The sequence below is a fragment of the Mammaliicoccus stepanovicii genome (genome assembly GCF_002902525.1).
In the GTDB taxonomy this organism is placed as follows: Bacteria; Bacillota; Bacilli; order Staphylococcales; family Staphylococcaceae; genus Mammaliicoccus; species Mammaliicoccus stepanovicii.
On record NZ_PPQZ01000102.1, the window covers coordinates 72,842 to 117,476 of the forward strand.

The 44,635-nt window shown below is 31.3% G+C and carries 54 protein-coding genes and 1 riboswitch; of the genes, 10 read left to right on the forward strand and 44 right to left on the reverse strand.

Annotation, left to right across the window (positions count from 1 at the left end; genetic code table 11):
- Both CD111_RS10645 and CD111_RS10650 read left to right on the forward strand, forming a co-directional pair.
- Nucleotides 1–590, forward strand: a 590-nt coding sequence (locus tag CD111_RS10645) for a hypothetical protein (RefSeq protein ID WP_103268511.1), incomplete at its 5' end; no start/stop codon positions are given.
- 55 nt (nt 591–645) lie between these two features.
- On the forward strand, nt 646–858 hold the full coding sequence (locus CD111_RS10650; protein ID WP_095087839.1) for an SA1362 family protein: 213 nt from the start codon (nt 646–648) through the stop codon (nt 856–858).
- Nucleotides 859–947: 89 nt separating this feature from the next.
- Here the strand turns inward: CD111_RS10650 and CD111_RS10655 are convergent, their stop codons facing one another.
- Nucleotides 948–1,778 (reverse strand): lipoate--protein ligase family protein, encoded by an 831-nt coding sequence (locus tag CD111_RS10655; RefSeq protein WP_095087837.1) that lies wholly within the window; start codon nt 1,776–1,778, stop codon nt 948–950.
- Nucleotides 1,779–1,898: 120 nt separating this feature from the next.
- Between CD111_RS10655 and CD111_RS10660 the strand changes: the two genes are divergently transcribed.
- Complete coding sequence (locus CD111_RS10660) at nt 1,899–2,279, forward strand: rhodanese-like domain-containing protein (protein ID WP_095087835.1); 381 nt, start codon at nt 1,899–1,901, stop codon at nt 2,277–2,279.
- A 58-nt stretch (nt 2,280–2,337) separates the two neighbouring features.
- Here CD111_RS10660 and gcvPB read toward each other — a convergent pair whose 3' ends face one another.
- The 10 genes from gcvPB to comGA form a co-directional block, all read right to left on the reverse strand.
- A complete protein-coding gene (gene gcvPB / locus CD111_RS10665; protein ID WP_095087833.1) occupies nt 2,338–3,813 on the reverse strand; it encodes an aminomethyl-transferring glycine dehydrogenase subunit GcvPB in 1,476 nt (491 codons plus the stop codon).
- Nucleotides 3,806–5,149, reverse strand: coding sequence for an aminomethyl-transferring glycine dehydrogenase subunit GcvPA (gene gcvPA / locus CD111_RS10670; protein WP_095087831.1), 1,344 nt, complete (start codon nt 5,147–5,149; stop codon nt 3,806–3,808). The genes gcvPB and gcvPA overlap by 8 nt, the downstream gene beginning before the upstream one ends.
- A gap of 14 nt (nt 5,150–5,163) precedes the next feature.
- The gene (gcvT, locus tag CD111_RS10675; protein ID WP_095087829.1) at nt 5,164–6,249 is read right to left on the reverse strand and encodes a glycine cleavage system aminomethyltransferase GcvT; all 1,086 of its coding nucleotides are present in this window, start codon (nt 6,247–6,249) and stop codon (nt 5,164–5,166) included.
- A gap of 80 nt (nt 6,250–6,329) precedes the next feature.
- A riboswitch (glycine riboswitch) is annotated at nt 6,330–6,424 on the reverse strand.
- 16 nt (nt 6,425–6,440) lie between these two features.
- Nucleotides 6,441–6,929, reverse strand: a complete 489-nt coding sequence (locus tag CD111_RS10680; protein ID WP_095087827.1) for a shikimate kinase — start codon at nt 6,927–6,929, stop codon at nt 6,441–6,443.
- Nucleotides 6,930–7,162: 233 nt separating this feature from the next.
- Nucleotides 7,163–7,597 (reverse strand): competence type IV pilus minor pilin ComGF, encoded by a 435-nt coding sequence (comGF, locus tag CD111_RS10685; RefSeq protein ID WP_095087825.1) that lies wholly within the window; start codon nt 7,595–7,597, stop codon nt 7,163–7,165.
- On the reverse strand, nt 7,572–7,853 hold the full coding sequence (comGE, locus tag CD111_RS10690; protein ID WP_095087823.1) for a competence type IV pilus minor pilin ComGE: 282 nt from the start codon (nt 7,851–7,853) through the stop codon (nt 7,572–7,574). The genes comGF and comGE overlap by 26 nt, the downstream gene beginning before the upstream one ends.
- Nucleotides 7,837–8,265 (reverse strand): competence type IV pilus minor pilin ComGD, encoded by a 429-nt coding sequence (gene comGD / locus CD111_RS10695; RefSeq protein WP_095090113.1) that lies wholly within the window; start codon nt 8,263–8,265, stop codon nt 7,837–7,839. Before comGD ends, comGE begins: the two co-directional genes overlap by 17 nt.
- Nucleotides 8,265–8,582, reverse strand: coding sequence for a competence type IV pilus major pilin ComGC (gene comGC / locus CD111_RS10700; RefSeq protein WP_095087821.1), 318 nt, complete (start codon nt 8,580–8,582; stop codon nt 8,265–8,267). The genes comGD and comGC overlap by 1 nt, the downstream gene beginning before the upstream one ends.
- Before the next feature lie 13 nt (nt 8,583–8,595).
- Nucleotides 8,596–9,633 (reverse strand): competence type IV pilus assembly protein ComGB, encoded by a 1,038-nt coding sequence (comGB, locus tag CD111_RS10705; RefSeq protein WP_095090112.1) that lies wholly within the window; start codon nt 9,631–9,633, stop codon nt 8,596–8,598.
- The gene (comGA, locus tag CD111_RS10710) at nt 9,626–10,528 is read right to left on the reverse strand and encodes a competence type IV pilus ATPase ComGA (protein WP_095087820.1); all 903 of its coding nucleotides are present in this window, start codon (nt 10,526–10,528) and stop codon (nt 9,626–9,628) included. Before comGA ends, comGB begins: the two co-directional genes overlap by 8 nt.
- 151 nt (nt 10,529–10,679) lie before the next feature.
- Here comGA and CD111_RS10715 point away from each other — a divergent pair, with 151 nt between their 5' ends.
- Nucleotides 10,680–10,928 (forward strand): DUF2626 family protein, encoded by a 249-nt coding sequence (locus CD111_RS10715; RefSeq protein WP_095087817.1) that lies wholly within the window; start codon nt 10,680–10,682, stop codon nt 10,926–10,928.
- Nucleotides 10,929–10,963: 35 nt separating this feature from the next.
- On the opposite strand, the gene CD111_RS10720 is transcribed toward CD111_RS10715, so the two are convergent.
- On the reverse strand, nt 10,964–11,596 hold the full coding sequence (locus tag CD111_RS10720) for an MBL fold metallo-hydrolase (protein WP_095087814.1): 633 nt from the start codon (nt 11,594–11,596) through the stop codon (nt 10,964–10,966).
- A 97-nt stretch (nt 11,597–11,693) separates the two neighbouring features.
- Here CD111_RS10720 and CD111_RS10725 point away from each other — a divergent pair, with 97 nt between their 5' ends.
- The gene (locus tag CD111_RS10725) at nt 11,694–11,933 is read left to right on the forward strand and encodes a DUF2759 domain-containing protein (RefSeq protein ID WP_095087812.1); all 240 of its coding nucleotides are present in this window, start codon (nt 11,694–11,696) and stop codon (nt 11,931–11,933) included.
- Nucleotides 11,934–11,946: 13 nt separating this feature from the next.
- Here the strand turns inward: CD111_RS10725 and CD111_RS10730 are convergent, their stop codons facing one another.
- From CD111_RS10730 to CD111_RS10790, 13 genes are all read right to left on the reverse strand, one after another.
- Nucleotides 11,947–12,279: an MTH1187 family thiamine-binding protein gene (locus CD111_RS10730; protein ID WP_095087810.1), complete on the reverse strand. Its 333-nt coding sequence runs from the start codon at nt 12,277–12,279 to the stop codon at nt 11,947–11,949.
- Nucleotides 12,279–13,250 (reverse strand): ROK family glucokinase, encoded by a 972-nt coding sequence (locus tag CD111_RS10735; protein WP_095087808.1) that lies wholly within the window; start codon nt 13,248–13,250, stop codon nt 12,279–12,281. Before CD111_RS10735 ends, CD111_RS10730 begins: the two co-directional genes overlap by 1 nt.
- The gene (locus tag CD111_RS10740) at nt 13,247–13,438 is read right to left on the reverse strand and encodes a YqgQ family protein (RefSeq protein WP_095087806.1); all 192 of its coding nucleotides are present in this window, start codon (nt 13,436–13,438) and stop codon (nt 13,247–13,249) included. Before CD111_RS10740 ends, CD111_RS10735 begins: the two co-directional genes overlap by 4 nt.
- Nucleotides 13,439–13,441: 3 nt before the next feature.
- Nucleotides 13,442–14,890 carry a rhomboid family protein gene (locus CD111_RS10745; RefSeq protein WP_095087805.1) on the reverse strand — a complete coding sequence of 483 codons (1,449 nt, stop codon included), beginning with the start codon at nt 14,888–14,890 and terminating at the stop codon, nt 13,442–13,444.
- A complete protein-coding gene (locus tag CD111_RS10750; protein ID WP_095087802.1) occupies nt 14,891–15,445 on the reverse strand; it encodes a 5-formyltetrahydrofolate cyclo-ligase in 555 nt (184 codons plus the stop codon). It lies immediately after the preceding gene.
- Between the two features lie 160 nt (nt 15,446–15,605).
- Nucleotides 15,606–15,755 (reverse strand): 50S ribosomal protein L33, encoded by a 150-nt coding sequence (rpmG, locus tag CD111_RS10755; RefSeq protein ID WP_095087800.1) that lies wholly within the window; start codon nt 15,753–15,755, stop codon nt 15,606–15,608.
- A 76-nt stretch (nt 15,756–15,831) separates the two neighbouring features.
- On the reverse strand, nt 15,832–16,479 hold the full coding sequence (phoU, locus tag CD111_RS10760) for a phosphate signaling complex protein PhoU (protein WP_095087798.1): 648 nt from the start codon (nt 16,477–16,479) through the stop codon (nt 15,832–15,834).
- A gap of 1 nt (nt 16,480) precedes the next feature.
- Nucleotides 16,481–17,320, reverse strand: a complete 840-nt coding sequence (pstB, locus tag CD111_RS10765) for a phosphate ABC transporter ATP-binding protein PstB (RefSeq protein ID WP_095087797.1) — start codon at nt 17,318–17,320, stop codon at nt 16,481–16,483.
- A 25-nt stretch (nt 17,321–17,345) separates the two neighbouring features.
- Complete coding sequence (gene pstA / locus CD111_RS10770) at nt 17,346–18,248, reverse strand: phosphate ABC transporter permease PstA (RefSeq protein WP_095087796.1); 903 nt, start codon at nt 18,246–18,248, stop codon at nt 17,346–17,348.
- 1 nt (nt 18,249) lies between these two features.
- Complete coding sequence (gene pstC, locus CD111_RS10775) at nt 18,250–19,179, reverse strand: phosphate ABC transporter permease subunit PstC (protein ID WP_095087795.1); 930 nt, start codon at nt 19,177–19,179, stop codon at nt 18,250–18,252.
- A gap of 66 nt (nt 19,180–19,245) precedes the next feature.
- Nucleotides 19,246–20,199, reverse strand: a complete 954-nt coding sequence (locus tag CD111_RS10780; protein WP_095087794.1) for a PstS family phosphate ABC transporter substrate-binding protein — start codon at nt 20,197–20,199, stop codon at nt 19,246–19,248.
- A 280-nt stretch (nt 20,200–20,479) separates the two neighbouring features.
- Nucleotides 20,480–22,525 carry a peptidoglycan D,D-transpeptidase FtsI family protein gene (locus CD111_RS10785; protein WP_095087793.1) on the reverse strand — a complete coding sequence of 682 codons (2,046 nt, stop codon included), beginning with the start codon at nt 22,523–22,525 and terminating at the stop codon, nt 20,480–20,482.
- A 308-nt stretch (nt 22,526–22,833) separates the two neighbouring features.
- Complete coding sequence (locus tag CD111_RS10790) at nt 22,834–23,436, reverse strand: superoxide dismutase (RefSeq protein ID WP_095087791.1); 603 nt, start codon at nt 23,434–23,436, stop codon at nt 22,834–22,836.
- Nucleotides 23,437–23,599: 163 nt separating this feature from the next.
- Between CD111_RS10790 and CD111_RS10795 the strand changes: the two genes are divergently transcribed.
- The 3 genes from CD111_RS10795 (at nt 23,600) to CD111_RS10805 (ending at nt 26,140) form a co-directional block, all read left to right on the forward strand.
- A complete protein-coding gene (locus tag CD111_RS10795; protein WP_095087790.1) occupies nt 23,600–24,361 on the forward strand; it encodes a DUF1189 family protein in 762 nt (253 codons plus the stop codon).
- Nucleotides 24,362–24,395: 34 nt separating this feature from the next.
- Nucleotides 24,396–25,487, forward strand: a complete 1,092-nt coding sequence (ispG, locus tag CD111_RS10800) for a flavodoxin-dependent (E)-4-hydroxy-3-methylbut-2-enyl-diphosphate synthase (protein WP_188350509.1) — start codon at nt 24,396–24,398, stop codon at nt 25,485–25,487.
- An 89-nt stretch (nt 25,488–25,576) separates the two neighbouring features.
- The gene (locus CD111_RS10805) at nt 25,577–26,140 is read left to right on the forward strand and encodes a hypothetical protein (RefSeq protein ID WP_095087787.1); all 564 of its coding nucleotides are present in this window, start codon (nt 25,577–25,579) and stop codon (nt 26,138–26,140) included.
- A gap of 82 nt (nt 26,141–26,222) precedes the next feature.
- Here the strand turns inward: CD111_RS10805 and CD111_RS10810 are convergent, their stop codons facing one another.
- From CD111_RS10810 to CD111_RS10830, 5 genes are all read right to left on the reverse strand, one after another.
- The gene (locus CD111_RS10810; protein WP_095087786.1) at nt 26,223–26,630 is read right to left on the reverse strand and encodes a Fur family transcriptional regulator; all 408 of its coding nucleotides are present in this window, start codon (nt 26,628–26,630) and stop codon (nt 26,223–26,225) included.
- Nucleotides 26,593–27,474 (reverse strand): metal ABC transporter permease, encoded by an 882-nt coding sequence (locus CD111_RS10815; protein WP_095087784.1) that lies wholly within the window; start codon nt 27,472–27,474, stop codon nt 26,593–26,595. Before CD111_RS10815 ends, CD111_RS10810 begins: the two co-directional genes overlap by 38 nt.
- On the reverse strand, nt 27,471–28,247 hold the full coding sequence (locus tag CD111_RS10820; protein WP_095087783.1) for a metal ABC transporter ATP-binding protein: 777 nt from the start codon (nt 28,245–28,247) through the stop codon (nt 27,471–27,473). The genes CD111_RS10815 and CD111_RS10820 overlap by 4 nt, the downstream gene beginning before the upstream one ends.
- Before the next feature lie 146 nt (nt 28,248–28,393).
- Nucleotides 28,394–29,284, reverse strand: coding sequence for a deoxyribonuclease IV (locus tag CD111_RS10825; RefSeq protein WP_095087782.1), 891 nt, complete (start codon nt 29,282–29,284; stop codon nt 28,394–28,396).
- 9 nt (nt 29,285–29,293) lie between these two features.
- Entirely contained in the window at nt 29,294–30,628 is a 1,335-nt protein-coding gene (locus tag CD111_RS10830) for a DEAD/DEAH box helicase (RefSeq protein WP_095087777.1), read from the reverse strand.
- Between the two features lie 145 nt (nt 30,629–30,773).
- On the opposite strand from CD111_RS10830, the gene CD111_RS10835 reads away from it, so the two are divergent.
- Nucleotides 30,774–31,742 (forward strand): 4-hydroxy-3-methylbut-2-enyl diphosphate reductase, encoded by a 969-nt coding sequence (locus CD111_RS10835; RefSeq protein WP_095087774.1) that lies wholly within the window; start codon nt 30,774–30,776, stop codon nt 31,740–31,742.
- 99 nt (nt 31,743–31,841) lie between these two features.
- Here CD111_RS10835 and CD111_RS10840 read toward each other — a convergent pair whose 3' ends face one another.
- The 7 genes from CD111_RS10840 to ccpN all read right to left on the reverse strand — a co-directional run bounded on the left by CD111_RS10840 (nt 31,842) and on the right by ccpN (nt 38,492).
- A complete protein-coding gene (locus CD111_RS10840; RefSeq protein WP_095087772.1) occupies nt 31,842–32,933 on the reverse strand; it encodes a Nif3-like dinuclear metal center hexameric protein in 1,092 nt (363 codons plus the stop codon).
- Nucleotides 32,930–33,598: a tRNA (adenine(22)-N(1))-methyltransferase gene (locus CD111_RS10845; RefSeq protein WP_095087770.1), complete on the reverse strand. Its 669-nt coding sequence runs from the start codon at nt 33,596–33,598 to the stop codon at nt 32,930–32,932. Before CD111_RS10845 ends, CD111_RS10840 begins: the two co-directional genes overlap by 4 nt.
- Before the next feature lie 54 nt (nt 33,599–33,652).
- Nucleotides 33,653–34,003: a c-type cytochrome gene (locus CD111_RS10850; protein WP_095087768.1), complete on the reverse strand. Its 351-nt coding sequence runs from the start codon at nt 34,001–34,003 to the stop codon at nt 33,653–33,655.
- A 101-nt stretch (nt 34,004–34,104) separates the two neighbouring features.
- The gene (gene rpoD / locus CD111_RS10855; RefSeq protein WP_095087766.1) at nt 34,105–35,214 is read right to left on the reverse strand and encodes an RNA polymerase sigma factor RpoD; all 1,110 of its coding nucleotides are present in this window, start codon (nt 35,212–35,214) and stop codon (nt 34,105–34,107) included.
- A gap of 26 nt (nt 35,215–35,240) precedes the next feature.
- Complete coding sequence (gene dnaG, locus CD111_RS10860; protein WP_095087764.1) at nt 35,241–37,016, reverse strand: DNA primase; 1,776 nt, start codon at nt 37,014–37,016, stop codon at nt 35,241–35,243.
- A gap of 11 nt (nt 37,017–37,027) precedes the next feature.
- Complete coding sequence (locus tag CD111_RS10865; RefSeq protein WP_095087761.1) at nt 37,028–37,843, reverse strand: pyruvate, water dikinase regulatory protein; 816 nt, start codon at nt 37,841–37,843, stop codon at nt 37,028–37,030.
- Nucleotides 37,844–37,856: 13 nt separating this feature from the next.
- On the reverse strand, nt 37,857–38,492 hold the full coding sequence (ccpN, locus tag CD111_RS10870) for a transcriptional regulator CcpN (protein ID WP_095087758.1): 636 nt from the start codon (nt 38,490–38,492) through the stop codon (nt 37,857–37,859).
- A gap of 295 nt (nt 38,493–38,787) precedes the next feature.
- On the opposite strand from ccpN, the gene CD111_RS10875 reads away from it, so the two are divergent.
- Entirely contained in the window at nt 38,788–40,176 is a 1,389-nt protein-coding gene (locus CD111_RS10875; protein ID WP_095087755.1) for a glycine--tRNA ligase, read from the forward strand.
- Between the two features lie 167 nt (nt 40,177–40,343).
- On the opposite strand, the gene recO is transcribed toward CD111_RS10875, so the two are convergent.
- The 7 genes from recO to CD111_RS10910 all read right to left on the reverse strand — a co-directional run.
- On the reverse strand, nt 40,344–41,096 hold the full coding sequence (gene recO / locus CD111_RS10880) for a DNA repair protein RecO (RefSeq protein ID WP_095087752.1): 753 nt from the start codon (nt 41,094–41,096) through the stop codon (nt 40,344–40,346).
- A gap of 21 nt (nt 41,097–41,117) precedes the next feature.
- Nucleotides 41,118–42,017 carry a GTPase Era gene (gene era, locus CD111_RS10885; RefSeq protein ID WP_095087749.1) on the reverse strand — a complete coding sequence of 300 codons (900 nt, stop codon included), beginning with the start codon at nt 42,015–42,017 and terminating at the stop codon, nt 41,118–41,120.
- Nucleotides 42,018–42,422 carry a cytidine deaminase gene (gene cdd / locus CD111_RS10890; RefSeq protein WP_095087746.1) on the reverse strand — a complete coding sequence of 135 codons (405 nt, stop codon included), beginning with the start codon at nt 42,420–42,422 and terminating at the stop codon, nt 42,018–42,020. It lies immediately after the preceding gene.
- Nucleotides 42,423–42,434: 12 nt separating this feature from the next.
- On the reverse strand, nt 42,435–42,791 hold the full coding sequence (locus CD111_RS10895; protein ID WP_095087743.1) for a diacylglycerol kinase family protein: 357 nt from the start codon (nt 42,789–42,791) through the stop codon (nt 42,435–42,437).
- Nucleotides 42,784–43,245, reverse strand: coding sequence for an rRNA maturation RNase YbeY (gene ybeY / locus CD111_RS10900; protein ID WP_095087740.1), 462 nt, complete (start codon nt 43,243–43,245; stop codon nt 42,784–42,786). The genes CD111_RS10895 and ybeY overlap by 8 nt, the downstream gene beginning before the upstream one ends.
- A 1-nt stretch (nt 43,246) precedes the next feature.
- The gene (locus CD111_RS10905) at nt 43,247–44,194 is read right to left on the reverse strand and encodes a PhoH family protein (protein ID WP_095087737.1); all 948 of its coding nucleotides are present in this window, start codon (nt 44,192–44,194) and stop codon (nt 43,247–43,249) included.
- A 50-nt stretch (nt 44,195–44,244) separates the two neighbouring features.
- Nucleotides 44,245–44,635, reverse strand: a 391-nt coding sequence (locus CD111_RS10910) for a PH domain-containing protein (protein ID WP_103268512.1), incomplete at its 5' end; no start/stop codon positions are given.

Below are 44,635 nucleotides of genomic sequence, written 5' to 3' on the forward strand. Positions count from 1 at the left end.
TGCGAAAAATACTTATCTCAATTATGGCAAGTTCTATTGCTTTATCAGCATGTGGAAACGATGAAGTAGATAAATTAGAAAAGAAAAAATCAACCTTAAAAGAAGAAAATAGAAAACACAAAAAAGAAATCTTGAACCTTGAAGATAAGAATAATACATACAAACAAAAAGACAAATCATTACAGAGTTCTATCAATCATATAGAAAAAAACTCATCATCACAATTTAAGACTCAATATTTAAAATCATCGACCCAATTTATTAATAATACGAAGACTAATATATCTCAATATAATAAAATTAGTAAAAACATAAAATCAAAACCTAATGATAGCGTTACGCAAGACAAAATTGATAATATTGCAATTAACCAAAAGACCATCACATCACAATATAAAGACGGGATGGACGGGAAAACAATCCCAAAAGAATTTAAAGCATTACATAAAAATATGCTTAACCTTTCTTCTGATATTGAAGATGTATTTAATGATTTAAACAAAGGTTACAAGAAAAATGATAAAAAACTCATTAATAAATCGATTAAAAAGCTTAACAGCTTAAAAGACGAAATAGATCAAATAAAGTGAGATTCCACCTAATTTATGCTATATTGATTAAACAAATAACGTAAGGTGAGGTTCTATGAAAAAAGTATTATTTTATTTAGTAATTGCTATCGCATTGTTCGGACTCATTATGAACTTAGATGTGTTTATCTTTGGTTTCATAAGAATGATCATTTCATTCGCTATATTTGCGCTTATTATTTACCTAGTTTATTATTTCTTTTTCTTAACACCAGATCAAAGAAAATATAAAAAAGCAGTCCGTAAAAACAAGAAAAAAAATAGATAATCGTTACTACGGGATTTAATGGTTATAACTAAATAAGGATTAACAGTTTAGCATATTGCCAAGCTGTTAATCCTTATTATTTTTAAATATTATTTTCTATATGTCCATTCATCAGATTTATATTTTTCTTTTATTTCTTCAATTTCACTTAATTGTGAATCAGTAAATACTAATTCTTTAAATTGTATATTCAATCCATCTTGGAATCCTTTATGAAATGCTTCTTCCATCTCTTCAAGCGTAATATGTCTATCTGATATATCATTTATAGCCACTGCCTTATCTACAAATGCAGCTTTCATCTTATCTTTAAGCCTTTCATTTCTAAATATAAACATATCAAATAATTCATTTACATCTATATCTTGTAAAATCGAACCGTGTTGCAAGATGACACCCTTTTGTCTTGTTTGCGCGCTACCTGCTATTTTTCTGCCTTCAACAACTAGTTCATACCAACTTGGTGCATCAAAACAAACTGAGCTTCTCGGTGATTTAAGTTTTTCTCTCGCTTCTTTCGATTTAGGGATGGCAAAGTATGCATCAAATCCTAATGCTTTGAAACCTTCTAACAATCCTTCAGATATAACCCTATACGCTTCTGTGACGGTTTTAGGCATATTAGGATGTGATTCAGGTACAATAACACTATAAGTTAGTTCTTTGTCGTGCAACACACCTCTTCCACCAGTAGCTCTTCGTACTAACCCAAAACCTTTTTCTTTCACTTTATCAATATCTATTTCTTTTTCGAGTTTTTGAAAATAACCAATTGAAAGTGTTGCTGGGTCCCAAGTATAAAATCTTATAACTGGATCTATTTCTCCTCTACTCACAAAGTTCATAAGTGCTTCATCTACAGCCATATTATAATATGGATCGTTTGATTTCGTATTTAAAAAATGCCAAGTTTCTTTCACAATTCAAAACTCCTATCCGAATAATTCTATATACTTTATTATTTTAGCAAAAAAATTTTGATAAATCTCAATATAAAACTTATAATGGTATTATCGACTTGAATCAGGAGGAATCAGACCATGAATTATTGGTATATTGCGCTCATCTTGCTAGTTTTAATTATCATTTATATGGTATTTAATTATTTAGCAAATAAGCGTGCAGTAAAAGAATTAGATCAAAATGAATTTCACAATGGATTAAGAAAGGCACAAGTGATCGACTTAAGGGAAAAAGCCGATTTCGATTATGGTCACATTATTGGAGCTAGAAATATTCCAATGAGTGTTTTCCGTACTAGATACCAAGGTTTACGTAAAGATCAACCTATTTATTTTTGTGATGCTAATGGTATTGCAAGTTATAGAGCTGCAAAGATGATGAAGAAAAAAGGATACACTGATCTTTATATGCTTAAAGGTGGATATAAAAAATGGACTGGTAAAGTTAAGTCTAAATAATAACATAAATAAAAAGAACACGTTGAAAATCATTTTGATTTTCAACGTGTTCTTTTTATTATTCTTTTTCTTCTTTTAAAAATTCGAATTTCAACACTGGTTTTCTAGCTGCTTGTGTTTCATCTAACCGTCCAATAACTGTTGTATGTGGTGCATCTAATACAATTTCAGGGTTTTCTTCTGCTTCTTTAGCAATTTGTATTAACGTATCACAAAATGCATCTAAAGTCTCTTTTGATTCTGTTTCTGTAGGTTCAATCATCATACATTCTTCAACATTAATCGGGAAGTAGATTGTAGGTGGATGGAAATTAAAATCAAGTAAACGTTTCGCTATATCTAACGTTCTTACACCTAGTTTCTTCTGTCTAGATCCACTAATAACAAACTCATGTTTACAATGTTGTGTATATGGTGTATCAAAATAATCTTGTAAACGTCTTAACATATAATTCGCATTTAACACGGCTGTTTCAGAAACAGCTTTTAGGCCATCTGGACCCATAGTTCTAATATATGTGTACGCTCGTAAATATATTCCAAAGTTACCAAAGAACGGTTTAACTCTTCCTATAGATTGTGGTAAGTCATGATCAAATTTATAAACATCATTTTCTTTAACTACAACTGGTTTAGGTAAATATGGTGCTAAGTCGGCCACTACTCCAACTGGACCAGAACCTGGTCCGCCACCGCCATGTGGTCCTGTAAATGTCTTGTGTAAGTTTAAATGTACTGCATCAAAGCCCATGTCTCCTGGTCTTACTTTACTCATAATAGCATTTAAATTCGCGCCATCATAATAAAGCTTTCCACCTGCATGATGCACAATTTCTCTAATTTCTAATATATCTTCTTCAAATAATCCTAATGTGTTTGGATTTGTTAACATGATAGCTGCCGTATCATCACCAACAACTCGTTTCAAATCTTCTATATCTACTAATCCTTTTTTATTTGATTTTACTGTAACAGTATCAAATCCGGCTACTTTTGCTGATGCAGGGTTAGTACCATGTGCAGAGTCTGGTACGATTACTTTCGTACGATTAAAGTCACCATTTGCTTCATGATATGCTTTAATCATAAGTAATGCAGTCCACTCTCCATGTGCTCCAGCTGCTGGTTGTAATGTTACTTCATCCATGCCTGTAATTTCTTTCAAATGTTCTTGTAAATCGTAAACGATTTCTAAAGAACCTTGAACAGTCGATACATCTTGTAAAGGGTGCGCATTCGCAAATCCAGACATTCTGGCAACTTTTTCGTTCACTTTTGGATTATACTTCATCGTACAAGATCCTAAAGGATAGAAACCAGTATCTACACCATGATTTTTATTAGATAATTCTGTATAGTGTCTCATTAAATCTAATTCACTAACTTCTGGTAACTCTGCTTTTTTCTTTCTTGCAAACTTTTCACCTAGAATATCTTGTACGTTTTGCTTTTCAACTTCTGTTTCTGGTAATGAGTAAGCAAATCTGTCTTCTCTTGATCTTTCGAAAATGAGTTCACTTGATGGTTTACGCATTATATTCACCTACTTTTTGGATAAATGTATCAATTTCTTCTTTTGTTCTAAGCTCTGTAACAGCAATCAGCATATGATTTTTGAATGCATCGTCTACAAACCCTAAATCAAAACCTCCGATAAATCCTTCTTGTAGTAGTTTTTCATTAATATCAGTTATTGAATTTTTGAATTTAACTACAAATTCGTTAAATGAAAGTCCGTCTAACACTTCAAAACCATGTTCTTTCATCTTATTTTTCATATAAGTGGTATTTTCCATGTTTAATTCTGCCATTTCGTACACACCATTTTTACCAAGTGCACTCATACATACTGAAGCAGCTAATGCATTTAAAGCTTGATTAGAACAAATGTTCGAAGTTGCTTTGTCTCTTCTAATATGTTGTTCACGCGCTTGAAGTGTCAATACAAAACCTCTATTTCCATCTTCATCTTGAGTTTGACCAACAAGACGACCAGGTAATTTACGCATTAATTTTTTAGTAGAAGCAAAGTAACCACAATGTGGGCCACCATATTGTGCAGGAATTCCAAATACTTGTGCATCTCCAACTACTATATCCGCGCCAAATTCACCTGGTGGCGTAATTAAGCCAAGTGACATTGGATTACTAGATACAATAAATAGTGCTTTTTTATCTTCAATAAGCTGTTGAATCGCTTCTAAATCTTCTAAAGAACCGAAGAAGTTAGGATATTGTACACAAACAGCTGCAGTATCATCGTCAATTACTGCTTTTAATTTTTCTAAATCAGTAACTGTACCATTTAAGTCAACTTCTACTACTTCTATATCTTGAGCTTTTGTATATGTTTTTAATACTTCAATTGACTGATAATGCACTGCTTTAGATACGATTACTTTTTTCTTCTTAGTATGTCCTGCGGCTAGTACAGCTGCTTCAGCAAATGCAGTTCCTCCATCGTACATTGACGAATTAGCTACATCCATACCAGTTAATTCACAAATTAGCGTCTGGAATTCAAATATCGCTTGAAGTTCACCTTGTGAAATTTCTGGTTGATAAGGGGTATAAGCAGTATAAAATTCAGAACGTGAAATAACATGATCAACTACAGTCGGAATATAATGATCATAAACACCAGCACCTAAGAACGAAGCATGTGTTTCACTCGTAATATTCTTATTAGCAAGCACAGATAATTCTCTTAACAATTGTGTTTCTGATTTCTTCTCTTTAATATTTAAAGGTTTAGTAAATCTTACAGATTCCGGTATATCAGTAAATAATTCATCTACTGATTTAATACCAATTACATCTAACATTTCTGATTTATCCTTATCAGTTAAAGGAATATAACGATGACCCATTTTCTTCACTCCTATTATTTAAATGATGTTTTTTTCACTATTTTTGCTTTTACTTGTCTTTTTCTAACTTGAATGAGTATTTCTTTATCAAGTTCGAAGTCTTCTTTATTAATTAATCCCATTGCTATTGATTTTCCAGTTGATGGTGATTGTGTACCTGATGTTACATATCCGATTTGATTGCCATCACTATCTAAAATTTCATATCCAGTTCTAGGTATACCTTTATCAATCATTTCAATACCAATTGATTTTCTACTTGCACCATTTTCTTTTTCGTCTTTAAGGACCGTTTTACCAATGAAGTCTTCATCAATAAGTGGGCGGACAGCAAATCCAATACCCGCTTCATAAGGTGTAATGTCTTCAGATAAATCTTGACCATGTAAAGGAAGAGCAGATTCTAATCTTAATGTATCACGTGCTCCTAAACCACAAGGTGTTACGCCTTCTTTTATAAAACCATCCCAAATCATTTTCGTATCTTCTGATTTACAATAAACCTCAAATCCATCTTCACCTGTATAACCAGATTGAGAAAGAATAACATCTTTACCAAATAGCGTAATATGTTGTTTGAATTCAAACATTTTCATTTCAGATACATCAACATCTAAGAGATTTTGAACAATTTCACGTGCTTTCGGACCTTGAATAGCTAATTGTCCGTATGATGATGATTTATTTTCGACTGTAACATTAAATCCTTTAATTTTTTGTAAATGATCAAAATCAATATCTGTATTACCTGCATTTACTACTAGTAAATAAACAGATTCATCCAGTTTATAGATTACTAAGTCATCAATCACACCACCTTGTTCATTACAAAGTGTAGTGTATTGAGCTTTTTCAAGTGTTAATTTTGAAACATCATTCGTTAGGGCATATTGGACAAACTTTGTAGCATCTTCACCGGATACAAATATTTCACCCATATGGCTAACATCAAATATACCCACTTCATTTCTTACAGCATTATGTTCTTCTTTAATACTTGAAAATTGTACGGGTAAAGCCCAACCTGAAAAATCAATAACTTTAGCACCTTGATCAATATATGTTTGATATAAAGGTGTTTTCTTTAAATCTGTAGTCATAAATCATCTTCCCTTCTAGTTATGTATAATAAAAAAACAGGGTAGCTCTCGCTACCCTGTTGAAGTACTCTTCAGGAACGCGTCACAAAGTTATCCTTTTGCCTGAGAGATTCACTATTATTAGCTTGCTCCTTCGGCGATGAATATAGTATTCATTCTCTCTAACTTTGATCAATCGCAATATTTAATGCTTATAAAGATTCAATAATCTCGTTCGCAACTACTTCTATAGGTCTATCTGCATCTATTTGTTTGAATGCGATTTCATTATAACTTAATTCTCGTTTTGAATACAAGGCTTTTAATTCTTTAAGTGATTTACCATTTGCATTCGGTCTATTATTATCTTGTTGAATCCTTTTAAAAACAACTTCAATGTCACATTTTAACCAAAATACGTGTCGTGTTTTATTTAAAATACGCTTTGTGGATGTTGATTCAACAATTCCACCACCAGTCGAAATAATTACATCTTTATCAATCCATTCTAATAAAGCTTTAGTTTCTAAATCGCGGAAATACTGTTCACCATATTTATCAAATATTTCCGGAATGGACAGTTTCATTGTATTAACGATATAAGAATCGATATCCACTAAAGACTTGTTACATTTTTCACTTAGCAACTCGCCTATTGTTGTTTTGCCTACACCCATAAATCCTACTAACACAATTGACATCATATCTTCTCCTTATCGCTACATTTCAACTTAAATATTATTCTATCTCATTATTCAGAAAATAAAAAGTCAATTTTCATTTAACTAATACATTTTTAATTTCTTGAATGTAATATTTCTCTAAATTGTTATAAATTCTAAGTTTGTAACTATATTGAACTAAATAAAAGGATAGGAATGATGAATACAAAACTAATATTGCCAATAGAAATGGTAGCACATACCCTTTGTTGCTATATATAAATTTCTTCATGCGTAATTCTATCTCCTTCTTTAATATCTATCTTCAAAATGACTGTATAAGGATTTTTCCTTTCGATTTCAAAGAATACTACATTGTTTAGGAGTGTAATAACACCTTTTCCATTAATACTTTTGTATATTTTGGAATTTAATAATTTATATTCTATCCTTTCGTGATTATTAGTGAATTCGATTCTATTATGGTGGTTATTTATATTTATATGTTTATCTTTAACTTCAGTAGATAAATCATTTCGAAACATGATTATTTCATATTGCGTATGGTTAAATGCATTTTCTTTTAATTGATATATACTTTTTATAAGTAATGGAATAAGGGATAATATGATTAATAAAACTGATAATGATAAAATCATTTCAATCATAGTAAATCCATTGTTATTTTTGAACACAAATTTTCTCATGATTTATTACATCTTCCAAACATATTTTATTAGTAGGATAAGTAAGGTTATATTTGTTAGTATCAAATTTAAGATGATGGTCTTTAGACTGAATTGTTTGATACATCATTTGATACATTTCAATATTTCGTAATTCTCTTTGAAGTGTTTTATTTAAATGAGTGACGATTGGTAACAAAGTGCCACCTAATAATAAGATGATTAAAATTGAAAGCAAGAGATCAATTAGAACAAACCCTTTATTGTTCTTTAACAATTTTATACCTCCCTTTTTCAATCCTAAAAATGACTCGATATCGCTTATTACTAAAGGTCATCTTCAGCGTACCGAATTGATTAATATTCCCCTTACCATCGTAAACCATTGTTGTAAATTTATTGTCATTAGCTACCTTTCCTTTATATAATGATAATTCTCGAATATTATTTCTTTCAGTTTGATAATAAATTTTATGAGCATTAGGTTTAAACCAAACTAAAATAGGTTTCTGTGTTAATAAAGATTTTATTTCTAAATATTCCAACTTTGTTTCAAAATCTACAATGCCGTTGGTCAATCCAATTTTATCAACAGAATTAATCGTCATATACATCGTTAACATCGTAATCATGCTAACTATACTTAAAACAAAAATCATCTCGATTAAAGTAAATCCTTTATTAGACATCAACTAGATGTGACTTCACCATTTTGAATGGTAATTCTTTCTCCTGATTTACAAGTTAATTGGTTCTGGTTAACATAACCCTCATTAACCAAATCTTCAACAGAACTTGGTCTTGTGTCATGCTTTAATGTATATGCTTCAACTTGACCAGCAACCATCTTCACCTGTGCTTTACATCCCGTACTCTTAACATTCTCAGATTGTTTACTTATATTTGGAATAATGACGATAAGCAGAATACTAATGATAAGAAGTACGATCAACATTTCTATGAGTGTGAATCCTTCATTTTTCTTTAATTTTTTAAATAAAAACATGGCATTCTTCCTTTCACTTAATACTTTCTACCATCTGTAGCATTGGTAAAATGATGATTAAATACAAAGTAATAATTAAAAAAGCTAAAGTTCCAAAAACAATTGGTTGAATCCATTTTAAGTGTTTTAAAATAGTTCTTTCTAATTTATCAAGAATAAATATACTAAAATAGTAAAGCTCGAGGTCTAATTTCGATTTGTTTTCACCGTGTCTAATGTAATAAATGAGCGTATCTTCAAAACATCCTAATTTCTTTATAGCATCAGGAAAACTTTGTCCACTCTGAATTGAATTGTTAATAAAAAGACCAATGTATTTTAATAGAACATCTTTATTTTGCAACATATATATTTCTATAATTTTATGAAGGTTTATTCCGTTTTTAATAAAAAAAGAAAAATCACGAGAGAGTTGATATGATCTAAACATTCTAAAATATGCGTTGAGCAGAGGAAATTTATTAAAATAAGTAATTTTCTTGGAAACATCCTTACTTAAATAATTTAAATAAAAAATCAATATAATGAGTGATATTAATAACACGCCTAAAATAATAGCATTAGGTAAATTAGAAAATATAATCGTTAAAACTTTCAATGTATTTGTCGTTTCTACATTCATAGATTCGTATATTTCACTAAATTGAGGAATAATAGTTTGATTGACTGCGACTAACAACATAAAAAATATACAAAATAATAATCCTGGATATTGAATTGTTTTTATAAAGCGTGCTTTAACTTGTTCGATTTTGTGTAAATATAAAGTAGAATGATCTAAAGTTTCAATTAAATTACCATAATGTTCACCAAAGTATATTTGGGTTACAACAATTTGAGGATACTTCAATAGCGATAATATTTCATAAAGTTGACCAGTTGTTTTAACCATTTCAATTAATTGCTGATTTAAATTTCTCTTTTCTAATTGTGGAAATTGATCTGAAAGCAGTTGAATTGATTCAAGTAAAGTAAATCCTTGCTTTAACATGTCTGATAATCTTGTTAAATATAATATTTTGTCCTTCTTTAATATACATTTCTTAGTCATCCATACATCCATCCATATAATGATTAATTTCTTCATTATAAATATATGTCATCTTCCTAAATCGACCACCTTCTTCACATTTAACCAATCTTTGATTGGCAATACAAGAAATGCCCTGCTTTATTTGTTCGTGTGTAATTCCGAGTTCAATTAGCCTGAAAATTGCACCATAATTATCTTTAGCATGCATAGTAGATAATATTAGATGACCACTTAAACTAGCTTGTATGACATGTTTAGCTGTTAAACTATCTCTTATCTCTCCAATCATAATGACATCAGGATCGCATCTTAGTATTGCCTTAAATGAATTAGCATAAGTTATATCTGCCTTCTCGTTAACTGATACTTGAACGATACCGTCAATCGTTTGTTCAACAGGATCTTCAATTGTAATGATATGTTTATTCAGTTCATGCTTTAAATCATATAGTAGTTCATACATTAACGTAGATTTACCTGAGCCAGTAGGACCAGTAAATAAGAACAAACCTTCAGATTGATACATTTGTTGTTTAATATTTAAAAATGCTTCATCTGATTGTTCTTCAGCTTTCTTATCAAAATATTGTGGTGTAATTCTAATAGAACAAGACTCAACTCCTAAATTAAGTGGTATTGTTGAAATTCTTGTATATAAATACTTCTTCTGTTCAAAAATATATTGTCCACTTTGTGCCTTATTTCTTTCACTCACATCTAAGTGAGATATAAATTTCATATAAGTTAATAATTTGTTATATAATGACAACTCTAACTTTAAATCGTATAATTCGTTATCTCCATTTATTCTCATTTGAACAATGATAATGTCTTCTCTCGTTGGTATAAAATGTATGTCCGTTGCATTTAAATTCGTTGCTTCTGTTATTATTCTCTTAAAAAGTGTCTCCATAATCTCCTCCTATTTAATATAAACGCATTCAAATAAAAGGATTACTTGTAATATAGAAACTTTTTAAGATAATGCCTATTTACTTTTATTGCTCGTAACTTTATAATTAAATATGAATAAGAAAGTAAACACAGAGGGGGTTCGTAAGAAGATGGATAAAGTTTATAAAACTCTAGGCTTCTGGACTGCTATATTTGCTACAATGTTTTATGTCGGTGGAATGGACATGATGGCATATTTCTTTTTAGCACAAACAGGCTTTTTTGTATTATTAGGATACTTAAAACTAACAGAAAGAATGTATATGTATATTTTCGCAATTTATTTAGTTGTATGTTTCGTTGGATTTACATATTATTCAACATTCTTATTAGAGCCAAGTTTCGGTCATCACGAATAAAAAAAGCATTACACTCTGGTGTAATGCTTTTTTATTTAATTAAAACCATTCAAATAAGGATTCGACATTCCCTCTTCTTCAATTGTTGTATCTGGACCATGTCCAGGGAAAACTGTAGTTGAAGGATCTAATTCTAATAGTTTTTCTTCAATAGACTTAATTAACAAAGCTGAGTCGCCTTTATATAAATCAGTTCTACCAATTCCACCCTTAAATAAAGTATCACCAACGATTGCAAAGTCATCAAAAACAAATGTAATACTTCCAGGTGAATGTCCTGGAGTGTGAAGTACTTCAAATTCAAACTCACCAATTTGATGTTTTCCTTCATCAATGATAGTTGGAACTGTATGTTGAACAACTTGTGGCAATTGATACATTTCGAATTTTTTAGATCCATTTTTAACTGTATCTGTTAACCATGATTTTTCTTCTTTATGGACATAAACATTAACTTGGTTGTTTTTCACTACCTCATCTATGCCTCCGATGTGATCAAAGTGAGCATGTGTTAATAATATTGCACTTAATTTCTTATTAAATTTATTTATCAAATCATTTACAAATTTACCATTATCACCTGGATCAATGACGAGTAATTCATTTTCACCTTCAATAATATAACAATTTGTTTCAATTAATCCTAATGGATAAACATGTACTTTCATTTTCTTCTCTCCTCTTTAAAAAAGTATCTCGACAAAACTACATATTAATTATACAATTAATATGATAATAAAAGAATTTTGAATTGGGGGTATTGGAATGCCATTTATCGACACAGGCAAATTATTCGAAATATTTGGAGTTCAAATCCATATTGGTGTTAATATTTTCTCATTATTAATGCTTGCTGTATTTATACTTGGAATATTTGGTTTGATATCAGCATTCAAGAACAAAAATATTTTAGGCATCTTATTCGGTGCTATAACAGTTGTATCATTTGGATTCTTCTCATTAGCAACAATTTTTACATATGGGTATCCTGTTTTACATCAATAATGAAAAGACGAGATTACTTCTCGTCTTTTCTTTTTTTGTCTAATTTATTATTTACAGAATCTAATTTTTCATTCATTTTTCTAGATTTGTCTCTTCTATCATCTATTCTAATGTTCGTACAAACTCTGTCTAAGCCTTTATTGAAAGGACTATTATGGATTTCTTGAATAACTTCGAATAAATCTTCTAATTCACCTTCAATTAATGTGTTCATAGGTGTTAGTTGATAATCTATCTTTCCTGTTTGTTTATGTGTTTCTAAAATGATTTGTATATCTGCTATATAATCACTGACACTAGGCCCTTCTGTCCCAACTGGAATTACGACTACGTCCACGATTGCCATTATTTATTCTCCCTTTCAATAACATATGTCTTTATTAAACCTGCAGCACCTATAATACCTGCATCGTTACCCAATTTTGCAACGACGATATGTGTGTCATCTTGAGCTGGTCTAAATGTCATATTTTTATAATGTTTTTCAATATACTGAATGAGTATATCACCAGCGTTGCTCACACCGCCGCCTATTATAATATACTTTGGATTTGTCATAACACTTATTACACTTGCAGCATATGCAATATATCCTGCTACTTTATCTATTATAAATTGGCTAAATTCATCGTCATTTTTAGCTGCATCAAATACATCTTTGGCAGAAACATTTTTATTCATAATATGATCATGCAAACTAGATTTTAAACTCATATTTGAATAATAATGGTGCACGAGATTTACAACACCTGTTGCAGATGCTACAGTCTCTAAACATCCTTTCATACCACAATTACATTTAAATCGTTTCTTTTGATCTACTAAGAAATGGCCTATTTCAGCGCCAGAACCGTTATGTCCATGCAGCAATACATTATTTGCTACAATACCACCACCGACTCCTGTTCCTAACGTCATACATACAACTTCACTTTCATTTTGTCCTGCACCTTTAAATTTTTCACCTAATGTTGCGACATTAGCATCGTTATCAACATAAATAGGACCATCAAAATATTTTTGCATTATTTTTCTTACTTCTATATTTCCAGTCCAATTCAAATTTACTGCACCATTTACAACGCCATTTTCAAAATCAATTGGTCCAGGTACACCTATCCCCATACCAATCATTGAATTTATATCTAAATTTTTACGATTCAAATGAACTACAAAAGAGTCATATATATTTTCTAATATGCCTTCGCCCGTTTTATTAGTAGAAATTTCCCACTTTTCAAGAATATTTAATGATTCATCAAAAATACCTAACTTACAAGTTGTACCACCGATATCTGCAGAAAGTATATGTGTCATTTTTTCTCAATCCTTCTCTGATTAATTATGAGCCTTGCTTGTAAAAATGTTTCATGTGATATCAACATAGATTTATGTAATGAATTTATTTCTTGCTCCATCATTTCTAGTTGATCTGCTTCATCTTTGAAATAACTAATATAACCAAATTTTTTTAAAAGTTGTTGTACATCATATAAATTTATCATCGATTAACTCCTAAAGGCTTTTATTTCTTTTTGTAATTCTTTATAACTTTTATTATTACTATCGTATTTTAAAGACTTATGAATGAATTTATCTGCTTTACCGTATTCATTTTTTGCACGATATCCTAAAGCAACTTGATAATTTAATGGTGCTGATTGAGGAAATACTTTCAAACCTCTTTCCCACTCTAAAATTGCTTCGTCTAATGATTTATCATTCGCCACAATTAAACCACTTAATATATATGTTTCATCAGACTCAAAGTGTTTATCTTTAATTTTGGTAATCATTTGTTCTGCCTTACCGAATTCTCCATTATTCATTGCATCTTTCGTCAATTCATCGTAAATATGATGTTGTTGTCTGTTGTAAATAATAATGATGATGATGATAGATATTAATATAAATCCCAATATATAATATAATCTATACTTATCTTTATTCATCCATGAATGAAATATATACATCATGATGGCTCCACCTATAAAGCCACCTAAATGTGCAAAATGATTCACATTACTAATGAATAATGTCATAAGTGACAATATAACAATACCTATAAATGTTTGTAACACAAATTGTTTATTGATATCTCTACGCGTAAATAAATAAACAATAAAAGCACCAATCAATCCGAAAATCGCACCACTTGCACCTATAGAAATGCTTACAGTATCAATACTTAATGAAACGATACCAGCAAACAGTCCTGAAACCATATAAATGGTAAACATTTTTATTGAACCTAAGGCACCTTCTATTAATTTACCAAATATAATGAGTGAGAATATATTCATGATCAAATGCGTAAAGTCTGCATGCAAGAACATGTGTGTAACTAGTCTATACCATTCTCCATGCACAACGTTAAAGTGAACTAAACCACCATATTCAACTAAATTAATTTGTGCTAAGTTTTTAAATACTAAAACTAACGATAACCACACTATTATATTTATTGTAATCAAAGCATAAGTGACTGGTGAAAACTTCAACATAAAGTGGTCAATGAAACTGGCATTTAAAAGTTTATTTCTATAAGTTGCAACAGGTGAAGTTTTAGATTTTTTAATTTGATACTTTGTCACGATATGCGAGGAAACTTTTTCATAATCTTTAAATTCGCTCAATGCATAATATCTAATTTTCGGTCTTTTCGTATGATTGAATTCAGTTAGATTGATTTCTTTATCTGTTATGTAATATATATCAAATTGTTCGAAGCTAAATCCTATTTCATTAATTAAATCATCTAGATGATCTGTTGTTTTTTCAAAATCAAAATCTACTTCTTGATGTGTAGGTGTCTTTATAATAAATCGTTTAACAATTTTTTTAGTTTCATGTGTTAACCACACTTCTTCGATATCATCATCGACTGATAATATTGAATATCCTTCCGTATACACTAAATAATAAATCGATTTCCACATTTGATTTAATTTATCCATTTATTCTTCTCCATTTATTTCATTTGGTATAATGATTTCTTGAACTGCAATATCATGACTTTCTGGGATAAAGGTATTTAATTGAAATGGATAAGCTAGACTAATTGTATGTCCGTTATATTGAGATAAGTACTTATCATAATATCCGCCACCATAACCAATTCGATAACCTTCTTCATTAAAGACAACCCCTGGTACAATGATTAAGTCAATTTCATCGCTATACTCAGTTTCTTGATTTACAAATTGAATACCTTTTTCGTCAACATCAATTGATTCCAAATCTTGTAACAATTGAAATTTCATTTGCTTCGTTTCATAGTTTGTAGAAGGTACAAATACTTTTTTATGATTTTTAAGTAAAACATCTATGATGGGACGTGTATTCACTTCATGTTCCATACTCAAAACTAATGCCACTGAATTGGCACTTTGAAAATGTTTATGTGAAAAAAGTTGCGTATAGATGTCTTGATCATAATTATCCTTAACTAATTTCGGTTGCTGCTTCATCTGAGTAAGTATTTCTTTTCTTAATGTTTTTTTATCATTCATGTCATGACACTTCCCACATTTTTATAAAATTGATTAATCGTATATACATAATGATAACACATGAAATAGTGTGTAAGGTAGTGGTAGCACATCTGTTTCATGTATAAATACATACAAAAAACACATTACTGAAATTCAGCAATGTGTTTTATTGATTTTATTATTTTGTTTCTCTATGAAGAGTGTGTTTACCGTCACGAGCACAATATTTTTTCATTTCAATACGCTCTGGGTTATTACGTTTATTCTTTTTAGAGATGTAGTTTCTTTCACCACATTCAGTACATGCTAAAGTTACATTTACGCGCATGATGAACCCTCCTATTCTTATTTCAATTAATATACGACCTTATTATAATACCATCTATGGTTATATAATTCCAGTACTATTTTTCAATAGTCTCATAGTATTTGCCCGTAATATAATAATAACAGCTTTCACTGATATTTGTAATATGATCTCCAATTCTTTCTAAATATCTTGCTGCGAGATGTGCTTGGGCAGCAATAAAGGGGTCGTTATCAATAAGATAGGTCGTATTGTTAATTTCTTTATATAAATCATCTATATCTTTATCTCTGTCAATTATTTCTTTAATCAGTAATATATCTTTATTTTTAACTGCAGTTTCAAGATCTTTCATCATGAGCATTGCTAATTTACCCATTGTTTTCAAACGCATAAGGATAAAATAATCCGTGATTAATGCTTTTTTACGAATTTGCGCTATATTGGTAGAATTATCTGCCATTCTTTCTAACTCAGATGCAATTTTTAAAGCTGAAATCATAACGCGTAAATCTGTGGCGATAGGTTGTTGTTTAGTAATTAACATAACCACTTTTTCATTTATATCATGTTCCATTTGATTTATTTTTTTGTCATATGCGATGAGTTCTCTTGCATTCTTCTTACCTTCATCATTTAAAACAGAAACAGATTTTTCTATCATATAATAAACTTCTCCACCTAAGTTCAGTAAATCTGAGATAAGTGCATTTAACTCGCCTTCATATTTTTCTCTAATAACCATATTATCCAAATCTCCCAGATATATAATCTTCAGTTTTCTTATCAGTAGGATTTGAGAATATTTTATCAGTATGATCGAATTCATTAACATATCCATTTAAGAAAAATGCTGTTTTATCAGAAATTCTAGCGGCTTGTTGCATATTATGCGTTACGATTATGATAGAGTATTTTGTTTTTAAGTCCTGTACTAATTCTTCGACTTTTAAAGTTGAAATCGGATCTAATGCAGATGTAGGTTCATCCATTAATATTACATCAGGTTCAATCGCTAAACATCTCGCAATGCAAATTCTTTGTTGTTGACCACCAGATAACCCATACGCATTCTTATCTAATCTATCTTTGCACTCGTCCCAAATAGCAGCGCCTTTTAAAGAACGCTCTACTATTTCATCTAATATTTTCTTATCTGTTATGCCATGAATTCTTGGACCATACGTTATATTATCATAAATAGATTTCGGAAATGGATTTGGTTTTTGGAATACCATACCCACATTTGTTCTTAATTCTTCAACACTATATTTCTTATCAAAAATATTTTTACCTCGATAAATAATTTCACCAGATGTTTTTACACTTGGAATAAGTTCAATCATTCGATTTAAAGTTTTTATATAAGTTGATTTACCACATCCTGAAGGTCCAATTATTGCTGTAACTTCATTTTCATTTATATCTAAATTAATATTTTTCAAAGCATGATAGTCTCCATACCATAAATCTAGATTATTTGTTTGATACACTATATTCTTATCAGCTTCTAATATTTGTTGGTTATGTTCAAGTTCAGTCGTATTAATATTTTGTGATAAATCTCTGATCTTAACGTCTGTCATTATGAATACCTCTCTTCATTTGAATTTATAGCTTTCTTTGATACTTATTTCTAATAAATATCGCGATTGAATTCATCAGAATTAAAATAATGAGTAATACAATAATTGCTGCTGAAGAAACTAACTGAAAATCTGCTTGAGGCAATTTTGCCCAATTATAAATTTGCATTGGTAATGCTTGAAATGACTCAAATATACTATTTGGCGTTTTCATTAAAATGGCAGGAATTCCAATTACCACAAGTGGTGCTGTTTCACCTAAAGCACGTGATAAAGCTAGAATTGTACCCGTTAATATACCTGGTATCGATGCAGGGAGGACTATATTCTTAATCGTTTGCCATTTCGTTGCACCTAATCCAAGTGATGCTTCTCTAATTGAACTTGGCACTGCCTTTAATGCTTCCTGACTCGCAACAATTATAATTGGTAATATCATAAGTGACATCGTTAATGCTGCTGAGATCACTGTTTTACCAAGTGATAGATTTTCAATTCCCGCTCCACGAACAAATATAGTTAATCCAAGTAGACCAAATACTACGGATGGAACACCGGCTAAATTAGATATATTGACACGAATAAATTTTGTAAACCAATTTTCTGTTGCATATTCAACCATATAAATTGCTGTACCAACACCTAAGATTATGGCAATTGGTGCAATTGTCATCATCAACCAAAGTGTCCCTACTAATGCACCTTTGATTCCTGCACTACTCGGCGTAGTTGATGAAAAATGAGTAAAGAAATCTGCATTTAAATATGGTATACCTTTTCTAAATATGTCAAATAGCAAAATAGCAAGGACGACTAAACCAATTAAAGTACAAACTAAAAATACACCTTTGATTAATTTGTTTTTTATTAATCGTTTAGGTAATTTTCTTTGTACAAGTTTCTGATCTACTAAATGAGCTTCTGACATATTAATACTCCTCTCTGAAACGCTTCGTAATCCATTGTGAAATAATATTCATTACAAACGTGAATAAGAATAATGTAAAACCTACAGCATAAATACTGTAATAAATATCTGAACCGTAAGTTGCATCACCTGTAGCTACTTGAACGATAAAACCAGTCATTGTTTGTATAGATCCAGTTAAACTAAAGCTAGAATCAGGTGTGCTACCTGCTGCTAACGAAACAATCATCGTTTCACCAATCGCTCTAGAAATAGCTAATACGATAGAGGCGATAATACCAGAGAGTGCTGCAGGAAATACAACTTTCGTTGCTAATTCGAATTTAGTTGCACCTAGCCCCAATGCGCCTTCTTTAATAGATTCTGGAACTGAACTCATTGCATCCTCACTCATACTTGTAATCATAGGGATGATCATGACCCCAATGACTAACCCAGGACTTATCGAGTTGAAACTTCCCAAATCTGGAAACACATCTCTTAATATTGGTGTTACAAACGTGAGTGCAAAGAAACCATAAACAATTGTTGGTATACCAGCTAAAATCTCTAAAATAGGTTTAATGATTCTTCTCGTTCTATCAGTTGCATACTCACTTAAATACAACGAAGCACCTAACCCTACTGGCACAGCAAAAATAGTAGCAACTGCCGTTACTTTTAAAGTACCTAATATTAAAGAGAAAATGCCATATTTCGGATCTGAAGAAAATGGTGCCCATTCTTTAGAAAATAAAAATTCTATTGGACTTACTCTTGAAAAAAATGTCACTGTTTCTGTAAGCAGTGTGAATAATATCCCGATTGTAGTTAAAACTGACACAGAAGCAATGAGTAACAATACAATTGGAACAGCTTTATCAGCGAACACTTTTCCCTTATTATGGTTGTTCCGTTTAATAAGTTCCTGTACTGAAGTTTGTTCATTCATACTAATAACTCCCTCATTTTGAAAAAGGGCAACAATTAAGTGCCCTTTGCATTTATATATTTAATATTATTTTTTGAATTTTTCTAATGTCTTTTTGTCTTTTTTATATTCTTCATCTTTAAGTGCTACATAACCCGCATCTTTCGCAGCGCCTTTTGAATTATCAATTACGTATTCCATAAATCCATAAAATGCTTTATTGTCTTCAAGTGATTTATTCTTAGCATATACGAATAATGGTCTACTCAATGGATAAGAACTGTCATTTATAGTTTTGTCTGATGGTTTTACTGCTTTTCCATCATCTTTAATTTTAACGGCTTTTAGTGAATCTTTATTTTCTTGGTAGAAGTTAAAGCCGAAAAATCCGATTGAATCTTTGTTATCTTGTACTGATTTAACAATGACATTTGTATCAGCATTTTTTTCAGATACTAAATCTTTTTCATCTAAAACTTCTTCACTGAAGAAATCATAAGTTCCATGTGATTGATCTGGTGAAAATGCTTTAATTTTTTTATTCGGGTATTTTGGATTTACATCTTTCCATGTCTTAGCTTTACCGCTATAAATTTTAGCTAATTCATCCATACTTAATTCTTTTACAAAGTCATTCTCTTTATTTACTGCGACTGTTAACCCATCTTGAGCTACTTTAAATTCTGTATAATCTATTTTTTCTTTTTTAAGTTTATCTTTTTCTTCATCTTTAATATCTCTAGAAGCATTTGAAAAATCAGTTTCACCTGCTATGAATTTTTCAAATCCACCACCAGTACCTGAAACACCAATTGATACGGATACATCTGGGTTCTCCTTACTGAAATCTTCATTAATCTTTTCCATTACAGGTGCAACTGTTGACGAGCCATCACCTTTAACTTCGCCACTTAGTTTTTTATCATTTGATCCTGATTTAGAATCTCCCGAACCAGCTTTATCAGCTGCTCCCCCACAAGCACCTAAAACTAATGCTGAACTTAATGCAGTTGTTGTACCGATTAATTGCCATTTTTTCATGTTAAATCCTCCTAATTAATTCACCCTATTCTTTACTACACCTTTACTTTACAATTTATTTATTAAGGACAAATAAATTAAATGTAAAGTTTATGTTAATTCCAAATTAATATCGTATTTGAGCCATATATTTCAAAAATGCCACTTCAAAAAGACAAAAAAACCATAAAATCTCTTTATATAATTAAAGAAATTTTATGGTTTTCTATGTTCCAAGACAATTATGTCTCAAATTATTTAATTTTATTAGTAAATGAGTCTTTTGTTCTGACTATATTTATTATTTTCTATCTTTAAAATAATAATTTATAAGATCTCTACCTAAATCTCCACCTGGCAACCATGGTTCTGGTACTGGTTGGTTTGTATATGTGATTGAGAATGATAGTTCTGGATTTTTTTCTGGTGCATACCCAATATAAGTTGAGTTAACTTTAGGTTTTCCATCTTTAAAGACTTCTGCAGTACCCGTCTTACCAGCTGATTTAACTACTGTGTTATGGAAACTACTATAACCTGTTCCTTCTTGTTGGTTAAATGCCATATCAAATCCTTTTTGAACTTGCTTAATCTCTTTATCACTATTATTCACTTTGTTCATTACTTCGCCTTTAAATGATTTTTTGATTGGTCCTAAATCATCTTCATTTGTTGAATTTCTAATTTCTTTCGCTATATGTGGCTTCAAACGATAGCCATCATTCGCGATTGTCGCAACATATTGTGATAATTGAATAGGCGTATAAGTATCAAACTGACCAATAGCAAGGTCAATATAGTTTCCAGGATTATCTTTAATTGGTTCAATTTGACCTGCTGATTCGTTTGGTAAATCAATACCTGTTTTAACGCCAAGACCTACTTGATTCAGTCCTTTACGTAACTTAATACCTGCTTTCTCTACATCAGACGGTAATGACATACCACTTTGGTAAGGTGATCCAGCAAGTAATAAAGCTGTTTTATACATGAATACGTTTGATGAGTGCATTAAAGCTTCTGCATCCGTAATTGTTTTTCTGCCATTTTGGTTAAAGTATGAACGTTTAGTTAATCCGCCGTTAAATTTAAGCGGCTCATCAACCATCGTATCTCCTACATTAAGTACACCATTTTGGTATCCAGTTAATAAAGTTGCACCTTTGACAGAAGAACCAACCGTATATTGGCTAGTGAAGTTACCTATATGGTTATCTGTTATTTCGCCATTTTCATCGATATCACGGCCAGCCATTGCAAGAACATCACCATTTCTAGGATCTTGTACGACGACCATAACACGGTCCATATCTCTTGCACCTTTACTACGCAGTGACTCAATATGTTTATCTACAATTTCTTCTAATTTTTTCTGTAAATCTATATCAATCGTTAAAACTAAGTCATTTCCACGTGAACCTTGTGAGATGACTTCAGTACTTGTTATCTTTCCTGATTTATCTGTTATATATTTCATTTTCTTTTTTGAGCCTTTAAGAATATCTTCATATTGATATTCTAAGTATGATTTACCTACTCTATCATTTCTAGAGTAACCTTTCGCTAAGTAATCATTAACTAACTCTTTAGGCAATCCTTCTTCTTTACTAGACACAGAGCCAAATAAAGTTTTTAACGTATTGCCATATGGATATCTTCTTTCCCAATCCATTGTTGTATTAACACCAGGTAATTCTGATAAATGTTGAGAAACAGAAGCATATTCTTCATCGTTAACATCTTCGTTCTTGATGACGACTGGACTAAGTTGACTACCTGAATTCATTATTCTAAAAATAGCTAATACTTGTAAATCATGTTTAGACAATTGATCTGTATATTTAGAGGTTACTTTTTTGTATAATGCTTCATCATAATCATCTTGACTTATGTTTCCATCAGAAAATAACGCTTGTTCAGTTTTCATTAATTTTTGAACTTTATCTTGATTTTCTAATATCCAATAATCTTGCTTATCTCGATCTGTAATATTAGATGTGTCCATCTTCATTAAATGAGATAATTTTTTGGCGATTTTTAAAATATCGTCCTGACTCGTTCTTCTATCTCTCGTATATGTAATTGCTTTTTTCGATTCATTATCGACTAATATCTTTCCGTTTCTATCATAAATTCTACCACGTGGAACAGACTCATTTACTGTAATAGATTCAGTGCTATCTATCGTTCGCTTATACTCTCCACCTTTAACGATTTGCAAGTACCCTAAACGCATAATTAGTACTGAAAACAAAATCACTACAACAGCTAGAATAAAGCTGACCCGCTTATTCATTAAATGTCGGAATACTTCTTCTTTTGATATCTTTTTTACTCGCTTCAACAACTAAACCTACCTTTTTGAATCAGATATAATAATTTCATCATATATGATTATGACTTACAATGCTATTGATATTATAGCATTTAATAAAAAAACAGTCTGTCCAAAACATATATTATTTCGATTTATTTATTATATTTACTATATATAGAAATAATTCCCTTTGTTATCATTCTGTTAGCTTATCATAACACGACATAAACATTATATATCATCATATAAAAAGGTCACTCTACTAGACATTACATCTAGTAAAGTGACCATTAATGATAAAATGAAATCAAGACTCCATTTTAATTATCTAGAGCAAATTATTTAGCTGCTTGGTATAATTCATTTACTTTATCCCAATTAACTACGTTCCAGAATGCATTGATGTAATCTGGACGTCTGTTTTGGTAATTTAAGTAATAAGCATGTTCCCAAACGTCTAAGCCTAATACAGGTGTTTTACCTTCAGAAACTGGGTTGTCTTGGTTTGGCGTTGAAACGATTGCTAATTCACCGTTATCTACAACTAACCATGCCCAACCTGATCCGAAGCGACCTGCAGCAGCTGCAGCAAATTCTTCTTTAAATTTATCTAATGAACCGAATGTAGAACTAATTGCATCTACAATTTCACCAGATGGTTCTGAACCGTTTGGTGTTAACAGTTCCCAGAATAATGAATGATTTAAATGTCCGCCACCATTGTTTTGAACTGCAGTACGGATATTATCAGGTACAGAATTTAAGTTTTTCACAATATCTTCAATAGATTTGCTTTCTAAATCTGTTCCTTTGATTGCATCATTTAATTTCGTAACATAAGTGTTATGGTGTTTCGTATGATGAATCTCCATAGTTTCTTTGTCAATGTGTGGTTCTAATGCATCATATGCATATGGTAATTTTGGTAATTCAAAAGCCATAAATAATCATCCTCCTCATTTGTTTTACATACTTATCTTATCAAGATTAATCAGTGATAACAAACAATTTGTTTATTTTATATTTAAAATTAATTTTAAATGCTATAAGTTATTGCGAATCATAATTTTTATCATTATGATTAAGGTATAAAGAGGTGAACACATGCAATATGTTAAAGAATTGAGAAGACTTTTTATGCATCCAAAGAAATACCCAATGTACCGAATTACAAAGTTGAGATACATCTTTCTTCATATATTAGTGTTAAGTTTTATATTAATCTTGCCAAGCTCAACACATTACTTTCAAATCACTCAAAGTTTATCAGCACTAGTGCATCATGAAGTAAATGAAATACCAAAGTTTACGATTGATCAAAATCAAATGAAATTATCTCAAGAAAAAATCATTCATCTAGATAACGAACAAGCAATCGTATTTACAAAATCTAATCATTTTAACATGGAAAACAACCATTTAATTGTATTTAAACCAGACCATATCGAAATATCAGATTATAACAAACATACTGAGCTAAGCTATGGTTCAATTTCTACAATTGTGACCAATGAACAAGATTTATCTTCATTTATAGATACGATTAATAGTTCTAAATATTTTTATTTAGCCATCATATTGCTATTATTACTATTTATTCAAATGGTGAGTTTATCTCTTAAAATAGGTATAGTCGCATTGATTGCTCATATTATTTCTCGAACTTTAAACAAAAAAACAAGATTCATGACTTGGCTGAAAGCATCAACATTTATTATAACGCTTCCGACTTTAGTCCTATTATTAGGAATAGTCGTCTCGAACACTTTATTAATAATCGTATCATGGTGTATAATAATTGTTGGTATCATCGTTACGGCATATTACTTACCAAACGGAAAGAAACATGCTAATCTAAAATCATAGGAAATTTATATAAAGGAGTCTTATCATGTCAGAAATTACTCATCGTACTAAAACTAGGCCTGTTAAAGTTGGAGATTTAACGATTGGCGGTTCAGATGAAGTCGTTATTCAAAGTATGACGACTACAAAAACACATGATGTCGAAGCAACAGTTGCTGAAATCAAGCGTTTAGAAGAAGCAGGTTGCCAAATAGTTCGTGTTGCTTGTCCAAATGAAGAAGATGCTTATGCAATTAAAGATATTAAAGCACAAATTAATATACCACTTGTTGTTGACATACATTTCAATTATAAATTAGCATTAATTGCTATAGAAAATGGTGCTGACAAAATACGTATCAATCCAGGTAATATTGGTAGACGTGAAAAAGTCGAAGCGGTAGTGAATGCATGTAAAGCTAAAGGCATTCCGATACGTATCGGTGTGAATGCAGGTTCACTCGAAAAGCATATAATTAAGAAATATGGGTATCCAACGGCTGATGGTATGGTTGAAAGTGCACTACACCATATTAAAATTCTAGAAGATTTAGACTTCCATGACATAATCGTTTCTATGAAAGCTAGTGATGTTAACTTAGCAATTGAAGCTTATACGAAAGCTGCAAAAGCATTTGACTACCCACTTCACTTAGGTATTACAGAAAGTGGTACATTATTTAATGGTACGGTTAAATCATCTGCAGGATTAGGTGCAATACTTGCACTTGGTATTGGCAATACTTGTCGTATTTCTTTATCAGCTGATCCAGTTGAAGAAATAAAAGTTGCTAAGTCTTTATTAAAAGCATTTGGTCTTGCGAGTAATGCAGCTACTTTAATAGCTTGTCCTACTTGTGGTCGTATCGAAATAGATTTAATTTCAATTGCAAATGAAGTTGAGGAGTATATATCTAAGCTACAAGTACCGCTTAAAGTTGCAGTACTAGGTTGTGCTGTAAATGGTCCAGGAGAAGCGAGAGAAGCTGATATAGGTATTGCTGGCGCAAGAGGAGAAGGCCTTCTATTTATGAAAGGTAAAACAGTTCGAAAAGTACCAGAAGAAACTATGGTAGATGAATTGAAGAAAGAAATAGACAAACTTGCATTAGAAATGGAACAAGACAGAGCAAGTCAAAAAGCATAACATAAGAGTCTAGGACATATTAGTTTAGTCCTAGACTCTCTATTATTTCGCAGAAGTTTGAATTAAATATATAAATTAAAGGTGATCTTATGACGCATAAACCAAGATTAGGTATAGATATTGATGGAACAGTGACTTGCCCTAAAACATTCGTCCCTTATTTACAAAAAGATTTTAACAATGAATTAAAATATGAAGACATTACAGAATATAATTTAGCCAATGTTCTTTCATGTGAAGAAGAAATCATACATAATTGGTTTAAAGACAACGAAACACATATTTATAAAAACTCCCCTGTCGCAGAAGGCGCAAAAGATATTTTAAATCAATTAAAGCACCATTATGAACTTTATTATATAAGTGCTAGACACCATTATCTTGAAGATATTACGAAAGAGTGGTTTCGAATCCATGACATTCCGTTCGATCGAATAACTTTAACTGGCAGCCATAATAAATTAGAAGTAACAAAAAAACAAAATATCGATATATTTTTTGAAGATAAACTAGATAATGCAGAAGATATTAACCAAATTTTAAATATTCCTGTATTTCTATTCGATACACCTTATAACCAAAAGAGACTAAATAATGGGATATTTAGAATTAAAAATTGGCATGAAGTAACTCCACTTTTACAAAAATTATAAAAGAGTGGGACAGAAATCTCATTTTATCAAAAAAGAGTCTGGGACTTATTCATTATGTCCCAGACTCTTTCTTGATATTAATCTATTTACACAATTCACATTTACCATAAACTTCTAGTTTATGTGATCCAATTTCAACATTAGGCAATTGTTGTTTAATCGAATCCATTGGGCAAATATCTATTACTTTTGTAGTTCCACAAGATTCACAAATAAAATGATGGTGGTGATGACTTTGACATGCAATACGGAATTTCATTTCACCATCTATTTCAGTAGCTTCTATTATATTTAAATCTTTAAATAAATAAAGGTTTCTATAAATCGTATCGAATGAAAGGCCTGTATAATTATCTTTTAATGCTTCTTGTATATATTTAGCAGTAATATATTTATCCTCATTTACGAATAAAGAAATAATATCCTTACGCTTATTTGTGAATTTATGACCATCATTCTTCAATATTTGAATTGCTTCCTCTACCTTCACGATGATAGCCCCCTTTTTTAATTAATAACTTACTATAAGCTATACTAATAAGTAATTCTATAATTAATAAACCAACTATAATACCACCTGGTGAGATATTCAAATAAAATGAAAGCACTAATCCTAGAATAACAGAAACTTCACCGAATATGATACTTAAGGCTATGAGTTGTTTAAACCCTCTAGAAAGCCTCATACTCGTAGCAACTGGTAAAGTCATTAAACTACTGACTAATAGTATACCAACTACTCTCATTGAAGCTGAAATCACTAAAGCAACGATGACGATAAATAATAATTGGATCCATTTTGGCATGCCGATTACTTTTGCATATTCCTCATCAAATGAAAGTACAAAGAGTGATTTATAAAGCAATCCTACAAATAATAAGACTACAATAGTGATGACAATAATAGTCATGAGATCACTAATATTCACCGCACTAATGGATCCAAATAAATAACCAAATAAATCTTGATTAAATCCGTTTGCTAATGAAATGAATATGACACTTAAACCAATACCCGCACTCATTATGATAGGTATTGCGATTTCTTGGTAATGCTTATATTCTGTTCTTAATTGCTCTATCAGTAAAGCACCAATGATAGAGAAGATAATACCAAACCAAATTGGATTAATAGCTGTAAATATTGGGCTGAGTGACGTAAGAAACAAGCCCATCGATATGCCACCTAGCGTTACATGACTTAATGCATCTGCAATTAAAGACAATCTCCTTACAACAATAAAAGCACCTATTAACGGCGCAATCAATCCTACTAAAACACCACTTATAAATGAATATCTAATAAAATCAAAATTAATAAACGCATCTATCACATACAACACGACCTTTCGTGTTGATGATCAACAAATTGAACTGGATGACCGTAGATTTTAGAAATTGAAACTTCATCTAATGATTTAAATGATTCACTCGTTCCATGGAAATGAATATGTTGATTTAAACATGCTACTTGACTAGCTGTATCTGCTACAACACCAATATCATGTGTAACAAGTATGATTGTAATACCTTCATTTTTAAGTCTTGTTAATAATTGATAGAATTCAGAAACATGTCTCGCATCTATACCTACAGTTGGTTCATCTAATATCAGTATACTTGGCTTAGATATTAATGCTCGCGCAATAAAAGTACGTTGCTGTTGTCCCCCTGAAAGTTGTGCAATATTTTCATGTTTTAAGTCACTTATATTTAATCGTTCAAGTATTTGATCTACTTTCTTTTCATCTTCTTTATTGAACCACTTAAATAAAGATTTATTCTTAGTTAGACCACTCATCACAACTTCTTTCACAGTAGCGGGAAATCCCGAACTAAAAGCGTTAGATTTTTGTGATACATAACTTATATCTTCCCATGACTTATATTGATTTATTTTATTGCCACTAATGTAGATATCACCCTTTTGTAATGGTAATAATCCTAGAATAAGTTTTAATAAAGTTGACTTCCCTGAACCGTTTGGTCCTACAATTGCTAAAAAGTCACCTTTATATATTTGAATATTAATATGGCTTAATGCTAATTTATTTGGATAACTATAACTGATATCTTTTAATTCGAAAATCGGTGTTTCCTTCTCCACTTTTCTCACCTCGTCAATAAATTACTATACAATGAATAAACACAAATGTAAATAGTAACGTTTACGAATAAGGTAATAATTGCATATAAAAAAGACATCTCTTATAAAAATCTTTCGATTTTTGAGATGTCTTTGTCATTATATAACTATTGATTAAAGATTTTTTCTTTTAATTCCGGATCAAAAGTTCCATTTTTAATCATTTCAATTTCATATTTATAGGGTGGTTTCTTGTTCTTCTTATCATCACCAACATAAGGTGTTTCTAATATTTTTGGTACATCTTTAAATGCATCGTGATGTACAATGTAATGTAATGCATCAAAACCAATTGAGCCGAAACCGATATTCTCATGGCGGTCTTTTCTAGCACCTTGTGGATTTTTACTATCATTTACATGTACAACTTTGATTCTATCAAGTCCGACAGTTTTATCAAATTCGTTTAATACTCCATCAAAATCTTCTTTAACATTGTATCCAGCATCATTTGTGTGGCATGTATCAAAACATACTGACAATCTTTCGTTATGTTTAACACCATCCATAATCAGTGCAAGCTCTTCGAACGTTTTTCCACATTCTGAACCTTTACCAGCCATAGTTTCTAGTGCGATACGTACGTCATTATTATTTGTTAAAACTTCATTCAGACCTTCAATAATTTTCTTTATGCCCTTTTCTTCTCCAGCACCGACATGTGCGCCTGGATGCAGAACGATATCTTTAGCACCAAGTGCTTCAGTTCGTTCAATTTCACTTTGTAAAAACTCAACGCCTAAATTAAACACTTCAGGTTTTGTAGTATTCGCAATATTAATAATGTACGGTGCATGGACAACTATATTTGATAATCCATATTCTTTCATTGCCGCTTGACCATTTTCAATATTTAAATCTTCTATGCTTTTACGTCTAGTGTTTTGTGGAGCCCCAGTATAGATCATAAATGTTGAAGCATTATAACTTGCCGCTTCTTCTGCTGCTTGTAGCAACATTTTCTTACCACTCATAGAAACGTGTGATCCGATTAACATATATGTCACCTAACCTTTTCTACTTTGTTTTTTTGTGCGTTTAGAATGAGCTTTCTTTTCTTTGAATTTCAACTCATCTAACTCTCTCTTAAATTTCTTCTTGTATCCAGGTTTTACTTTATTTTTGTTATTACGTTTAATTTTTTGTTTTAAATTCTTTTCGATATTGTCTTCTTTTTTCACACGTCTTGTTCTATTTTGACGATCTTTAATTTTTACAAATTCATCATTTTTAACATCTACGTGTTCAAATTTATAATTACTTTTCTCAATTTGAGTGATTAAATCATCTTCATCTGGCGTATAAAGTGTTATAGCAACGCCTTTATAGTCGCCACGACCTGTTCTACCTACTCTATGAGTAAAGAAGTCTACTTCTTTCGGTAAATCGTAGTTAATAACATGACTTACACCTTCAATATCTATACCTCTTGATGCTAAATCACTTGCAACAACAAATTCGAAATCTAACTGTTTAATACGTTTCATTTGTTGCGTTCTTTCTCTTGGAGATAATCCACCATGAATCACGCCAACTTTGTATCCTTCATCAGACAAATATTTGACTAATTCATCTGCACGGTCACGACTATTCGCAAATATAATAGCTAGATAAGGATTAATGACTTGCATAACCTTTAATATCTTAGCTTGTTTCTCTTCACCTTTAGTAGGTATTAAATAAAAGTCGATATTATCCTTATTAGAAGATTCAGTTTCAATTTCAACAAATTCCGGATTACTTAAATATTTATTTAAAAATGGGTGTAATGCTTTCGGAATAGTTGCACTAAATACAGAAATTTGTGCTGATGCATCTAGTCGACTTGCAATACTATCAACTTTTGGCATAAATCCTAAATCGATCATTAAATCTGCTTCATCAACTACAACTGATTTAGCTAAATGTAAATCTAAAGCGCGTTCAACTGCCATATCATCAATTCTATTTGGTGTTCCTACGATCACTTGTGGTGTATTCTTTGATTTATCAATATCTCTTGATTTGTCCGTTCCACCAATGTATAAATTGACTTTGATTCCTTTTTTGAATCGTGCTAAATGTGAAGCAGCATCATATAACTGTTTCGCAAGTTCTCTTGTTGGTGCTAATATAATAATTTGTGGTTCTTTTAAATCAACATCTATTTTATCAAATAATGGTAATAAAAATGCATGGGATTTACCAGTACCTGTTTGAGATTGTCCTATTATATTTGAGCCTTTTTTAATTTTGGGTATTACTCTTCTTTGTACTTCTGTTGGCTGGTTAAAGTGTAAGTCTTTAACTGCCTCTACTAATTCATTTTCTAATTGAAAATGTTCAAATGGATGCTTAGACATAAGCGAGCCTCCTCGTTTCTTTTCACTTTATACATTATATAGTAATTTATTATAATTAGATAGGCTTAAAATTTATTTTAAGATATATTTAGTTTCTTTCATACATGACAGTTGTTATAATATAGATTAATAAGGAGGGCAATGTATGGAAATTATTAAAATTACCCCACGAGGTTATTGTTATGGTGTTGTCGATGCAATGGTTATTGCTAGAAATGCTTCACTTGATAAATCACTTCCGAGACCAATTTATATACTTGGTATGATCGTTCATAATAAACATGTTACAGATGCTTTTGAATCAGATGGCATTGTTACACTAGATGGTCCAAATCGTTTAGAAATATTAGAACAAATAAATGAAGGTACTGTTATCTTTACTGCACATGGTGTTTCACCTCAAGTAAAACAACGAGCTAAAGAAAAAGGATTAGTCTGTATAGATGCCACTTGTCCTGATGTAGAGAATACACATCAATTAATTCGCAATGTTAAAGCTGATGGATATCAAGTTATTTATATAGGCAAAAAAGGCCACCCAGAACCTGAAGGCGCTGTCGGTGTTGCACCTGATATCGTTCATTTAGTTGAAACTGTAGATGACGTTAAGCAACTACCTGATTCTTTAAAGGATCAGAAATTAATCGTTACAAACCAAACGACTATGTCACAGTGGGATGTTAAACATTTAATGGATGAGCTTAAAGACAAATATCCAAATATTGAGATACACGAAGAAATTTGTTTAGCAACTCAAGTAAGACAAGAGGCTGTTGCAACTCAAGCAAATCAGGCTGATTTACTAATCGTAGTTGGAGATCCAAAGAGTAACAATTCAAATAGACTTGCACAAGTATCTAAAGAAATTGCACATACTAACGCGTATCGTATTTCAGATATAAGCGAACTTAAAGTAGAATGGTTACAAGATGTGAGTACAGTTGCTGTTACAGCTGGTGCGTCTACACCAACACCAATCGTAAAAGAAGTCATTGATTATATTAAAAATTACGATCCAACACATATACCTGAAGAAGCATTATCAAGTAGTGTACCTGTAGATAAAATACTACCTAAAATTAAAAAACCAAAACCGGTAGAAATTATGAAATAATAAAAGGACTTAGTCATTGATTTAAAATGGCTAAGTCCTTTTATTTTTGAAATATAACAATCTAACACGCGATATAATTTTAAATCGTACTTTTATTTACTACATGTATTGGTATGGGTCTGTGTTCACTTCAGAACTTTGAACAGTAATACGATGTTCAGTCCATTCTTCTAATAAATCCTTCAGACCTTCTTTCATCACATATTCACTGTAATGATTAGCATCAAGAATATTTATATCATCCATAATTGCATCTAATGCCTCATGATGCTTTACATCTCCAGTTATAAATAAATCTGCATTTTTATTTTTAGCTACATCTGCATACTCAACTGCTGCACCACCTACAATAGCTATACGTTCTACATTTATATTTTGTTTTCCAATATATCTTACAGCTGGGATGTGTAATTGCTCTTTATAAAGTTTAACAAATGAATGTATAGATAATGATTCATCTAGTTCACCTATGATACCGAGTCCTGATTTTGATTCACGTTTCATTTCTATAAAATCATATACAGGTTCTTCATAAGGATGATATTCATTAACAAGTTTAGTCGCTAACGCTTTTTCTTTTGAAGAAATCATAAACTCTAGTTTCGTTTCATGTACAATTTCAGTTTTATTCCTTTGACCAATGGCAGGATTGGCATTTTCACTTGGCTTAAATTGGCCTTTACCTTGTGTTTGAAAGAATACATTACTATATTCATCTGTCTCTGCTAAATGATGTTCATTAAAGACACTTTTCATCATTTCAACTTCTTGATCAGGTACAAAAATTTGCATTTTGAAATATGATTCACGATTTGGATTTAGTATCGTCATATTTTTCAAACCAATTTTTTGACCAATCATATAGCTTACACCTTTTTCATAAGCATCCAAATTAGTGTGAAGCGCGATAAGGTTCATATCATTCTTTATTATTTTCTTAATAATTTGGCCATAACCTTCATCAGTTATATTTTTCACACCTTTAAAGATTAAAGGGTGATGCGCAACAATCGTGTTCATATTATGAGCCAACGCTTCATCTACGACTTCTAACGTACAATCCAAAGTTGTCATAACACCCTCAACCTTACTCTGTTCGCTTCCAATTAAGAGTCCTACATTATCCCATGACTCACTAGTTGATAACGGAATGTGTTGGTCTATAACGTGTAAGAGTTCTTTAACATTCATGCTAACACCTCTTTAATTTGTACAATCTGTTGTTTGATTTCATTGTTTCTCGATTGATCTTGATGATCTTCTAATTGTTTAGTTATATTCTCTAGTGCTACTATTTCTCTTTCCCATTTCTCTATAAATAAATCATCTTTATGTTTCAGGAAGACTGGTCCAAATTTCATTTCTTTAGCACTTAAAGTCATTTCACCTTTTTTAGCAACAATAATTTCGTATATATGCTTTTTCTCTTTTACTAAAATTTCGTCCATAATTTTATAACCGAGTTGTTGTAAATTCTGTCTGATTGGTAATGCGTGAATATTCGATTGTAATATTAAATCAGGATAATGCGACAACTTATCTTTACCATCATCTAAAATTTGTGCTATTAAAGGTCCACCCATTCCACAAATCGTAATGACATCTACTGTTTCATCAATTACTTCTAAACCATTGCCTAGCTTTACATCAATTACATTTGATAAACCGTTTGCTTTAGTATTTTGTTGTGCAGCTAAAAATGGCCCTTTCACAACCTCACCTGCTATTGCCTCTTTGACTAATTTATTTTGAATTGCAAAAATTGGCAAATAAGCATGATCGGATCCAATATCTGCTAATTTATTATGATTTATATATTCACTTACTTTACTTAAACGCTTATTTATTTGGATCATCATATTTCCCTTTCAATAAAAAAATCTTTTGCCAAGGCAAAAGATTTTTTTGTATTATTTAGCTCCGTCTTTTAAATATTTGACAAGTGTGTCTAAATCTTTATCTGAAATCGTTGCTTCGTCATGTGCAGGCATTGACCCTTTACCATCACGAATTATCTTTTTCATTTCATCAGGTTTCTTCGAATTACCAGCTAATTTAGGTCCCATTCCACCTTCAAGATTTTGTCCATGACAACTTGTACAATTATCTTTTGCGAATGTAGCTGCGTCAAACTTCTCAGTTTTTGCACCGCCACCTTCTTTTTCATCTTCTTTGTTCGCACCATGTGCTGACATAAAGAATATTAATCCCACACCGAGTAATAAAATCAGTATAAACGGGATAACAGGATTACGATTCATTCATACAACCTCCCTTTTGTTAAACCTTCATACAATTATATTTTATATTAAAACAAAGCATTGTCAAAGGCTTTTTGGGATTAATATAAACTTTTGAGTATTTAGTCCATAAAATCTTTCAATCTCTTACTTCTAGATGGGTGTCTTAACTTACGTAATGCTTTTGCTTCAATTTGTCGAATACGTTCTCTCGTTACGCCAAATACTTTACCAACTTCTTCTAAAGTTCTTGTACGACCATCATCTAAACCAAATCTTAATCTTAATACATTTTCTTCTCTATCTGTTAATGTATCAAGTACATCTTCTAATTGTTCTTTCAACAATTCATAAGCTGCGTGGTCTGAAGGACTTTGTGCATCTTGATCTTCAATAAAGTCACCTAAATGACTGTCATCTTCTTCACCTATTGGCGTTTCAAGTGATACAGGTTCTTGAGCAATTTTTAGAATTTCACGAACTTTTTCAGGTGTAATGTCCATTTCTTCACCAATTTCTTCTGGTGAAGGGTCTCTACCTAAATCTTGTAGTAATTGACGTTGTACACGAATAAGTTTATTAATTGTTTCAACCATATGAACTGGAATTCTAATTGTTCTAGCTTGGTCAGCAATAGCTCTTGTTATAGCTTGACGAATCCACCAAGTTGCATAAGTTGAGAATTTAAATCCTTTATTGAAGTCGAATTTTTCAACTGCTTTTATTAAACCCATATTTCCTTCTTGGATCAAGTCTAAAAATAGCATTCCTCTACCTACATAACGCTTCGCAATACTTACTACAAGTCGTAAATTGGCTTCAGCAAGACGAGATTTTGCCACTTCGTCTCCTTTTTCGATACGTTTAGCAAGCTCAATTTCTTCTTGAGCTGTTAACAAGTTTACTCTACCAATTTCTTTTAAGTACATACGTACTGGGTCATTAATTTTCACACCTGGAGGAGCACTTAAATCATTTAAATTCAATTTTTCATCTGTATCTGTAGAATCTTTTTCATTAATAAGGTTTATTTCATTATCATTAATTTGATCAAAGAATTCATCCATTTGGTCTGAATCCATTACAAAGTTTTGTAATTTATCAGCTATTTCTTCATGACTCAAATGTCCTGCTTTCTTACCTTGTTCAATTAATTGGTGTTTCACTTGATCTACATTTAATACTGCTTCATTATTAGCGCTATTGATTTTGTTCAATTCTTTATCAGACATGAATAGGCCTCCCGGTTTTTTAAATCTTACATTCTATTACGATTAAATTGAATTATTTGTTCCAAATACTGTCTTTGCAGGGCCAAATCACCCATTTGCATTGCTCTATTTAATTGTTCATTCAAATATTCAATTGTTAATTCTTGGTCTACACTTGGACTAATCACTTCAATGTAATCTTCCATTTCATCCTTTTCAGGTTCGTCATTAATTAACATTGAATCTAAATACATCACGGTTTCCATGACTTGATGTTCTTCGATGTAACTAGAAAAATCACTAATATTAAAAACATCATTATTCTTATAATACCCATTTAAACGTGAAAAAATCACTCTATTATTCAATGAAGTAAAATCTTCTTGATTAATCCTAGAATGATATTCTAAAAATAATTGTTTATGGTTCATAAAATGTTTTAATATTGCTTGTTCTGCTCTACCGACTTTGTCTTGTTTTTTTTCCTTTATTTCAGGAACATTATAATTATAATCGATACTATTTTGTACAATAGTTGGAGCTAGACGATTTTTTAGACTGTTAACATCTACTTTATACAAATCAGCTATTTGTTGCAATACTTTTTTTCTTAAAAATTCTGAACGAATTAAATTAAGGTCTTGTATTAATTCTTCTAGATGTTGGTCGTGTTTTAAATCATTATTTTCATTGGCATAATATAATTGCTGCGCTTTAAAGGCAACGTAAGATTGTTTTTGGCCATCAACAAATGATTTAAAGGCATCTTCACCATATTCAGTAATGTAGTCATCAGGGTCCATTTTCTTTGGTAAATTGACTACAAATACATTTAAACCTTCTGTTAGTAAAGATTTTCCGACATTTAATGCCGCTTCAGTTCCTGCGAAATCTCCATCATACAGTAAAGTGACATTAGATGCCAGTTTTTTGACCATAATTATATGTTCTTTTGATAATGCAGTACCCATCGTTGCGACTACTTGTTTAATATTAGCTTCAGATGCTTTAATCACATCCATAAATCCTTCTAATAATATCACTTCGTCATTTTGTCTGATTGCTTTCCTAGCACGATCAATATTATATAACATTTTTCTTTTTTGAAATATCGGTGTTTCAGGGCTATTTAAATATTTAGGAGATTGGTCTGTATATGTTCGTCCAGAAAAACCAACTGTCTTTCCTTGGAAATTTTGTAACGGAAAAATAATTCTATCTCTAAATCTATCAAAATAATCAAAAGTTTCATCATTTCGACTAAGTAATCCTGCTTCATATGCTAAAACTGCTTCATAACCATTCTTCTCTAAAAAGTCATGTGTAAATTTAGCGTGATTGGGTGAATAACCTATCTTTCTATCGTTTATTAATTCATCGGTAAATCCTCTCGACTTCAAATATGCTAATGCCGCTTCACCTTCTTCAGTATGCTTCAAGATGTAATGGAAATTATTTGCCATAAGCTCATGCATTTCAATCATCTTGATATGGTCGTCTACTATTTCACTCGTATCATGAGATGTTGTTTCTTGTTCAATATGAATTCCAACTCGATTACCAAGTTCACTCACAGCATCAATAAAAGAGACTGATTTTATTTCTTGAATGAATTGGAAAACATTTCCGCCCTTTTTGCAACCGAAGCAATGGCAAATTTGTTTATCTTCAGAAACTGAAAAAGACGGGGTCTTTTCATCATGAAATGGACATAACCCAATATAATTTCGACCACGTTTTTCTAATTTGACGTATTCACTTACAACATCTAAGATATCGTTCTTTTCTCTTATTTCATTAATGGTTTCTTGTTCAATACGCATCATTTCACCCTTTAACGGTTTTGTTGAGTAATTATTTTGATGATATCATTAGCAGTTTCCTCAATTGCTTTGTCAGACACATCTAAGACAGGACAGCCTATTTTACTAACGACATCTTCAAAGTATTGAAGCTCTTCTTCAATACGATCATCTTTAGCGTAGTTAGCATCATCACTTAGTCCTAATTGTATTAATCTCGCTCTTCTAATAGCGTTTAAATTTTTCTGATTGATTTTAAGTGCGATACATTTTTTTGGATCAATTTCAAATAAACCCTCTGGAGGTGCTACTTCAGGTACTAGAGGTACATTCATAACTTTATAACGTTTATGTGCTAAGTATTGTGATAATGGTGTCTTAGAGGTTCTTGACACACCAATTAATACGATATCCGCTTTAGGTAAGCCACGTGGATCTCTTCCATCATCATATTTAACAGCAAATTCAATGGCTTCTATTTTCTTGAAATAATCTTCATCTAATTTATGAATATTTCCAGGCTCATTAAGAGGTGCTTCTTTCAATTCATCACTTAATATACTCATCAGTGGTCCCATTATATCTACATTCTCAATGTTATTTTCTTCTAATTTTTCCTTTAAATATAGTCTCATTTCTGGTTTAACAAGCGTATAAACTACGATTGATTTTTGTTCTAATGCTAAAGAAACGACCTCATTTATATTACTTTCATTTTCTATGTAAGGTAATCGTACGATATCTAGTGCGTTACCTTCAGTTTTATATTGTGATGTACATGCTTTCGTAACTAGTTCGGCTGTTTCACCTACCGAATCAGAAGCAATAATTATTCTAATTTCTTCCATTATGTATTTCCTCCTACTCGTCTTCAATAAGTGAAACAAAGGCTCTCGTTATAGTGGTTTTTGTGATCCTACCTTTGACCTTCATTTTATTATTTTTTAATTTTTTAACAACTGGTAATGCATCTATTTGTTTATCTATCAATAACTTAGCAGCATAAATTAATAAATCTTCTTCAAGACAAACTGTAATATTTGGCATGCGACTCATGTTAATACTAACTGGCGTATCCTTTAAACTTTGACCACCAATTGCTGCTCTTAATAAATCTTTTCTGGAACAAACGCCTGTTAAATAACCTTCTTTATTTATAACAAATAACGTTCCAACGTCTTCGAGGAACATTTTGCAAATAGCTTCATAAACTGAAGCATCTTCTTCTACAACGACCGGGATTGCCATAGATTCTTTTATTGTCATTTTCTTAATTGAATCACTTAATAATTGTGTACTCGATTTACCTGTATAAAAGTATCCAACTCTCGGTCTTGCATCTAAATATCCTGCCATAGTCAAGATTGCTAAATCAGGACGTAATGTTGCACGTGTTAAATTAAGTCTATCTGCAATTTTCTCACCTGTGATAGGTCCGTTACTTTTAACAATTTGTACGATTTGCTCTTGCCTTTGATTTAATTCGATTGCTCTCACCCCTTTATACACAATTCAGTTATACTGATTATAACATGACTCGCAAAATTTACTCAATTTCTATACTTGTTAATACTTGATTACTAATTAATACCGTGCTATATTTTAGATAACTTTGAATTTAAAAGCGAGTTAAGGTCGGTGAAAGCTTAACACATGAATTTTGGCTTATAATTTTTATATATAAAGTGAGTGGCAACACTAATTTGGGTGGTACCGCGGGTTATATACTCGTCCCAAGGCATTATTTAATGATGTCTTGGGACTTTTTTAATTTTAAATAGGAGTGATAGTTATGGCAAATGATATGGAAAAAGTAGTTACATTAGCAAAACACAGAGGTTTTGTATTCCCTGGTAGTGAAATTTATGGTGGATTAGCAAACACATGGGACTATGGTCCACTTGGTGTTGAATTAAAAAATAATATCAAAAAAGCTTGGTGGCAAAAATTCGTTCAACAGTCTCCATATAATGTTGGATTAGATGCAGCAATTTTAATGAACCCAAGAACTTGGGAAGCGTCAGGACATTTATCTAACTTTAATGATCCAATGATTGACAATAAAGATTCTAAAATCCGTTATAGAGCAGATAAATTAATCGAAGACTATATGCATAATGTTGAAGGTGACGAGCACTTCATAGCTGATGGTATGAGTTTTGATGAAATGAAACAATTTATAGATGATAAAGGTATTACATGTGCTGAAAGTGGAACGGCTAACTGGACTGACATTCGTCAATTCAATTTAATGTTCAAAACTTTCCAAGGTGTTACTGAATCTTCTACTAACGAAATATTTTTACGTCCTGAAACTGCACAAGGTATTTTTGTAAATTACAAAAATGTTCAGCGCTCAATGCGTAAAAAATTACCATTTGGTATTGCACAAGTAGGTAAATCATTTAGAAACGAGATTACACCTGGTAACTTTATCTTTAGAACTAGAGAATTCGAACAAATGGAATTAGAATTCTTCTGTAAGCCTGGTACAGAAATGGAATGGCAAACTTACTGGAAAGAATATGCAGCGAATTGGTTAAAAACATTAGGTATTAAAGAAGAAAACACTAAATTACGTGACCATGACGAAGATGAATTAAGTCACTATTCAAATGCAACAACTGATATTGAATATAAATTCCCATTTGGCTGGGGTGAACTATGGGGCATAGCGTCTAGAACGGACTTTGACTTAAAACAACATAGTGAATTCAGTGGCGAAGACTTCAAATACCATGATCAAGAAACAAACGAAAAATATATCCCATATTGTATTGAACCTTCTTTAGGTGCTGATCGCGTAACTTTAGCATTTTTATGCGACGCTTATGAAGAAGAAAATGAAGGCGAAAAAGACCAACGTACAGTATTACGTTTCCACCCTGCTTTAGCACCGTATAAAGCAGCGATATTGCCTTTAAGTAAAAAATTATCACCAGATGCAATTAAAGTATACGAAAAACTAAGTGAAAAATTTGCAATTGATTTTGATGAGTCACAATCAATTGGTAAACGTTACCGTAGACAAGATGAAATCGGTACACCGTATTGTATTACATTTGACTTTGATTCATTAGAAGATAATCAAGTTACAGTTCGTGACCGTGATTCAATGGAACAAGTACGTATGCCAATTGATGAAGTTGAGCATTTCTTAGCTGATAAAGTTAGATTTTAACTTAAAACTTTAAACAAAAACTGTTGGGTTATGTTCTCCAACTCAATATAATAAAAAACCTATCACTTAACTGATTTTTCAGTTAAAGTGATAGGTTTTTTAATTTAAACTTTCGATATTGTTCGCAGTTACATACTACATGGATTAGACTCGAAATATTTAATCCTTTATATTTTTAAGTTTTCTAATTGTTTAATGAGTTTCTTTGATCTAAATATGACACCTATGTATTCATCATACATACTATCTATTAAGTTTTGAATTTCTTTCTTTATATTCTCATTAATCTTAAAACTATTTAAATGTTGAAGTGGAAGTTGATACATTAAATTCATAAGGTACAATGCACGATTTGATATTCTAATAGCATGTTCATCATGTGAAAGTGCTTGGTTACTTAAAGGACCATTTAATTTAAAGCTATAAGCGTTCAACTGTTGTTGATTCATATCACCTGTTACGATACATGCATTGAACATAGGTTCATATCCGTATTTAGGCATGCATTTAAGCGCAACAATCATACACATAGTGTCTTCGTCTACACCTTTCTCAATCGCTTGAAAAACAGCTATAATGAGCTCATAAAAGAACACATCTTGATCATCTTCCTCCAAAGCTTTATCCACTATCTCAATTGCATAAGCACCATAGGCACTTTTAAATAAATCCGTTTGCAATATTCTATGACTATTTATAATATCTGCAGAGGAAAGCGTGCCCATTCCTTTAAATTTAGAAAAAATAAACAAGCCATGTACAAATGGCTGTGTAGCGCTTTGTAAAGGATGACTTGTTTTTTTTGCACCACGTGCCATTAAAGGTACTTTATGACCGTGTTCATTTAGTATCGTAATTATTTTATTGTTTTCACCGTAATCTACTGAGCGAATGACAAATCCTTCTTGTTTATAAAGCACTTCATCATCGCCTCCATATTCTTAATACTCGTCTTCACGATAACCCATTTGCTTAATAAAGTTCGGTTTATTGCGCCAATCTTTCTGTACTTTAACCCATAAATCTAGATAAACTTTAGAACCTAATAACATTTCAATGTCGCGTCGCGCACGTTTACCAATTTCTTTAAGCATCTTACCGCCTTTACCGATCACGATACCTTTTTGAGAATCACGCTCAACATAAATAGTTGCTTCAACATGAACTTTTTCATTCTCGGCTTTTGTCATTTTATCAACGTTAACCCCAATTGCATGAGGAATTTCTTGATTCGTTAAATGTAATGCTTTCTCTCTTATTAATTCCGCTACTACAAACTGTTCAGGATGATCTGAAATTTGATCTTTTGGATAATACATAGGACCTTCTTCTAGGTAGCGTTTGAACTGTGTAAGTAAAGTTTCAATATTTAAACCTTCTAATGCTGAAATCGGAACAATCTCAGCGAATTCCATTGTTTTTTGATATTTTTCAATTTCCACTAATAATTGATCAGGGTGAATTAAATCAATCTTATTTAATACAAGAAATACTGGTGTCTTAGTTTGTTTCAGCAATTCAATAATATATTCATCGCCTTTACCAATACTTTCATCCACATTAACCATAAACATAATTAAATCCACTTCTTTTAAAGTGTTTTTCGCAATTTTCATCATGTAATCACCTAAAGCATGTTTAGGCTTATGAATTCCTGGTGTATCTATAAAAATCATCTGTGCATCATCAGTAGTTAATACACCTTGCACTTTATTTCTTGTAGTTTGTGCTTTGTCTGACATAATGGCAACTTTATGTCCTATTACTTTATTCATAAAAGTAGATTTACCAACATTTGGTCTCCCTATTATCGATATAAAGCCTGATTTAAATTCATTCATTTATTCTAAATCCTTTCCTGAGAAACCTAAAGGTAATAAATCATTAACTGTAGTTTCCATCCTTTGATCTGTTTGATGTGTTAAATATACGGGCATGTCATCATCGCATAATTCTTTTAAGACTTGTCTGCATGTTCCACATGGTGATGAAGGTTTATCTGCATCGACTGTAATTGTAATACATTTGAAGTCTCCTGGTCTATAGCCATCTGACATTGCCGCTACAAGTGCTGATCTTTCAGCACATATTGTTGATGGATAAGCTGCATTTTCTATGTTAGCACCATAATATGCTTTCCCATCTTTCGTTATAAGGTATGCCCCCACTTTAAATTGTGAATATGGTGCATATGCTCTTTGTTGTGCTTCACGAGCACCTTCATACCACTCTTGTTTAAATTCCATATTAATTCCCCTTTAGAAAATGTGTATTATTTTAGGCAAAAATATAATTATCCCGATTATTAAAGCCATCATTGATGTTACAAACACTGCGAATGCTGCAGTATCTTTTGCATGCTTAGCTAATATATGAAAATCTTTCGTCACCATATCCACTACATATTCTATTGAAGTATTCAATATTTCAGCAGTTAAAACACTAAATATAGCAACTATAATCCACAACCATTCATAAGTATCTAGATTAAAGATAATGCCCATTACGATGACAATGACTGCACATATGACATGTACGACAAAATTAGAATCTTTATTTATAATTGTAACAAGCCCTGCTAAAGCATTTTTGAATCTTCTTAAAAACTTATTCACGTGTTAACCCGAAATCATTTAATATTTCATCTTGTCGAGAAAACATTTTCTTTTCATCTTCTGCAGTCATATGATCATATCCAAGTAAATGTAAGAAACCATGTAATGATAAAAACCCTAACTCTCTACTCAAACTGTGATTATATGAATCAGCTTGTTGTTTTGCTACTTCTAGACAAATAATAATGTCACCTAGTACTCTTGGGATATCTAATCCTTCAATTTCTGGCTCATCCTCTTCTAAAGAAAAGGATATGACATCCGTTACTTTATCTTTATCTCGATATTCACGGTTTATTGCTTGAATTTCATCTTCGTCTACAAAAGATATGGCAAGTTCTGCTTCTTCAGTAATGCCTTCTTTTTCAGCAGCAAATTTTAAAAGTTGTTCAATTTGATCTTTAGTTGATTCTTCAATGACGTTAAGTTCGTCAATAAAATCCATAGTGAGCATATTATATCTCCTCTTCGTAAGCATTTATTATTTTTCCAACAAGTGGATGACGGACAACATCTGTTTGTTCTAAGTATGACATGCCAATTCCTTTAACACCACTTAGTCGTTTATCTGCTTCAATTAGTCCACTCTTTACACCTTTAGGTAAATCAATTTGTGTTCTATCACCTGTGACGACCATTTTAGAGCCGAAACCTAGTCTTGTTAAGAACATTTTCATTTGTGGATGTGTCGTGTTTTGTGCTTCATCCAATATGACAAATGCATCATCTAATGTTCTACCTCGCATATATGCCAATGGCGCAATTTCGATCGTTCCACGTTCAATTAATCTAGAAGTTTGTTCGGTTCCTAAAACAGTGTGCAATCCATCATATAACGGTCTTAAATATGGGTCAACTTTTTCTTTTAAATCTCCCGGTAAAAAACCAAGAGATTCTCCAGCCTCGACTGCTGGCCTTGTTAATACAATTCTTTTAACTTTCCCTAATCTTAATGCTCTAGCTGCCATTACAACCGCTAGAAAAGTCTTCCCTGTTCCTGCTGGTCCAATTCCGAACACTAAATCATTATTCTTTATGTTCGAGATATACATTCTTTGTCCCATTGTCTTTGCACGTATTACTTTACCGTTACTATCTTTTGTAATTTCTTCTTCGTATAAATTAATTAATTGATTAATCGTACCTTTATCAGCCATTTTAACTGCTGCTTGTACATCATTTATAGTTATACTCGCACCACTTTCAATAACCTTCAATAAGTTCAGTAATACTAGTTCTGCTTTTTCGATATTTTCAAGATCTTTACCGCGCACACTAATTTCTTGTCCTCGTGTTAATATATCCACTCCGAGTTCATTTTCAATATATTTAATATGCTCGTCACCATTTCCTAATAATGCTTGAGCTTGATCCATATTCTCGATTTGAATTAATGTAGGCATTAAATATCTCCTTTATAAGTTGAATTTTTAACACTTTAAATGTACCAAACCTAAGCAGAACGTGCAATCTTATGCACTTTATTTTGAATATTATTTAATCTTTCCTGTGATTTTAAGATTTTAAGTAATTTCTCAAATTCTCTTAAACGATTACTATTATTCAATTTTATATTAGGATTGATTCTCATAACTGTAATAATAAATTCTCTTTCTTCAATTGGTGATATTTTTTCGATTGTTTTATCTTTCATCATGATTTCTAACATACTATTTCCTTCTATTGACTTAATCATATTAATTTGTTCGATTTTGAAAATATTATATTTATTATTAAAAAATCCTCTTTTCAGTAATAGCATATGTTCTTTAACAACATACCTCTCAAACAATATATTAATAATGATTAAAAATGCCAAAATAAATGTAACAATAGTTAAATAC

What these genes read in the sequence shown, in the direction of transcription:
- CD111_RS10650 (WP_095087839.1), top strand. Translation starts at nt 646, where the DNA reads ATGAAAAAAGTATTATTTTATTTAGTAATTGCTATCGCATTGTTCGGA.
- CD111_RS10660 (WP_095087835.1), top strand. Translation starts at nt 1,899, where the DNA reads ATGAATTATTGGTATATTGCGCTCATCTTGCTAGTTTTAATTATCATT.
- gcvPB (WP_095087833.1), bottom strand. Translation starts at nt 3,813, where the DNA reads ATGCGTAAACCATCAAGTGAACTCATTTTCGAAAGATCAAGAGAAGAC.
- gcvPA (WP_095087831.1), bottom strand. Translation starts at nt 5,149, where the DNA reads ATGGGTCATCGTTATATTCCTTTAACTGATAAGGATAAATCAGAAATG.
- gcvT (WP_095087829.1), bottom strand. Translation starts at nt 6,249, where the DNA reads ATGACTACAGATTTAAAGAAAACACCTTTATATCAAACATATATTGAT.
- CD111_RS10680 (WP_095087827.1), bottom strand. Translation starts at nt 6,929, where the DNA reads ATGTCAATTGTGTTAGTAGGATTTATGGGTGTAGGCAAAACAACAATA.
- comGF (WP_095087825.1), bottom strand. Translation starts at nt 7,597, where the DNA reads ATGAGAAAATTTGTGTTCAAAAATAACAATGGATTTACTATGATTGAA.
- comGD (WP_095090113.1), bottom strand. Translation starts at nt 8,265, where the DNA reads ATGTCTAATAAAGGATTTACTTTAATCGAGATGATTTTTGTTTTAAGT.
- comGC (WP_095087821.1), bottom strand. Translation starts at nt 8,582, where the DNA reads ATGTTTTTATTTAAAAAATTAAAGAAAAATGAAGGATTCACACTCATA.
- comGB (WP_095090112.1), bottom strand. Translation starts at nt 9,633, where the DNA reads ATGACTAAGAAATGTATATTAAAGAAGGACAAAATATTATATTTAACA.
- comGA (WP_095087820.1), bottom strand. Translation starts at nt 10,528, where the DNA reads ATGGAGACACTTTTTAAGAGAATAATAACAGAAGCAACGAATTTAAAT.
- CD111_RS10715 (WP_095087817.1), top strand. Translation starts at nt 10,680, where the DNA reads ATGGATAAAGTTTATAAAACTCTAGGCTTCTGGACTGCTATATTTGCT.
- CD111_RS10720 (WP_095087814.1), bottom strand. Translation starts at nt 11,596, where the DNA reads ATGAAAGTACATGTTTATCCATTAGGATTAATTGAAACAAATTGTTAT.
- CD111_RS10725 (WP_095087812.1), top strand. Translation starts at nt 11,694, where the DNA reads ATGCCATTTATCGACACAGGCAAATTATTCGAAATATTTGGAGTTCAA.
- CD111_RS10730 (WP_095087810.1), bottom strand. Translation starts at nt 12,279, where the DNA reads ATGGCAATCGTGGACGTAGTCGTAATTCCAGTTGGGACAGAAGGGCCT.
- CD111_RS10735 (WP_095087808.1), bottom strand. Translation starts at nt 13,250, where the DNA reads ATGACACATATACTTTCTGCAGATATCGGTGGTACAACTTGTAAGTTA.
- CD111_RS10740 (WP_095087806.1), bottom strand. Translation starts at nt 13,438, where the DNA reads ATGATAAATTTATATGATGTACAACAACTTTTAAAAAAATTTGGTTAT.
- CD111_RS10745 (WP_095087805.1), bottom strand. Translation starts at nt 14,890, where the DNA reads ATGGATAAATTAAATCAAATGTGGAAATCGATTTATTATTTAGTGTAT.
- CD111_RS10750 (WP_095087802.1), bottom strand. Translation starts at nt 15,445, where the DNA reads ATGAATGATAAAAAAACATTAAGAAAAGAAATACTTACTCAGATGAAG.
- rpmG (WP_095087800.1), bottom strand. Translation starts at nt 15,755, where the DNA reads ATGCGCGTAAATGTAACTTTAGCATGTACTGAATGTGGTGAAAGAAAC.
- phoU (WP_095087798.1), bottom strand. Translation starts at nt 16,479, where the DNA reads ATGGTTATTAGAGAAAAATATGAAGGCGAGTTAAATGCACTTATCTCA.
- pstB (WP_095087797.1), bottom strand. Translation starts at nt 17,320, where the DNA reads ATGACAGACGTTAAGATCAGAGATTTATCACAAAATATTAATACGACT.
- pstA (WP_095087796.1), bottom strand. Translation starts at nt 18,248, where the DNA reads ATGTCAGAAGCTCATTTAGTAGATCAGAAACTTGTACAAAGAAAATTA.
- pstC (WP_095087795.1), bottom strand. Translation starts at nt 19,179, where the DNA reads ATGAATGAACAAACTTCAGTACAGGAACTTATTAAACGGAACAACCAT.
- CD111_RS10780 (WP_095087794.1), bottom strand. Translation starts at nt 20,199, where the DNA reads ATGAAAAAATGGCAATTAATCGGTACAACAACTGCATTAAGTTCAGCA.
- CD111_RS10790 (WP_095087791.1), bottom strand. Translation starts at nt 23,436, where the DNA reads ATGGCTTTTGAATTACCAAAATTACCATATGCATATGATGCATTAGAA.
- CD111_RS10795 (WP_095087790.1), top strand. Translation starts at nt 23,600, where the DNA reads ATGCAATATGTTAAAGAATTGAGAAGACTTTTTATGCATCCAAAGAAA.
- CD111_RS10805 (WP_095087787.1), top strand. Translation starts at nt 25,577, where the DNA reads ATGACGCATAAACCAAGATTAGGTATAGATATTGATGGAACAGTGACT.
- CD111_RS10825 (WP_095087782.1), bottom strand. Translation starts at nt 29,284, where the DNA reads ATGTTAATCGGATCACACGTTTCTATGAGTGGTAAGAAAATGTTGCTA.
- CD111_RS10830 (WP_095087777.1), bottom strand. Translation starts at nt 30,628, where the DNA reads ATGTCTAAGCATCCATTTGAACATTTTCAATTAGAAAATGAATTAGTA.
- CD111_RS10835 (WP_095087774.1), top strand. Translation starts at nt 30,774, where the DNA reads ATGGAAATTATTAAAATTACCCCACGAGGTTATTGTTATGGTGTTGTC.
- CD111_RS10840 (WP_095087772.1), bottom strand. Translation starts at nt 32,933, where the DNA reads ATGAATGTTAAAGAACTCTTACACGTTATAGACCAACACATTCCGTTA.
- CD111_RS10845 (WP_095087770.1), bottom strand. Translation starts at nt 33,598, where the DNA reads ATGATCCAAATAAATAAGCGTTTAAGTAAAGTAAGTGAATATATAAAT.
- CD111_RS10850 (WP_095087768.1), bottom strand. Translation starts at nt 34,003, where the DNA reads ATGAATCGTAATCCTGTTATCCCGTTTATACTGATTTTATTACTCGGT.
- rpoD (WP_095087766.1), bottom strand. Translation starts at nt 35,214, where the DNA reads ATGTCTGATAAAGAATTGAACAAAATCAATAGCGCTAATAATGAAGCA.
- dnaG (WP_095087764.1), bottom strand. Translation starts at nt 37,016, where the DNA reads ATGCGTATTGAACAAGAAACCATTAATGAAATAAGAGAAAAGAACGAT.
- CD111_RS10865 (WP_095087761.1), bottom strand. Translation starts at nt 37,843, where the DNA reads ATGGAAGAAATTAGAATAATTATTGCTTCTGATTCGGTAGGTGAAACA.
- CD111_RS10875 (WP_095087755.1), top strand. Translation starts at nt 38,788, where the DNA reads ATGGCAAATGATATGGAAAAAGTAGTTACATTAGCAAAACACAGAGGT.
- era (WP_095087749.1), bottom strand. Translation starts at nt 42,017, where the DNA reads ATGAATGAATTTAAATCAGGCTTTATATCGATAATAGGGAGACCAAAT.
- cdd (WP_095087746.1), bottom strand. Translation starts at nt 42,422, where the DNA reads ATGGAATTTAAACAAGAGTGGTATGAAGGTGCTCGTGAAGCACAACAA.
- ybeY (WP_095087740.1), bottom strand. Translation starts at nt 43,245, where the DNA reads ATGCTCACTATGGATTTTATTGACGAACTTAACGTCATTGAAGAATCA.
- CD111_RS10905 (WP_095087737.1), bottom strand. Translation starts at nt 44,194, where the DNA reads ATGCCTACATTAATTCAAATCGAGAATATGGATCAAGCTCAAGCATTA.